This is a genomic window from Streptomyces aurantiogriseus (assembly GCF_014649375.1).
Taxonomy (GTDB): Bacteria; Actinomycetota; Actinomycetes; order Streptomycetales; family Streptomycetaceae; genus Streptomyces; species Streptomyces aurantiogriseus.
Genome location: NZ_BMSX01000010.1, coordinates 230,685 through 287,656, shown reverse-complemented (window position 1 = coordinate 287,656; position 56,972 = coordinate 230,685). Strand labels below are relative to the sequence as shown.

At 68.2% G+C, this 56,972-nt stretch carries 57 protein-coding genes and 1 pseudogene (1 of these 58 only partly in view); 15 read left to right on the top strand and 43 right to left on the bottom strand.

Annotated features, from left to right (window positions below; genetic code table 11):
* Nucleotides 1–19 precede the first annotated feature (19 nt).
* Together IE263_RS22595 and hflX are read left to right on the top strand one after the other, a co-directional pair.
* Nucleotides 20–1,540 (top strand): M1 family metallopeptidase, encoded by a 1,521-nt coding sequence (locus IE263_RS22595; protein ID WP_189939450.1) that lies wholly within the window; start codon nt 20–22, stop codon nt 1,538–1,540.
* 134 nt (nt 1,541–1,674) lie between these two features.
* The gene (gene hflX, locus IE263_RS22590) at nt 1,675–3,168 is read left to right on the top strand and encodes a GTPase HflX (protein ID WP_189939448.1); all 1,494 of its coding nucleotides are present in this window, start codon (nt 1,675–1,677) and stop codon (nt 3,166–3,168) included.
* A gap of 64 nt (nt 3,169–3,232) precedes the next feature.
* Here the strand turns inward: hflX and IE263_RS22585 are convergent.
* Nucleotides 3,233–4,432: pseudogene (locus IE263_RS22585) on the bottom strand (trypsin-like serine peptidase).
* 158 nt (nt 4,433–4,590) lie between these two features.
* Complete coding sequence (locus IE263_RS22580; RefSeq protein WP_189939447.1) at nt 4,591–5,814, bottom strand: trypsin-like serine peptidase; 1,224 nt, start codon at nt 5,812–5,814, stop codon at nt 4,591–4,593.
* A 974-nt stretch (nt 5,815–6,788) separates the two neighbouring features.
* Here IE263_RS22580 and IE263_RS22575 point away from each other — a divergent pair.
* The 4 genes from IE263_RS22575 to IE263_RS22560 all read left to right on the top strand — a co-directional run bounded on the left by IE263_RS22575 (nt 6,789) and on the right by IE263_RS22560 (nt 13,668).
* Nucleotides 6,789–8,411, top strand: a complete 1,623-nt coding sequence (locus IE263_RS22575) for a diaminobutyrate--2-oxoglutarate transaminase family protein (RefSeq protein WP_229911109.1) — start codon at nt 6,789–6,791, stop codon at nt 8,409–8,411.
* A 263-nt stretch (nt 8,412–8,674) separates the two neighbouring features.
* On the top strand, nt 8,675–10,735 hold the full coding sequence (locus IE263_RS22570; RefSeq protein WP_189939445.1) for an IucA/IucC family protein: 2,061 nt from the start codon (nt 8,675–8,677) through the stop codon (nt 10,733–10,735).
* A gap of 77 nt (nt 10,736–10,812) precedes the next feature.
* Complete coding sequence (locus tag IE263_RS22565) at nt 10,813–11,469, top strand: GNAT family N-acetyltransferase (protein WP_308430644.1); 657 nt, start codon at nt 10,813–10,815, stop codon at nt 11,467–11,469.
* A gap of 222 nt (nt 11,470–11,691) precedes the next feature.
* Nucleotides 11,692–13,668, top strand: coding sequence for an ATP-dependent DNA helicase (locus IE263_RS22560; RefSeq protein ID WP_189939443.1), 1,977 nt, complete (start codon nt 11,692–11,694; stop codon nt 13,666–13,668).
* Between the two features lie 138 nt (nt 13,669–13,806).
* Here the strand turns inward: IE263_RS22560 and lexA are convergent, their stop codons facing one another.
* A complete protein-coding gene (gene lexA, locus IE263_RS22555; protein ID WP_189939442.1) occupies nt 13,807–14,586 on the bottom strand; it encodes a transcriptional repressor LexA in 780 nt (259 codons plus the stop codon).
* Between the two features lie 584 nt (nt 14,587–15,170).
* Here lexA and nrdR point away from each other — a divergent pair.
* Nucleotides 15,171–15,740, top strand: coding sequence for a transcriptional regulator NrdR (nrdR, locus tag IE263_RS22550; RefSeq protein ID WP_189939440.1), 570 nt, complete (start codon nt 15,171–15,173; stop codon nt 15,738–15,740).
* Between the two features lie 165 nt (nt 15,741–15,905).
* Nucleotides 15,906–18,794 (top strand): vitamin B12-dependent ribonucleotide reductase, encoded by a 2,889-nt coding sequence (locus IE263_RS22545; protein ID WP_189939438.1) that lies wholly within the window; start codon nt 15,906–15,908, stop codon nt 18,792–18,794.
* 121 nt (nt 18,795–18,915) lie between these two features.
* On the opposite strand, the gene IE263_RS22540 is transcribed toward IE263_RS22545, so the two are convergent.
* On the bottom strand, nt 18,916–19,449 hold the full coding sequence (locus IE263_RS22540) for a TerD family protein (protein WP_189939436.1): 534 nt from the start codon (nt 19,447–19,449) through the stop codon (nt 18,916–18,918).
* 154 nt (nt 19,450–19,603) lie between these two features.
* Here IE263_RS22540 and IE263_RS22535 point away from each other — a divergent pair, with 154 nt between their 5' ends.
* The 3 genes from IE263_RS22535 to IE263_RS22525 all read left to right on the top strand — a co-directional run bounded on the left by IE263_RS22535 (nt 19,604) and on the right by IE263_RS22525 (nt 21,555).
* Nucleotides 19,604–20,209, top strand: coding sequence for a YdbC family protein (locus tag IE263_RS22535; protein WP_189939434.1), 606 nt, complete (start codon nt 19,604–19,606; stop codon nt 20,207–20,209).
* A 118-nt stretch (nt 20,210–20,327) separates the two neighbouring features.
* Complete coding sequence (locus tag IE263_RS22530; protein ID WP_189939433.1) at nt 20,328–20,960, top strand: histidine phosphatase family protein; 633 nt, start codon at nt 20,328–20,330, stop codon at nt 20,958–20,960.
* Between the two features lie 316 nt (nt 20,961–21,276).
* A complete protein-coding gene (locus tag IE263_RS22525) occupies nt 21,277–21,555 on the top strand; it encodes a hypothetical protein (RefSeq protein WP_189939431.1) in 279 nt (92 codons plus the stop codon).
* A gap of 72 nt (nt 21,556–21,627) precedes the next feature.
* Here the strand turns inward: IE263_RS22525 and IE263_RS22520 are convergent, their stop codons facing one another.
* Complete coding sequence (locus IE263_RS22520; RefSeq protein ID WP_189939430.1) at nt 21,628–21,948, bottom strand: hypothetical protein; 321 nt, start codon at nt 21,946–21,948, stop codon at nt 21,628–21,630.
* A gap of 115 nt (nt 21,949–22,063) precedes the next feature.
* Nucleotides 22,064–22,486 carry an ATP-binding protein gene (locus IE263_RS22515; RefSeq protein ID WP_189939429.1) on the bottom strand — a complete coding sequence of 141 codons (423 nt, stop codon included), beginning with the start codon at nt 22,484–22,486 and terminating at the stop codon, nt 22,064–22,066.
* Between the two features lie 157 nt (nt 22,487–22,643).
* Here IE263_RS22515 and IE263_RS22510 point away from each other — a divergent pair, with 157 nt between their 5' ends.
* Together IE263_RS22510 and IE263_RS22505 are read left to right on the top strand one after the other, a co-directional pair.
* Nucleotides 22,644–23,903 carry an NsdA family TPR-like regulatory protein gene (locus IE263_RS22510; RefSeq protein ID WP_229911102.1) on the top strand — a complete coding sequence of 420 codons (1,260 nt, stop codon included), beginning with the start codon at nt 22,644–22,646 and terminating at the stop codon, nt 23,901–23,903.
* Complete coding sequence (locus IE263_RS22505; protein ID WP_189939428.1) at nt 23,888–24,427, top strand: GNAT family N-acetyltransferase; 540 nt, start codon at nt 23,888–23,890, stop codon at nt 24,425–24,427. Before IE263_RS22510 ends, IE263_RS22505 begins: the two co-directional genes overlap by 16 nt.
* Nucleotides 24,428–24,487: 60 nt before the next feature.
* Here IE263_RS22505 and IE263_RS22500 read toward each other — a convergent pair whose 3' ends face one another.
* The 26 genes from IE263_RS22500 to IE263_RS22370 all read right to left on the bottom strand — a co-directional run bounded on the left by IE263_RS22500 (nt 24,488) and on the right by IE263_RS22370 (nt 48,140).
* Nucleotides 24,488–25,024, bottom strand: a complete 537-nt coding sequence (locus IE263_RS22500; RefSeq protein WP_229911101.1) for a hypothetical protein — start codon at nt 25,022–25,024, stop codon at nt 24,488–24,490.
* Nucleotides 25,025–25,120: 96 nt separating this feature from the next.
* The gene (locus IE263_RS22495) at nt 25,121–25,984 is read right to left on the bottom strand and encodes a peptidoglycan-binding protein (protein ID WP_229911100.1); all 864 of its coding nucleotides are present in this window, start codon (nt 25,982–25,984) and stop codon (nt 25,121–25,123) included.
* A gap of 79 nt (nt 25,985–26,063) precedes the next feature.
* A complete protein-coding gene (locus IE263_RS22490) occupies nt 26,064–26,381 on the bottom strand; it encodes a hypothetical protein (RefSeq protein ID WP_189939424.1) in 318 nt (105 codons plus the stop codon).
* Between the two features lie 14 nt (nt 26,382–26,395).
* Nucleotides 26,396–26,623 (bottom strand): DUF7620 family protein, encoded by a 228-nt coding sequence (locus IE263_RS22485; RefSeq protein ID WP_189939422.1) that lies wholly within the window; start codon nt 26,621–26,623, stop codon nt 26,396–26,398.
* Nucleotides 26,623–26,964 (bottom strand): hypothetical protein, encoded by a 342-nt coding sequence (locus tag IE263_RS22480; RefSeq protein ID WP_189939420.1) that lies wholly within the window; start codon nt 26,962–26,964, stop codon nt 26,623–26,625. Before IE263_RS22480 ends, IE263_RS22485 begins: the two co-directional genes overlap by 1 nt.
* Before the next feature lie 90 nt (nt 26,965–27,054).
* On the bottom strand, nt 27,055–27,999 hold the full coding sequence (locus IE263_RS22475) for a hypothetical protein (protein ID WP_189939419.1): 945 nt from the start codon (nt 27,997–27,999) through the stop codon (nt 27,055–27,057).
* A 91-nt stretch (nt 28,000–28,090) separates the two neighbouring features.
* Nucleotides 28,091–29,038, bottom strand: coding sequence for a hypothetical protein (locus tag IE263_RS22470; protein WP_189939417.1), 948 nt, complete (start codon nt 29,036–29,038; stop codon nt 28,091–28,093).
* Between the two features lie 68 nt (nt 29,039–29,106).
* Entirely contained in the window at nt 29,107–29,649 is a 543-nt protein-coding gene (locus IE263_RS22465; RefSeq protein ID WP_189939416.1) for a hypothetical protein, read from the bottom strand.
* 306 nt (nt 29,650–29,955) lie between these two features.
* Complete coding sequence (locus IE263_RS22460) at nt 29,956–30,117, bottom strand: hypothetical protein (protein WP_189939414.1); 162 nt, start codon at nt 30,115–30,117, stop codon at nt 29,956–29,958.
* A 20-nt stretch (nt 30,118–30,137) separates the two neighbouring features.
* Nucleotides 30,138–31,520: a hypothetical protein gene (locus IE263_RS22455; RefSeq protein WP_189939413.1), complete on the bottom strand. Its 1,383-nt coding sequence runs from the start codon at nt 31,518–31,520 to the stop codon at nt 30,138–30,140.
* Between the two features lie 10 nt (nt 31,521–31,530).
* A complete protein-coding gene (locus tag IE263_RS22450; RefSeq protein WP_229911099.1) occupies nt 31,531–33,546 on the bottom strand; it encodes a polysaccharide deacetylase family protein in 2,016 nt (671 codons plus the stop codon).
* 18 nt (nt 33,547–33,564) lie between these two features.
* A complete protein-coding gene (locus IE263_RS22445; RefSeq protein ID WP_189939412.1) occupies nt 33,565–34,875 on the bottom strand; it encodes a hypothetical protein in 1,311 nt (436 codons plus the stop codon).
* 67 nt (nt 34,876–34,942) lie between these two features.
* Nucleotides 34,943–35,938, bottom strand: coding sequence for a hypothetical protein (locus IE263_RS22440; RefSeq protein WP_189939411.1), 996 nt, complete (start codon nt 35,936–35,938; stop codon nt 34,943–34,945).
* 7 nt (nt 35,939–35,945) lie between these two features.
* Nucleotides 35,946–37,190, bottom strand: a complete 1,245-nt coding sequence (locus tag IE263_RS22435; RefSeq protein ID WP_189939410.1) for a siphovirus ReqiPepy6 Gp37-like family protein — start codon at nt 37,188–37,190, stop codon at nt 35,946–35,948.
* A gap of 9 nt (nt 37,191–37,199) precedes the next feature.
* Nucleotides 37,200–38,138: a phage distal tail protein gene (locus IE263_RS22430; protein ID WP_189939409.1), complete on the bottom strand. Its 939-nt coding sequence runs from the start codon at nt 38,136–38,138 to the stop codon at nt 37,200–37,202.
* Nucleotides 38,139–38,141: 3 nt separating this feature from the next.
* The gene (locus tag IE263_RS22425) at nt 38,142–42,845 is read right to left on the bottom strand and encodes a peptidoglycan DD-metalloendopeptidase family protein (protein WP_189939408.1); all 4,704 of its coding nucleotides are present in this window, start codon (nt 42,843–42,845) and stop codon (nt 38,142–38,144) included.
* A 9-nt stretch (nt 42,846–42,854) separates the two neighbouring features.
* Entirely contained in the window at nt 42,855–43,253 is a 399-nt protein-coding gene (locus tag IE263_RS22420) for a hypothetical protein (RefSeq protein ID WP_189939407.1), read from the bottom strand.
* Between the two features lie 50 nt (nt 43,254–43,303).
* Entirely contained in the window at nt 43,304–43,744 is a 441-nt protein-coding gene (locus IE263_RS22415; RefSeq protein ID WP_189939406.1) for a hypothetical protein, read from the bottom strand.
* Between the two features lie 59 nt (nt 43,745–43,803).
* Entirely contained in the window at nt 43,804–44,391 is a 588-nt protein-coding gene (locus IE263_RS22410; protein WP_189939405.1) for a phage tail tube protein, read from the bottom strand.
* A gap of 55 nt (nt 44,392–44,446) precedes the next feature.
* Nucleotides 44,447–44,866, bottom strand: coding sequence for a phage tail termination protein (locus IE263_RS22405; protein ID WP_189939404.1), 420 nt, complete (start codon nt 44,864–44,866; stop codon nt 44,447–44,449).
* Between the two features lie 9 nt (nt 44,867–44,875).
* Nucleotides 44,876–45,106 carry a hypothetical protein gene (locus IE263_RS22400; RefSeq protein ID WP_189939403.1) on the bottom strand — a complete coding sequence of 77 codons (231 nt, stop codon included), beginning with the start codon at nt 45,104–45,106 and terminating at the stop codon, nt 44,876–44,878.
* A 13-nt stretch (nt 45,107–45,119) separates the two neighbouring features.
* A complete protein-coding gene (locus IE263_RS22395; RefSeq protein ID WP_189939402.1) occupies nt 45,120–45,425 on the bottom strand; it encodes an HK97-gp10 family putative phage morphogenesis protein in 306 nt (101 codons plus the stop codon).
* Nucleotides 45,426–45,428: 3 nt separating this feature from the next.
* Nucleotides 45,429–45,761, bottom strand: a complete 333-nt coding sequence (locus IE263_RS22390) for a head-tail adaptor protein (protein ID WP_189939401.1) — start codon at nt 45,759–45,761, stop codon at nt 45,429–45,431.
* Nucleotides 45,762–45,770: 9 nt separating this feature from the next.
* On the bottom strand, nt 45,771–46,160 hold the full coding sequence (locus tag IE263_RS22385) for a hypothetical protein (RefSeq protein WP_189939400.1): 390 nt from the start codon (nt 46,158–46,160) through the stop codon (nt 45,771–45,773).
* Nucleotides 46,161–46,167: 7 nt separating this feature from the next.
* A complete protein-coding gene (locus tag IE263_RS48695; protein ID WP_229911098.1) occupies nt 46,168–47,490 on the bottom strand; it encodes a major capsid protein in 1,323 nt (440 codons plus the stop codon).
* A gap of 17 nt (nt 47,491–47,507) precedes the next feature.
* Nucleotides 47,508–48,140, bottom strand: a complete 633-nt coding sequence (locus tag IE263_RS22370) for a hypothetical protein (RefSeq protein WP_189939398.1) — start codon at nt 48,138–48,140, stop codon at nt 47,508–47,510.
* 96 nt (nt 48,141–48,236) lie between these two features.
* On the opposite strand from IE263_RS22370, the gene IE263_RS22365 reads away from it, so the two are divergent.
* Nucleotides 48,237–48,428 carry a hypothetical protein gene (locus tag IE263_RS22365; RefSeq protein WP_189939396.1) on the top strand — a complete coding sequence of 64 codons (192 nt, stop codon included), beginning with the start codon at nt 48,237–48,239 and terminating at the stop codon, nt 48,426–48,428.
* On the opposite strand, the gene IE263_RS22360 is transcribed toward IE263_RS22365, so the two are convergent.
* Genes IE263_RS22360 through IE263_RS22350 form a run of 3 tightly spaced genes read right to left on the bottom strand, consistent with a single transcriptional unit; the run spans nt 48,425 to nt 51,755 of the window.
* A complete protein-coding gene (locus tag IE263_RS22360; RefSeq protein ID WP_189939394.1) occupies nt 48,425–49,927 on the bottom strand; it encodes a phage portal protein in 1,503 nt (500 codons plus the stop codon). The two genes, IE263_RS22365 and IE263_RS22360, sit on opposite strands and share 4 nt — an antisense overlap.
* Nucleotides 49,928–49,939: 12 nt before the next feature.
* Nucleotides 49,940–51,259, bottom strand: a complete 1,320-nt coding sequence (locus tag IE263_RS22355; RefSeq protein WP_189939392.1) for a PBSX family phage terminase large subunit — start codon at nt 51,257–51,259, stop codon at nt 49,940–49,942.
* Nucleotides 51,237–51,755, bottom strand: coding sequence for a GcrA family cell cycle regulator (locus IE263_RS22350; RefSeq protein ID WP_189939390.1), 519 nt, complete (start codon nt 51,753–51,755; stop codon nt 51,237–51,239). Before IE263_RS22350 ends, IE263_RS22355 begins: the two co-directional genes overlap by 23 nt.
* A gap of 529 nt (nt 51,756–52,284) precedes the next feature.
* Between IE263_RS22350 and IE263_RS22345 the strand changes: the two genes are divergently transcribed.
* Nucleotides 52,285–52,764, top strand: a complete 480-nt coding sequence (locus IE263_RS22345; protein ID WP_189939388.1) for a hypothetical protein — start codon at nt 52,285–52,287, stop codon at nt 52,762–52,764.
* Between the two features lie 26 nt (nt 52,765–52,790).
* Here the strand turns inward: IE263_RS22345 and IE263_RS22340 are convergent, their stop codons facing one another.
* The 8 genes from IE263_RS22340 to IE263_RS22305 form a co-directional block, all read right to left on the bottom strand.
* On the bottom strand, nt 52,791–53,000 hold the full coding sequence (locus IE263_RS22340; protein WP_229911097.1) for a helix-turn-helix domain-containing protein: 210 nt from the start codon (nt 52,998–53,000) through the stop codon (nt 52,791–52,793).
* A gap of 133 nt (nt 53,001–53,133) precedes the next feature.
* Nucleotides 53,134–53,808: a hypothetical protein gene (locus tag IE263_RS22335; protein WP_189939383.1), complete on the bottom strand. Its 675-nt coding sequence runs from the start codon at nt 53,806–53,808 to the stop codon at nt 53,134–53,136.
* Nucleotides 53,809–53,879: 71 nt separating this feature from the next.
* Nucleotides 53,880–54,605: a hypothetical protein gene (locus IE263_RS22330; protein WP_189939381.1), complete on the bottom strand. Its 726-nt coding sequence runs from the start codon at nt 54,603–54,605 to the stop codon at nt 53,880–53,882.
* 98 nt (nt 54,606–54,703) lie between these two features.
* Nucleotides 54,704–55,492, bottom strand: coding sequence for a hypothetical protein (locus tag IE263_RS22325; protein ID WP_189939379.1), 789 nt, complete (start codon nt 55,490–55,492; stop codon nt 54,704–54,706).
* Between the two features lie 5 nt (nt 55,493–55,497).
* The gene (locus IE263_RS22320; RefSeq protein ID WP_189939377.1) at nt 55,498–56,148 is read right to left on the bottom strand and encodes a hypothetical protein; all 651 of its coding nucleotides are present in this window, start codon (nt 56,146–56,148) and stop codon (nt 55,498–55,500) included.
* 118 nt (nt 56,149–56,266) lie between these two features.
* A complete protein-coding gene (locus IE263_RS22315) occupies nt 56,267–56,644 on the bottom strand; it encodes a hypothetical protein (RefSeq protein WP_189939376.1) in 378 nt (125 codons plus the stop codon).
* Complete coding sequence (locus IE263_RS22310; protein ID WP_189939373.1) at nt 56,641–56,880, bottom strand: hypothetical protein; 240 nt, start codon at nt 56,878–56,880, stop codon at nt 56,641–56,643. The genes IE263_RS22315 and IE263_RS22310 overlap by 4 nt, the downstream gene beginning before the upstream one ends.
* Nucleotides 56,880–56,972, bottom strand: the 3' portion of a protein-coding gene (locus IE263_RS22305; protein ID WP_189939371.1) for a helix-turn-helix domain-containing protein. The gene runs 168 nt beyond the window's last position; the window shows 93 of its 261 coding nt (coding positions 169–261); its start codon lies off the right edge, out of view; its stop codon occupies nt 56,880–56,882. Before IE263_RS22305 ends, IE263_RS22310 begins: the two co-directional genes overlap by 1 nt.

Below are 56,972 nucleotides of genomic sequence, written 5' to 3'. Positions count from 1 at the left end.
GCGCTGGTAGCGGTGGTGCATGCTGCTCACCGCTCGCGCCCATGCCCGCCGCCACGGCACCGGCATCGCCCGGCCCCGAACCGCCCGCTCCCGTCGCCTCAAGTCCACCCTCCTCGCCTCGGCCGTCGCCGTCTGTCTCGTCGCCGCTGGTGCACCGGCGAACCCGCTCGGTGTCGGCGACCGTCTCTTCCCGTACCTGGGCAACCCCGGGTACGACGTGGCGGCGTACGACCTGTCCTTCACCTACTCCGGGAGCAACAGCAAGCCGCTCCAGGCGGTCACCACCATCGACGGCTGGACGACGGCCGCTCTGGACCGGATCAACCTCGACTTCGCCCATGGCAAGGTCGAGTCCGTCGAGGTCGACGGCGAGCCGGCCACCTTCGCCAGTGCCGGTGAGGACCTGGTGATCACGCCACAGGACGTGCTGCCCCAGGGGGACAGGATGCGCATCACCGTGCGCCACACCAGCGACCCGGTGAGTACCAAGGAGCGGGACGGCGGCTGGGTGCGGACCGCGGACGGCCTCGCCATGGCCAACCAGGCCGACGCCGCCCACCGGGTCTTCCCGTGCAACGATCACCCCTCCGACAAGGCGATGTTCACCATCCGGGTCACCGCCCCCGCCGGCTACACGGCTGCCGCCAACGGACTGGCGACCGGCGTCGACCGAGTCGGCCGCGCGACCACCTGGACGTACCGCACCGGGCACCCCATGGCCACCGAGCTCGCCCAGGTGTCGATCGGCCGCTCCACCGTCCTGCACCGCGAGGGCCCGCACGGACTGCCCCTTCGGGATGTCGTGCCCACCAAGGACCGCGGTCTCCTCGAACCGTGGCTGAAGAAGACCCCCGACCAGATCACCTGGATGGAGAACAAGGTCGGTCCCTACCCCTTCGAGACGTACGGCCTGCTCATCGCCGACGCCACCACCGGCTTCGAACTCGAGACGCAGACCCTCTCTCTCTTCGAGAGAGGCTTGTTCACCGGGTCCACCTACCCCAAGTGGTACGTCGAGTCGGTCATGGTGCACGAGCTGGCTCACCAGTGGTTCGGCAACAGCGTCAGCCCACGCACCTGGTCCGACCTCTGGCTCAGCGAAGGGCACGCCACCTGGTACGAGGCCCTGTACGCGGAGGAGAAGGCCGACCACACCCTGGAGGCGCGCATGAAGGCCGCGTACGGCGCCTCTGACCGGTGGCGCGCGGCCGGCGGCCCGCCCGCGGCTCCCAAGCCGCCCCAGCCCGGCCAGAAGATCGGCATCTTCCGTCCGAACGTGTACGACGGCGCGGCCCTCGTGCTGTACGCCCTGCGCCAGGAGATCGGCAGGCGGGCGTTCGACCAGCTCGAGAACGCCTGGGTGCGTGTCCACAGGGACTCCACGGCGACCACCGCCGACTTCCAGCGCCTCGCCGAGCAGATCTCCGGACACGACCTCGAAGCCTTCTTCAAGAGCTGGCTGTACGGCGAGAAGACCCCGGCCATGCCCGGACACCCGGAGTGGAAGGCGGCCGCACCCGCTGCCAAGGCCCCGAAATAAGACGGTGACGAGACGGGCCGTACCGTGCGACCATCGTCAGGTCGGCGCGGCACGGGACACGGGAATCTCCCGGGGTACTCGTGCGTTGTCCACAGTGACCGCCGAATCGGCATCCCCAACGACGTAAGGACCCAATGACCTCCTCTTCTTCCCCTTCCCAGGACACCAAGCGCTTCGCGCACGCCTACCCCGAAGGTCTTCGGGCCGATGCCCTGATGGAAGAGGACGTCGCCTGGAGCCACGAGATCGACGGAGAGCGGGACGGCGACCAGTTCGACCGCTCCGAGCGCGCGGCCCTGCGTCGCGTCGCGGGCCTCTCCACCGAGCTCGAGGACGTCACCGAGGTCGAGTACCGTCAGCTCCGCCTGGAGCGGGTCGTGCTCGTCGGCGTCTGGACCTCGGGGACCGTACAGGACGCGGAGAACTCCCTCGCGGAGCTCGCCGCCCTCGCGGAGACGGCGGGCGCGCTGGTGCTCGACGGTGTGATCCAGCGCCGTGACAAGCCCGACGCGGCCACCTACATCGGTTCCGGCAAGGCCGACGAGCTGCGTGACATCGTCCTCGAGACGGGCGCGGACACCGTCATCTGCGACGGTGAGCTCAGCCCGGGCCAGCTGATCCACCTCGAGGACGTCGTCAAGGTCAAGGTCATCGACCGTACGGCCCTGATCCTCGACATCTTCGCCCAGCACGCCAAGTCCCGAGAGGGCAAGGCGCAGGTCGCCCTCGCGCAGATGCAGTACATGCTGCCGAGGCTGCGAGGCTGGGGTCAGTCGCTGTCCCGTCAGATGGGCGGCGGCAAGGGCGGTGGCCTCGCCACCCGTGGTCCCGGTGAGACCAAGATCGAGACGGACCGGCGTCGGATCCGCGAGAAGATGGCGAAGATGCGCCGGGAGATCGCGGAGATGAAGACCGGTCGCGAGATCAAGCGGCAGGAGCGCAAGCGCCACAAGGTGCCGTCCGTGGCGATCGCGGGCTACACCAACGCCGGCAAGTCCTCGCTGCTCAACCGCCTCACGGGCGCGGGCGTGCTCGTCGAGAACGCGCTGTTCGCGACCCTCGACCCGACCGTGCGCCGGGCCGAGACCCCGAGCGGCCGCCTGTACACGCTGGCCGACACCGTCGGCTTCGTGCGACACCTGCCGCACCACTTGGTCGAGGCGTTCCGCTCCACCATGGAGGAGGTCGGCGAGTCCGACCTGATCGTGCACGTGGTGGACGGTTCGCACCCGAACCCGGAGGAGCAGCTGGCCGCCGTGCGTGAGGTGATCCGGGACGTCGGCGCCATCGACGTACCCGAGATCGTCGTGATCAACAAGGCCGACGCGGCCGACCCGCTGACGCTCCAGCGGCTGATGCGGATCGAGAAGCGCTCCATCGCGGTCTCGGCCCGCACCGGCCAGGGCATCGATGAGCTGCTCGCGCTCATCGACAATGAGCTGCCGCGTCCGTCGGTCGAGATCGAGGCGCTCGTGCCGTACACGCACGGCAAGCTGGTCGCCCGTGCCCACACCGAGGGCGAGGTGATCTCCGCGGAGCACACGGCGGAGGGCACCCTGCTGAAGGTGCGGGTGCACGAGGAACTGGCGGCCGACCTGGCGCCGTACGTTCCGGCACCGTTGGCCTGACATCCCCACCTACGTAGGCCCGCCCTCCGCGACGAGCGGAGGGCGGGCCTACGGTGTGTACGGGTCACTGACCGCCGTACGTCTCGCTCATGTTCTCGTAGAGCGCCTGGGCCTCAGGGCCGAGCTGTGGGCCCGCCAGCCAGGTGTTGGTCGTCGGGCCGATCGAGGTGTTGGAGACCAGCTTGGTCTCGCCGTCCACCGTCCGGAACCAGCCGCCGCCGGAGGAACCGCCGGTCATCGTGCAGCCGATGCGGTACATCGTCGGCAGCGACGGGCTCAGCGACAGCCGCCCCGGCCGGTCGATGCACTTGAACATCTTCAGCCCGTTGTACGGCGCCGCCGCCGGGTAGCCCAGGCGCCCATCGCGTCGACCTCGGTCGCCGACAGCGCGGAGAAGTCGACGTCCAGTTCCCCGCCGACGGTCTCCTCCAGCGACGTCGAGCCGGTCTCGGGCGTCACATGCAGCACGGCGTAGTCGTACGCGGCGCCCGCACCGCCCGTGTCCGAGCCACCCTCGATCCACTCGTTCGACGTCGTGGCCCAGTCGGCCCACCAGTTGCCGTAGGGAGCGATCTGCGAGGCTGTCGCGTTGCCCAGCTCCGCCCTCGGACTTGCCGAGGTCGTTGTAGGCCGGGACGAAGACGATGTTGCGGCACCAGCCGCCCTCGCCGCCGGCGTGCACGCAGTGGCCGGCCGTCCAGACCAGGTTGGACTTGCCCGGGTGGTTCACGTCCGAGATGACGGTCCCCGAGCAGACCATCGTGCCCTCGGGCGAGTCGAAGAAGACCTTGCCGACCGGGGCCGCGTTCTCGTGGTACGGCGTCTTTTCGGCCTCCGCCTCGACGGGTGTGGGCTCCGGGTCGCTGACGCCCTGGCCGGCGGCCGTGTCCTTCGTCGTGACCGTCTTGTCGGCCTCCTTCGCGGACCGCATCCGCTCCGGTTTCCACAGGCCCTCGATCACGGGGTTCACGAGGTCCTTGGCCGCACTGAGCCACTTGTCCTTGTCCCAGTCCTGCCAGCCGCCGCTGGCCCAGTCGTCGACGTCGATGCCGTGCTCCCTGAGCTTGTCGGCGATGTCGGACGGGATGCTCACCTTGCCGTCACCGGCGGCAGCCTGGGACGCGGAGGCCGAGGCGTCGGCCTTGCCGTCACCGGAACCGGCACAGGCGGTCGCGGTCAGCGCCAGGGCGGCGACGAGCCCGGTGGCGAGAAGAGAGCGCCGCCGGCCGCGCAGGCGCGCGACAGGCGTACGTGTGGAACGCATGGTGCGATGTCCCTTGGACGTGGAGTGTCATGTTCTTGTCAGATGACGCCGACGTCTCCACACGGAGATCGCCGGAGACAGCACCCCCTATGCCCCTGGAATTCGGGACGAACGGCGGTGGGGTGGTGAAGGTTCCCGTGACACCCCACCGCCGTGGATCACTGACCGGCGAACTTCTCGCTCACGGAGTCGTACACGCCCTTGGCCACCTCACCCAGCCGCGGTCCCGCGAGCCAGCCCGCGTCCACCGGGCCGATCGAGGTGTTGGACACCAGCGCGGGCTTGCCGTTCGAGCCCGTCGCCACCCAGCCTCCGCCGGACGAGCCGCCGGTCATCGTGCAGCCGATGCGGTACATCGTCGGGTCCGTGGCGTTGAGCGACAGCCGCCCCGGCTTGTCCTGGCACTGGTACAACTTCTGTCCGTCGTACGGCGCCGCCGCCGGGTAACCCGTCGCGGTGATGCTCTTCACCTTGGTCACGGCCGGCGCCGCGAAGTCCACCGGCAGCGCCGAACCGACCGTCTCCTCCAGCGACTTGCCCGAACCGCCCTCCTCGGGCGTCACATGAATGACGGCGAAGTCGTACGGCGCACCGTCACCGCCCGTCTGGCCGCCCTGCTCGATCCACTGGTCCGAGGTCTGCGCCCAGTCACCCCACCAGACCCCGTACGGCGCGGCCTCCTCCTTGGTGGCCGTCTGCAACTCCTCGGCCGACTTGCCCGCGTCGTTGTACGACGGCACGAACGCGATGTTGCGGTACCAGCCGCCGTTCTTGCCGGCGTGCACGCAGTGGCCCGCCGTCCACACCAGGTTGGACTTCCCGGGGTGGGCCGGGTCCTGTACGACCGTCGCCGAGCAGACCATGGTGCCCTCGGGGGAGTCGAAGAACACCTTGCCCGCCTCGGGAGCGTTGGCGTGATACGTGGCCGGAACGGCCGCCGCGTCCACCGCCTCCGGTGTCGGGTCGGTCACGCCCTGGTCATCGGAGAGGTCACTGTCGTCGACACCCCGGTCCGGGTCCTCGGCCTCACGCATCCGGTCCGGGTCCCACAGGCCCTTGATGATCGGGTTGATGTAGTCCTGCGCCTCACGCAGCCAGTCGTCCTTGTCCCAGTCCTTCCAAGCGCCGTTCTTCCACTTGTCGAGGTCGATCCCGTGCTCCTTGAGCCGGTCCTTGATGTCGTCCGGGATCGTGATCTTTCCGTCATCGTCGGCCGAGGCGGACGCGGTGGCCTGACCGTCCGCGTTGGCGTCGCCCGAGTCGCAGGCGGTCGCGGTGAGCGCGAGCACCGAGGCGAGGGCAACGGCGCCCAGCACGGGGGAGGTTCTGCGGCGGGCGTTCCTCCCTCGTCGGGCGGTGAACGACGGCCGTATGGATCGCATGGTCTGACTCCCCCTGCTGTCAACGAACTTCGAGCGGTGGCCGTTCCCCGCCGCTGAACTCAGGGCGATCTCACGTCCTGTTCACGCGGGTCTCACGGCCTTGTGGAACGGCATCACACGATATGCGCTCGGTGAGGGGGACTCCCGATGGAACGGCAACGGTTTCGCTACGGGCTGTTTGATCTGGCCATTTCCCCGAGAGGCTGTTCCGCTCGCGCAACGGGACGTCTCCTGTCGCGCAGATGCCGCGGGGCCGTGCCCGGCGGGTCAAGCCGGAGACGTGGGGCAGAGGTTCCGTCACGACAATGATCTTGAGACAACCCGTAACCCGCTGGACCCTTCGGGGTTGGTAGCCGTGGGGCCTGCCGCCCGCGTGCGGCCCTCCGTGCGGAAATCCACCGAGGGCGCGGGAGACGCCGTTGCGCCGAGGCCGACGGATCCGACGCCGACTGCCCCACCGCGATGCACCAACTCGCCTCTGGACAGCGGGAGGACAGGGAGCCGTGGCCGTGACCGAACCTGTGCCGGGGGAGGCGCCTTCGGGGCGTCCTGGTGGTGGGTGCGCTGCCGCGGAGGCGGACATCGCCGGGGCTTCTGCCGACTGGGGTCCTGCCGCTGGGGTGACTGGCGCTGCCGTGTCCGCTGTCGGGGTGGCTGCCGTGGGGGTGCCGGTTGGTGAGGCGCCTGTCGGTGGGGCGTCCGTTGCCGGGCCGCGCTCGGACGGGCCTTGCTCGGACCGGACGCCCTCGGCCAGGGCGTCTGCCATTGAGACGCTCGTCACGGAGGATTCCTTTGTCGACAAATCCCTTGGCGGGACGCCGGTTGCCCGAACGGCCGTGGTCGGAACACCAGCCGCTGAGGCTTCCGCCATCAGGAGCCCCCTCGCCGGGGCGCCCGAGGCCGGGAGACCTGTCGGCGAGGCAGTCGACCCCGCTGTCGCGCCCCCGACGGGTGGGCGTCCGGCACACGAGGGGATCCTGCGGAGGCAGTCGGCGCGCGAGTCGGCGGCGCGCACGTATGCGCGCGCCCTGCCGATCGTGCCCGTACGGGCACGCGGACTGACCATCGAGGGCGCTGACGGCCGCCGCTACCTCGACTGCCTTTCGGGCGCCGGCACCCTGGCACTCGGCCACAACCACCCTGTCGTGTTGGAGGCCATCCGCAAGGTCCTCGACTCCGGTGCGCCCCTGCACGTCCTCGACCTGGCCACCCCCGTCAAGGACGCCTTCATCACCGAGCTGTTCCGAACTCTGCCGCCGGAGCTCGCCGGCCGCGCACGCGTGCAGTTCTGCGGACCGGCCGGTACGGACGCGGTGGAGGCCGCGCTCAAACTGGTCCGGGCCGCCACCGGGCGCACGGGAGTCCTGGCCTTCACCGGTGCGTACCACGGCATGACCGCCGGATCCCTCGAAGCCTCCGGTGGCGCCTTCGACGTACGGGTGACGCGTCTGCCCTACCCGCAGGACTATCGCTGCCCCTTCGGCGTCGGCGGCGAGCGGGGGGCCGAACTCGCGGCCCGCTGGACCGAGTCCGTCCTCGACGATCCCAAGTCCGGTGTGCGCCCGCCGGCCGGGATGATCCTCGAACCCGTCCAGGGCGAGGGCGGTGTGATTCCCGCGCCGGATGCCTGGATGCGGCGCATGCGGCAGATCACGGCCGACCGGTCCATCCCGCTGATCGCCGACGAGGTCCAGACGGGCGTCGGCCGGACCGGCGCCTTCTGGGCAGTGGAGCACAGCGGCGTCACCCCCGACGTCATGGTCCTCTCCAAGGCCATCGGCGGCAGTCTGCCCCTGGCCGTCATCGTCTACCGCGACGACCTCGACATCTGGGAACCCGGCGCCCACGCGGGCACGTTCCGCGGCAACCAACTCGCCATGGCAGCCGGCACGGCCACCCTCGCCTACGTCCGCGCCAACGGCCTCGCCGACCGCGCGGCCACTCTCGGCGCCCACATGCTGGGCCAACTCCGGCAACTCGCCCGGCAATTCCCGTGCATGGGGCACGTGAGGGGGCGGGGACTGATGATCGGGATCGAGATGGTGGACCCCGAGGGGGCATGCGGGAACAGCGAGCCCGGGTGGGAAGGTGGAAGCGAGGGTGGTTCGTGGGACCGGGCTGGGGGAGAGATCGCCCTCGGACCCGCCCAACGAGAGATGACCGCCCTGTCGGCGGCTCCTGATCAGGGTGGGGCCGCCTTGTTGGCCGGCCCCGGTCAGGCGGGTGGTTCGGCCGGGACTGACTCGCCGGGGCTTCACCCCCCGGCTCGCGTGATGCGCACCCCGGTGGACGCCGCTCGGGGACCTCACCCCGCCGCCCCCGGCATGGCCGTCGCCGTCCAGCGGGAGTGCCTGCGGCGCGGGCTGATCGTCGAACTCGGCGGACGCCACGCCAGCGTCGTACGCCTGCTGCCGCCCTTGACGATCACCGACGAGCAGGCAGCCGCGGTACTCGACCGGCTGGCGGACGCGATGGCGGCGGTGGCCCGTACCCACACCGGCCGCGCGGGCCAGGCCGAGCGCGGTCAGCCGGACCCGCCGCAACAGCCGACCGGGCCACCCCCGCGGCATGGGACCGGTGCCCAGGACACGAGTTGACCCGGGCGACAGGCCCACATGCCTCACACGTACACCCCTGTCACCCGCCGCCCGTGCACGGCGACACCCCCATACCTCACGAGCGAACAGGCGCACCGCCCACTCGGGGCAGACCCCGCCCTGGGGAGCAGGCCGCACCGGGACGCTCCTTCCGAGAGCCCACATCGCGACATGAAGTCCAGCGCCCGCCGCACAGCTCACCTCCCACCCCCACACCCCGTTTCGCCGCCGACCGAGCCGACCCCACCCGACGAGGAACGACCTTGAAGACGTCCCCCCAGCCCGCCGACATCCCGAACCAGCCACCCGCCACTTCTCAGCCACCGGCGTCGACCTCCTCCGTCCCGTCAACCTTCTCCACTCCCGCTCCCTCCGTCCCCCACCAACAGGGAGACACCTTCCACACCGAACCGAGGCACCGCGCCGGCACCGATCTCCTGAACCACTCCGACCCACACACGGCGGCCCAAGCCGCGGCAGTGGAGAGCCTCCTGCGCTGCTGGGCACGCGAGACCGGCCTGCCCGCCCCCCGCGACGGCATCCTGCACATTCCGCTGCCTGCCAGCGGCACCGCTCTGCTCACCCCCGTCCGCTACTGGTCCCCCACGGGCTGGCATCGCTTCGGTCTCCCGCACCTGGCGGACGCCCCCGACCACTCCGCACCCGCGGACGCGGTCACGGTCGCGGCTCTGCTGGCCCGCGAGACGCTCAAGACGCAAGGCCCTGCCGCGGCAACCACCGAGCCACGCGCCGGGGAAGTCCATGACGCTCTCCTGGATCAGAGCGCCGCTTCCGCAGGCCCGGCCCGCCCCGCTACGACGCCCAAAGACGGCGTCGACCTCGTTGCCCGCGTCGCCGACTCCGTCCGCCGCACCTCGGCCTTCATCAGCGCCCGCCGGGAACGCCCGGCCGACGAGCCCGACCTGTTCCTTGCCGCCGAACAGGCACTGGTGCTGGGCCATCCCCTCCACCCGACGCCCAAGAGCCGCGAAGGTCTCTCCGATGCCGAGGCGGCGGTGTACTCACCCGAGTTGCGCGGCTCCTTCCCGTTGCACTGGCTCGCTGTCGCCCCCTCTGTACTCGTCACCGACTCCGCCTGGACCGAGCGCGGACGCCCTGTCCCTGCCGACCAGTTGACGGCCCGACTCGCCGGTGACGGGCTGCCGCTGCCCGACGGCTACGCCGCCCTGCCGTTGCATCCCTGGCAGCTGCGCGAGGCCCGTCACCGTCCCGAGGTCGCGGCCCTGCTCGGCGCCGGACTGCTCCGGGACCTCGGTGCCCACGGCCTCCCGTGGCATCCCACCTCCTCCGTCCGAACCGTCTACCGCTCCGGCGCTCCGGCGATGCTGAAACTGTCGCTGGGGCTGCGCATCACCAACTCCCGTCGCGAGAACCTCCGCAAGGAACTCCACCGGGGTGTCGAGGTGCACCGCCTGCTGCGCACCGGTCTGCTGAAGCAATGGCAGGCAGCCCACCCGGGCTTCGACATCGTCCGTGACCCGGCCTGGCTCGCGGTCGACGGGCCTGACGGCCTTCCGGTGACGGGGCTCGACGTGGTGATCCGGCACAACCCGTTCACCCCGTCCGACGACGTCTCCTGCATCGCCGGCCTCGTCGCACCCCGACCGTACGCCCGAACGGACCTGGAACCGGGCAACCCCAGGGCCGAGGCGTCCCTGCCGGCCCAGGGCCCGGCTTTCTCTCAGCCATCCCGGCTCGCCGCGCTCATCACCCGCCTCACTCGGAAGACGGCCCGCCCGCGCGAGGCCGTCGCCACCGAGTGGTTCCTGCGCTACCTGGAGCAGGTCGTCCGTCCCGTGCTGTGGCTCGACGGAGAAGCAGGCATCGCCCTCGAAGCACATCAGCAGAACATGCTCCTTCTGCTGGACCCCGACGGCTGGCCCACCGGCGGCCGCTACCGCGACAACCAGGGCTACTACTTCCGCGAGTCCCGCCGCGCGGAACTCGACGCCCGGTTGCCTGGCATCGGCGAACGCAGCGACACCTTCGTCTCCGACGAGGTCACCGACGAGCGCTTCGCCTACTACCTCGGGATCAACAACGTCCTCGGACTCATCGGCGCGTTCGGCTCCCAGCGGCTCGCCGACGAACGCCTGCTGCTCGCCGCCTTCCGACGGTTTCTCACCCGGGCCGTCCACGGCCCCGACCGGCTGCGCAGCTCGCTGCCCGCCCATCTGCTCGACTCACCCGTCCTGCGCTGCAAGGCCAACCTGCTGACCCGGCTGCACGGCCTCGACGAACTCGTCGGTCCGGTCGACACCCAGTCCGTGTACGTCACCATCGCCAACCCCCTGCATTCCTGAACCGTACGCATCCCTGATCACCGACCCTCTTCGCTGCCGAGGGCCTGGCCATCCCACTCAGAGAGAGGAGTCTCGCTGTGCCTCCCACGGACGCCCAGGACACGCTGGACCTGCATCCACCCGACGACCTCCTCACACTCGTGGGAGCAGAGGCAGCCGAGGCCGACCTGCTCGACCACATCGGCGAATGGGGGCCGGTCGCCACGCCCACCGGTGCGTTCCACCTCCGCCCCGTGCGGATCGAGAGGGACCTTCCGCGCATCGGCAGGTGGATGAACGACCCCGCTGTCGCGGCGTTCTGGGAACTGGCGGGTCCCGATTCCCTGACCGAGGAGCACCTGCGTCGCCAACTCGCCGGCGACGGGCGCAGCGTTCCGTGTCTCGGCGTGTTGGAGGGCACTCCGATGAGTTACTGGGAGATCTACCGGGCAGACCTCGACCCCCTGGCCCGCCACTATCCCGTCCGGCCTCACGACACCGGTATCCACCTCCTCATCGGCGGTGCCGGCGACCGGGGGCGAGGACTCGGCGGCGTTCTGCTCAGAGCCGTCGCCGACCTCGTACTCGACAAGAGACCCGCCTGTGCGCGCGTCGTCGCTGAACCCGACCTTCGCAACATCCCCTCCGTCGCCGCCTTCCTGAGCGCCGGTTTCCGGTTCTCCACCGAGGTCGACCTGCCCGCGAAGCGAGCCGCCCTCATGTTTCGAGACCGGAATCCACCTTTCCTGTTGTGACGCTGTGCAGTCGCGCCGTTACAAGTGGAACGCGGCGGCGTGCGGACCAGTTCCCGTTGCACGATGGAGTCTTCGCTTTCCCTGCCGAGCCCGCTCGGACCCCTTGCCCCTCTGCCCACCACGACCCGAGAAGCGCCCCTCATTGATTCCGCCACCGTCCTCACCTCTGACCACCACCTTCACCACCCGTTTGTCAGTCCCGCGCCGTAGGGTGGTCGCGCTATGACGAAGCCCTCACTCCCCGAACTCCTGCATGCCGCTGTCGCCGCCGTCGGCGGTACGGAGCGCCCCGGCCAGGTGACCATGGCCGAAGCCGTCGCGGAGGCGATCGACGACGGCTCCCATCTGCTGGTCCAGGCCGGCACCGGCACCGGTAAGTCGTTGGGCTACCTCGTGCCTGCCCTCGCGCACGGGGAGAGAGTCGTCGTGGCGACCGCCACCCTGGCGCTGCAGCGCCAGCTCGTGGAGCGTGACCTGCCGCGCACCGTCGAGGCGCTGCATCCGCTGCTGCGTCGCCGCCCGGAGTTCGCGATGCTCAAGGGCCGGTCGAACTACCTGTGTCTGCACCGTCTGCACGAGGGCATGCCGCAGGACGAGGAGGAGGGTCTCTTCGACCAGTTCGAGGCGGCGGCACCCACCAGCAAGCTCGGTCAGGACCTCCTTCGGCTGCGCGACTGGGCGGACGAGACCGAGAGCGGAGACCGCGACGACCTGACCCCCGGCGTCTCCGACCGTGCGTGGGGGCAGGTGTCGGTCTCCTCACGGGAGTGCCTGGGCGCCTCGAAATGCGCGTACGGCGCCGAGTGCTTCGCGGAGATGGCCCGTGAGCGCGCCAAGCTGTCCGAGGTCGTGGTCACCAACCACGCCCTGCTGGCCATCGACGCCATCGAGGGCGCCCCGGTCCTCCCGCAGCACGAGGTGCTGATCGTCGACGAGGCGCACGAGCTGGTCTCACGGGTCACCGGAGTCGCCACCGGCGAGCTCACCCCGGGCCAGGTCAACCGCGCGGTACGCCGCGCGGCGAAGCTGGTCAACGAGAAGGCCGCCGACCAGCTCCAGACCGCCGCCGAGGGCTTCGAGCGGCTGATGGAGCTGGCGCTGCCGGGCCGCCTCGAGGAGATCCCGGAGGATCTGGGCTATGCCCTCATGGCGCTGCGCGACGCCGCGCGCACCGTCATCTCCGCGATCGGGGCGACCCGCGACAAGTCCGTCCAGGACGAGGACGCGATCCGCAAGCAGGCGCTCGCCTCCGTGGAGACCGTGCACGACGTGGCGGAGCGGATCGTGAACGGCTCCGAGTACGACGTCGTCTGGTACGAGCGCCACGACCGCTTCGGTGCCTCCCTGCGCGTCGCCCCCCTGTCCGTGTCGGGCCTGCTGCGGGAGAAGCTCTTTGCCGACCGCTCCGTGATCCTTGCCTCCGCGACCCTGAAGCTGGGCGGGGACTTCAACGGCGTCGGCGCCTCCCTGGGCCTCGCCCCGGAGGGCACGGAGAGCGAGGACGTGCCGCAGTGGAAGGGCCTCGACGTCGGTTCGCCCTTCGACTACCGCAAGCAGGGCATTCTCTACGTCGCCAAGCACTTGGCCCGCCCCGCGCGCGACGGCGACCGCGGGGACATGCTGGACGAACTGACGGAACTTATCCAGGCGGCCGGCGGGCGCACCCTCGGCCTCTTCTCCTCCATGCGGGCCGCTCAGCTCGCCGCCGAGGAGCTGCGCACACGTATCCCCGAGTTCCCCATACTGCTGCAGGGTGAGGAGACCCTCGGCGAGCTGATCAAGAACTTCGCGGCGGATCCGAAGACGTGTCTCTTCGGCACCTTGTCGCTCTGGCAGGGCGTCGACGTCCCCGGCCCCAGCTGCCAGCTGGTGGTCATGGACAAGATCCCGTTCCCGCGCCCGGACGACCCGCTGATGAGCGCCCGCCAGAAGGCGGTGGAGGACGCCGGCGGCAACGGCTTCATGGCCGTCGCCGCCACGCACGCAGCGCTGCTCATGGCCCAGGGGGCGGGCCGGCTCGTCCGCGCGTCGGGCGACCGCGGAGTCGTGGCCGTCCTGGACCAGCGCCTGGCGACCGCCCGCTACGGCAGCTACCTGAAGGCGTCGATGCCCGACTTCTGGTACACGACGGACCGCAATCAGGTCCGCAAGTCGCTGGCGGCGATCGACGCGGTGGCCCAGCAGGCGCAAGCGCAGTGAGGAAGGGCCTGTCCCAGCTCGGGGACAGGCCCTTCTTCTTGAAGAACGTCGGGGCACAGCACAGGGCCCCGGAATCGGCGCAGGGATCCCGGGGCCCAGTCAGGGGGGCGGATCGAGGAGGCCCGTCCGCCGCCGATCTCAGACGCGGCGCAGAACGGCCACCACCTTGCCGAGAATCGTCGCGTCGTCACCGGGGATCGGCTCGTACGCCGCGTTGTGCGGGAGCAGCCACACATGGCCGTCCTCGCGCTTGAAGCGCTTGACGGTGGCTTCGCCGTCGAGCATCGCGGCCACGATGTCGCCGTTCTCGGCCACGGGCTGGCGGCGCACGGTGACCCAGTCGCCGTCGCAGATCGCGGCCTCGATCATCGAGTCGCCCACGACCTTCAGCACGAACAGCTCACCGTCACCGACGAGCTGCCGGGGCAGGGGGAAGACGTCCTCGACCGACTCCTCGGCGAGGATCGGGCCACCGGCGGCGATGCGGCCGACCAGCGGGACGTACGACGCGGCGGGCTTGCCGGCGGTGTCCGTGGGCTGCACGGTGGCAGCCTGGTCGGAGCCGCGAACCTCGTACGCGCGCGGGCGGTGCGGGTCGCGGCGCAGGAAGCCCTTGCGCTCCAGTGCCATCAGCTGGTGTGCGACCGAGGAGGTGCTGGACAGGCCGACAGCCTGGCCGATCTCCCGCATGGACGGCGGGTATCCGCGCCGCTGCACGGAGTCCCTGATGACCTCGATCACCCGCCGCTGCCGGTCGGTGAGCCCCGAGCTGTCCGCCCGGATGCCTGGAGGTCGACCCGGCAGAGAGCGCTTGGGCCCCTCGGGATTCGTGGCTTCGTTCATCGCATGCACCGGCTCGAGTCGGCCCTGGGAGCGGTCCTGGGCGGTGATGGTGGCACTGTCTGCGGTGGTGGTCACGTCGGCCCCTCTCGATTGTCTCCCTGCTGGACAACGGTAGTTGCTTTCGAAAGGTTGCGCCAAACACACGTTCGAGTGAAAAAGCGTGGATCGCCTGACTTGATCATGTATCTGGGTGTATGGCTAACGCGCTGTCCGGCGGAGAGAAGGGCTCTTCGTCGTACCCTTCACTGCTGGGGTTGATGACCTTGTGAGGTGTCGCCTCAGTCTGCCATCCGCCCTCCCCTGAACCGGGAACCGGGCCCCGCTCTGCGCGAGAGTCGCACCTCTCCTCCTTGTGGCGCTCACGCTATCCCCGTAGGCGCCGCGGCGAAACGGTCGTACGGGGGCGTGTCAGGCGGCTTTTCGCGTGCTCGCCGTGACGGCGGGATCGCGTCGTGTGAGGTCTCCTGGTGCGACACGCGATATCGCCTGGGTGTATGAGCCAAGCCCCATATCTAGTGGTTGGATGGCAGCAGCAGCCCACAAGTTGTGGTCCCCCGTGACTGCGCATGTTCGTGGATCCCCTATGCTTGGGGCTGCTTCGAGGGGCCCATGAGGCCCAGCGAGGCTATTGAGTCTGCTGTGAGGAGGGTTGGGAGTCCATGCACTGCCCCTTCTGCAGGCACCCCGACAGCCGCGTCGTCGACAGCCGTACGACCGACGACGGTACGTCGATCCGCAGGCGCCGCCAGTGTCCTGACTGCTCCCGTCGTTTCACCACCGTGGAGACGTGCTCGCTCATGGTGGTCAAGCGATCCGGAGTCACCGAGCCGTTCAGCCGTACCAAGGTCATCAACGGTGTGCGCAAGGCGTGCCAGGGGCGGCCTGTCACCGAGGACGCCCTCGCCCAGCTCGGCCAGCGGGTCGAGGAGGCGGTGCGGGCCACCGGAAGCGCCGAGCTGACCACCCACGACGTGGGGCTGGCCATACTCGGCCCGTTGCAGGAGCTCGACCTGGTCGCCTATCTGCGATTCGCCTCCGTCTATCGGGCGTTCGACTCGCTCGAGGACTTCGAGGCCGCCATCGCGGAACTCAGGGAGCAGACGGGACACCCCGCCGCGGACGACGACGACCGCGAGGACGCTGAAGGCGCTGTCGCGGGGGGCCGGAAAGACGACGGCGGGCGCGGAGGGACCATGCAGGTCCCCGAGCCCGCCCACGCCGCCGACTGACAGGCGGGCCGGAACCGGACATCAGGCTCCGGGTCCGGCCGGGCGGCGGCGGACCAAGACCTGTTGCGGGCGGTAGCGAGTGGGTGCCCGCAGCACAAGACAGAACACCGTGTCACGGGAACAACGTGGCATTTCAGGGCGTTTTTGCCCGTACAGGGAGGCGGCATGACAGAGACGGCGAGCGGTCCGGCACGAGGTTCCCGAGCGAAGGGAGCCAAGGTCACCAAGGGGCTGCGTATCGAGCGCATCCACACCACCCCCGGCGTGCACCCGTACGACGAGGTGGCCTGGGAGCACCGTGACGTCGTCATGACCAACTGGCGCGACGGCTCGGTCAATTTCGAGCAGCGTGGCGTCGAGTTCCCCGACTTCTGGTCGGTGAACGCGGTCAACATCGTCACCAGCAAGTACTTCCGCGGTGCCGTCGGCACCCCCCAGCGCGAGGTGAGCCTCAAGCAGCTCATCGACCGCATCGTGAAGACGTACCGGAAGGCCGGCGAGGACTACAAGTACTTCGCCTCGCCCGCCGACGCCGAGATCTTCGAGCACGAACTGGCGTACGCCCTCCTGCACCAGATCTTCAGCTTCAACAGCCCCGTCTGGTTCAACGTCGGGACCCCGCAGCCCCAGCAGGTCTCCGCCTGCTTCATCCTGTCCGTCGACGACTCCATGGAGTCGATCCTCGACTGGTACAAGGAAGAGGGCATGATCTTCAAGGGCGGCTCCGGCGCCGGCCTGAACCTCTCCCGCATCCGCTCCTCCAAGGAGCTGCTGTCCTCCGGTGGCAACGCCTCCGGCCCGGTCTCCTTCATGCGTGGTGCCGACGCCTCTGCCGGCACCATCAAGTCCGGTGGTGCCACCCGCCGCGCCGCCAAGATGGTCGTCCTCGACGTAGACCACCCGGACATCGAGGACTTCATCGAGACCAAGGTCAAGGAAGAGGAGAAGATCCGGGTCCTGCGCGACGCGGGCTTCGACATGGACCTGGGCGGCGACGACATCACGTCCGTCCAGTACCAGAACGCCAACAACTCCGTCCGCGTGAACGACGAGTTCATGACGGCCGTCGAGCAGGGAGGCCGGTTCGGCCTGCGGGCACGGATGACGGGTGACGTGATCGAGGAGGTCGACGCCAAGTCGCTCTTCCGTAAGATCGCCGAGGCGGCCTGGGCCTGCGCCGACCCGGGCATCCAGTACGACGACACCATCAACAACTGGCACACCTGCCCCGAGTCCGGCCGGATCACCGCGTCGAACCCGTGCAGCGAGTACATGCACCTGGACAACACGTCCTGCAACCTGGCCTCGCTGAACCTCATGAAGTTCCTGAAGGACGACGGCAAGGGCAACCAGTCCTTCGAGACCGAGCGCTTCCAGAAGGTCGTCGAGCTCGTCATCACCGCGATGGACATCTCCATCTGCTTCGCGGACTTCCCGACCCAGAAGATCGGCGAGAACACGCGCGCGTTCCGCCAGCTCGGCATCGGCTACGCCAATCTCGGTGCCCTGCTGATGGCCACCGGGCACGCGTACGACTCCGACGGCGGCCGCGCCCTGGCCGGCGCCATCACCTCCCTGATGACGGGCACGGCCTACCGGCGCTCCGCCGAACTGGCCGCGGTCGTCGGCCCGTACGACGGCTACGCCCGCAACGCCGACGCCCACAACCGCGTCATGAAGCAGCACTCCGACGCCAACGGCACGGCCGTCCGCATGGACGATCTGGACACCCCGGTCTGGGCCGCCGCCACCGAAGCGTGGCAGGACGTGCTGCGCCTCGGCGAGAAGAACGGTTTCCGTAACTCCCAGGCGTCCGTGCTCGCTCCGACCGGCACCATCGGCCTGGCGATGTCCTGCGACACCACCGGTGTCGAGCCCGACCTCGCCCTGGTCAAGTTCAAGAAGCTGGTCGGCGGCGGCTCGATGCAGATCGTCAACGGCACCGTCCCGCAGGCCCTGCGCCGCCTGGGCTACCAGGAGGAGCAGATCGAGGCGATCGTCGCCCACATCGCCGAGCACGGCAACGTGATCGACGCCCCGGGCCTGAAGCACGAGCACTACGAGGTGTTCGACTGCGCCATGGGCGAGCGCGCCATCTCGCCGATGGGCCACGTCCGCATGATGGCCGCGATCCAGCCGTGGATCTCCGGCGCCATCTCCAAGACGGTCAACATGCCGGAGACGGCGACCGTGGAGGAGGTCGAGGAGATCTACTTCGAGGCCTGGAAGCTGGGCGTCAAGGCGCTGGCGATCTACCGCGACAACTGCAAGGTCGGCCAGCCGCTGTCCGCCAAGAAGAAGGACACCGAGGAGAAGAAGGCCGAGGAGCCCGCCGCCGTCGAGACCAAGGTCGAGAAGGTCGTCGAGTACCGCCCGGTCCGCAAGCGCCTCCCCAAGGGCCGTCCCGGCATCACGACCTCCTTCACGGTCGGCGGCGCCGAGGGTTACATGACCGCCAACTCCTACCCGGACGACGGTCTCGGCGAGGTATTCCTGAAGATGTCCAAGCAGGGCTCGACCCTCGCGGGCATGATGGACGCCTTCTCGATCGCCGTCTCCGTCGGCCTCCAGTACGGCGTGCCGCTGGAGACGTACGTCTCGAAGTTCACCAACATGCGCTTCGAGCCGGCCGGTATGACGGACGACCCGGACGTGCGGATGGCCCAGTCGATCGTCGACTACATCTTCCGCCGCCTGGCGCTCGACTTCCTGCCCTTCGAGACGCGCTCCGCGCTCGGCATCCACTCCGCCGAGGAGCGCCAGCGTCACCTGGAGACTGGTTCGTACGAGCCGACCGAGGAGGACGTGGACGTCGAGGGCCTGGCCCAGTCGGCCCCGCGCCAGACGGACCTGAAGGCTGTCGCCGGCCCGAAGGCCGAGGTCGAGGTGAGCAAGCCCGCTCCGAAGCAGGCCCACACCAGTGCCGAACTGGTGGAGATGCAGCTGGGCATCCAGGCCGACGCCCCGCTGTGCTTCTCCTGCGGTACGAAGATGCAGCGGGCCGGTTCCTGCTACATCTGCGAGGGCTGCGGCTCGACCAGCGGTTGCAGCTGATCCCATCGGCACCGGCCAGGGGTGAATGACCTGGTACAGGGCGGTGGGCCGGTCTTCGGCTCCACCGCCCTCGTTCGTGCGTCATGTCCTGGGCAGACGTACCGACGGGGCCGGACGAAGGTCAGGACCGGCGCAACCGGCCCATGATCCTGGTGAACGTGGCCGGGTCGTCGTCGAAGCCCTGGACCCCGGAGTGGAACGACCACCCGTCGGACGGGACGCGCACGAACTCCGCGACCGTCGCTGCCGTCGAGCCGAGTACTCCGCCGAAGTCGTCCTCGGCCAGGTCGGTGTAGCCCTCGCGGATCCGGATGGCGGGATTGATCACGCTGACGAAGGTCCTGCGGTCGGGGCGCTGTTGGATGACGACACCGACCACCACGCGCGCGTACCGCGCGTCCAGTCGGTCGAGCTCCACCGTCATGACCTCGTCCCAGCCGAAGCCTTTGCCGTCCTTGCTGTCCCGGTTGAGATAGATGGTGCCGTCGGGAGAGCGGCTGTCGAAGTGCACCACGTAGGCGGGGGCGCCCTGCGGATCGTCCGCCAGGTAGGTGGCGGCCACTATGTCCAGATCGGTGGGCGGTTGCCCCGCCGGACTCGGGTCCCACCTCAGCGCTATCTCGACCTTGCGGATCCCCTTGTTGAGGCCGTTCACCGGACTTCCCCTCCCCGTCCCCGTCTGCCGTCGCCCCGAACTGCCCGCTCATCAGGGCCGGTTGTCCATCCTGCCACGCGCGCGTGCACGCTCGCACGGCTGCTCTGTGTCCGAGAGTGACCGACGCCACGCCCGGTGGCCTTACCATGGCGCGGTGCTGGTCAAGTGGATTCGCTGCACCGTGGTGGACCGCCGCGGTTTCGAACGGGGGCAGCGAAAGTGGGCGGGGCTTCTGGGGGAGCCGGGGTTTCGGGGACAGGGCGGGGGCTGGAGCAGGGGACGGCCCTCCGTCGCGCATGTCTTCGCCTTCTGGGAGAGCCGTGCCTTCTACGACTCCTTCATGGCGCGCTCCCACGACCGGCTCGCGGCGGCCCAGGCGGGCACCTTCAAGGACGCACAGGTCCGGCTGTTCGACTACCGCTTCGACGTGAAGACCGGCTTCGAACCCCGCTTCACCGACTCCGACCTGCTCCGGGTAGCCCTGTGCCGGGTCCACGAGGAGCGCGCCGAGCACTTCACCCTGATGCAGGAGAAAGTGTGGAACCCGGCCATGGCCGGTTCGCCCGGCATGATCCGCGGGCTGTTCGCGGAGGCGCCGGGGCACGAGTTCCTGGTGCTGTCGATGTGGCGTTCGGAGGCAGAGCACGGCAAGTACCGCACCGAGCGCGTGGAGCGGCTTGCGCTGCGCGCGCAGACCGAGGCGGACATTTCCTCCCTGACCGGTGACATTGTGGAGCTCGAGCCGACCTGGACGGTTTGACATCCAAACTCGTAACAGGTGCGCTCTGTGTGTCTCCTGGTGCGGGATCTGTGTGACCTACGCCGTACGAAGGCCCTACGAGTGCTCGATCGGCCGTCATCCGATCTAGGGTTTTGGCATGGCACGACCACGGCGCATCGTCCTTGTCCGACACGGGGAGTCAACGGGCAATGTTGATGACACCGTGTACGAGCGTGAACCGGACCACGCACTGGCCCTGACCGAGCGAGGCTGGCGGCAGGCGGAGGAGACGGGTAAGACCCTGCGGGAGCTGTTCGGTCGCGAGCGGGTCAGTGTGTACGTCTCGCCCTACCGGCGTACGCATGAGACCCTCCGCGCCTTCCACCTCGACCCCGATCTCATACGGGTGCGCGAGGAACCCCGGCTGCGCGAGCAGGACTGGGGGAACTGGCAGGACCGCGACGACGTCCGCCTGCAGAAGGCCTACCGAGACGCCTACGGGCACTTCTTCTACCGCTTCGCCCAGGGGGAGAGCGGAGCCGACGTGTACGACCGGGTCGGCGGCTTCCTGGAGAGCCTGTTCCGCAGCTTCGAGGCGCCCGACCACCCACCGAACGTGCTGATCGTGACGCACGGCCTCGCCATGCGCCTGTTCTGCATGCGCTGGTTCCACTGGACGGTCGCCGAGTTCGAGTCGCTGTCGAATCCGGGGAACGCCGAGATGCGGATGCTCGTTCTGGGGGACGACGGCAAGTACACGCTCGACCGGCCTTTCGGCCGCTGGAAGTAGGGCTCCCTTTACATTCTCGGTACTGCTGGGTGCCTGACCTGCGCAAACGATCCAGCATCGACTGTGGCGGCCTGCGTCAAGGTGAGCACTCCGCTGGGACCCGGATCCGGTCACCTACTCGAAGGGCGAGGCTCCAGCGCCGGAGATCTTCACAGGGGTGACTCTGAGCCGGCGGACTTGGACGTCCCGAAGGTGGCCCACCACGGTTTCGGATTTACACGCTCACTTGAGGGTTTTCGGCGCCAACTCCGGTGATCCCCGGCGGCCTGCCAGTGTTGCGGATCACACTGGTCCTCCAACAACGAGGGAGGGGCCCGTGGGCGTCAGGAAGATCCTCACGATCAAGCTGGAGGTCGAGGTCAACGAGAAGGTGACCCGATACAGCCGACTGGAGAACACGTACGGCGAGGTGATTACCGCTGCCATGGAGGCGGCCCGCGCTCACATGCCGACGGACAGTATCGAGCAGATCACCACTCAAGCGCGCTGGGAGTACCGGCACTGGGACCCGAAGCCGATCACCCACCCCAAGGGTGAGATCCCCGAGATCGAGGATCTGACGGACGACGAGATCGAGTGGCTGGACGAGGACTGACCACAGTGAAAGAGCCCCGACCGCACGGGTGGCCGGGGCTCTTCTCTGCCCTCACAGGGGACGGGGGAGCCTCTACGGCATGACCCCGTGAGGGAGCGTGGGGGTAGGGGAGTGCTGGGCCACGAGGACGTCCAGCGCATGGAGGAAGGCGGTGTGGGTCCCGGCGTCGTGGGCGGCCTGGATTACCTGGTCCAGAAACTCGTACGCCGCCTCGTCCGTGAGGCCGCTCAGCCAGGGGAAGGCGCTGCTGTGCAGGCGACAAGGCTCCGCGAGCAGGTCATCCCATGCGAAGGCCGGAGGGTTCCACAGCAGGGTCACGCCGTGCTCCTGGCAGTAGGCCCCAGTATCGTCCTTGATCGGGAACTCGTGCTCGCCGCTGGTGCAGAGGGTCATGGTGCCTCCCTCAGGGCCTTGCGTAGAGCGGCCCCCTCGGCGCAGTTCTCCGGGCAGTCCGGACACTCCCAGACGTGGGCGTACAAGGCCTTGTACGCCTCCCAGTACTCGTCGGTCATCGGGCCGGCTCGCAGACCATCTCGGCCCATACCTGCTTGCCCCAGCGGTACATGTCGGCACCCCAACGGTCGGCCAGGGAGTCGATCAGGAGTAACCCCCGGCCGCTGGTGAGCAGGTCGTCCCCGGGCTTGGTCATCTCCGGCATGACCCGGGCCCTGTCGACCACGCCGATCCGTACGAACGTCTCGCTCGGCCTGGAGATGACCACGCGGATCACCCGACTGTTCGTGTGCTTGACCGCGTTGGCCACCAGCTCGGACACGAGGAGCGCCCCCGTGTCGGCCAGCTCTTCCAGGTGCCAGGCGGCCAGCGCCGTCCGTACGAGCTTGCGGGCGACCTCGGCGCTCTCCTCCAGACCGGGGAGGGTCTCGGAGTAGCCGGGGTGCCCCGTGGAACGCGGATTCGCTGACACGATCATCTGGACCTCAGGGTGTCGGTGTACGACTGCCTTGGTTAAGTCAACGACCGCTCGTCCGCGGCGAGGAGGAAAAATCGGCCGTGTGTGCATTACGGCCAACCGGAAAATTCCCCGCTCTTGCCATCACTGATGGAGCATCAGTGGCTACCGTGGGTACGTGGCGGCGAACGCGAGCCTCATCAGCGCGATGCGGGAAGCGGGCTTCAAGCAGGCCGAGTTGGCCGAGGCCCTCAACGAGTACCTGAGCTCGCACGGCTACGAGGGCACGGTGAGCGACCGGACTGTCCGGAACTGGCTCGCCGGAAAAACCCGGTGGCCGCACCCGCGTCAGCGGGAGGCGTTGGAGGCAGTATTCGCATGTACGGCCGAAAGGCTGGGCTTCAGCCCGCCAACGGCAAGACCTCCCGCCAGCGAACCGGAGTCTCCCGTGAGGCGCAGGAACTTCCTCACCGCCACCACCGGCACAGCCGCTGCCGCCATGGTCTCGGACACCCGACCCACCCGGGTCGGTACGTCTGACGTGATCCGGCTCCGGTCCGGCCTGGATGCCCTGATGGCCCTGGACGACAACCGAGGGGGCCACGAGGGCCTGGAACGGGCCGCCCTGGCTGGAGTTGGGGAGGCCCTCGACAAGCTCAAGCTGGCCGCCTCCCAGCGCATCCGGCAGCGTCTCTTCTCCGTGGCCGCCGACTACGCCGCGACAGCCGCCTGGAGCGCTCTGGACGCCCGTCAGCTCGGCCGGACCGAGCAGCATCTCAACCGTGCGCTGTACCTGGCCGGGATGGCCCAGGATCCTGTGGTGGAGCTGAGGGTCTGGAACTCGTACGCGATGCTCGCCCACCAGCGCCGGGAGTACTCCCAGGCGGTCGACGCCGGGTACGCGGCCCAGTCCACGGCCATCACGCGCAAAGACCCGCTGTTCGCCTCCTTGGCGCACGCGAGGACGGCCATCGGCCACTCGAACCTCGGCGACCGGGACGCCGCTCTGCGGTCCCTGGGGCATGCCCAGGAGGCCCTGACCAAGGCCGCTCCCGAGGACCCCAGGCCTAGCTGGGTCGCCTTTTACGGGGGCGCCGAGCTGACGGCGATCACCGCCATCGTCCGAGACCGCATTGGGGATCCTGCCGAGGCCGAGGCAGCCTCCCACAAGGCGCTGAGCGGCATCCCGAAGCAGTTCCGCAGGAACCGGGCTCTGGCCACCACGCGGCTCGCTCTGGCCCAGCTCCACCAGCGGGACATCGATCAGGCGTGCGCCACGGCCTCCAAGGTGTTCGACCTGATGAAGGGCGATCCGCTGCCCGGCCGGATGCGGACTCTCCTCGGTGACTTCCATCGTGACTTGATCAGCCTTGCGTCGGACGCCGGGGTCGCACAAGAGTGGGGAGACCGCTTCCGAGTCGAATGGAGCCGACCTTGAGCGCCGCCGATCTGGTCGTCCGACGCTACTCGCACAACGACCTGCCGAAGATCCGCCAGACGCTGATCGATGTGCACGCCGACGCCTACGCGGACGCCATGGATGACGAGTTCAACCAGCGCTTTCCCTGGTTCGTCGACCACTGGGGCGGCAACCCAGACTTCGACTGTGTGATCGCGTATGACGGTGATGAGGCGGTGGCCTTCGCCTACGGTGCCCCGTCCACTCCCTACCGTGAGTGGTGGCGCGAGCACCTCGACCCCGCCCCGGAGAAGGACCGGACCTTCTCGTACTCGGAGCTGGCCGTCCGCACGAAGTGGCGCAAGACCGGGACGGCCGAGCTGGTCACCCGGAGCCTGCTGGACGAGCGGGATGAGGACCTGGTGGTCCTGCTCGTCGACACGGAGCACCCCAGAGTCCAGGAACTGTACGAGTCCTGGGGCTTCCGGAAGGTCGGCGAGCGGCAGCCGTTCCCGGACTCCCCGGTGTACGCCGTGATGCTGGCCGAGCTGCCGCTGAAGTAGTGGAGACACGTTGGCACCACGACCTTGGTGGCCTTCGTCATCGACCTGGAGGACTGAGAGCTACTGCGGCCGGCTGCCGTCGTCTTCCAGGACGGCTCTGACGGCAAGTGTGAACTGCTCAAGCAGCGCTTCGGCTTTCACAGCCTTCTTCCAGGCATCAGGGTTGTCCCGGCAGAACTCGATCCGGAACTCAGCGAACGCCTTGAGGAAGGCGAAGGCGGCGTCGGCGGCGGGCTGAGGGCCCACGACGGCTACGTTGGCGCGTTGCTTTTGTAGCCTTTTGAGTAGAGGGAGCAGTTCATCCTTAAGATCTGCTTCCCCGAGACGCGAACGCACAATATCTATGACCTCTTGGCCCTCACTCAGGAAGTTCGAGTACGCCATCGAGCGAGGTTCCCTCCGCTCTCTGAGAACCTCGAACCGGCGCTGACGAGCCGCCTCGGTCTCCTGGGCTTCGTGCTGAAGCCGTGCAACACGCAGGTTGAACCAACTCGTGCCCACTGCGGTGAGTCCAGCGAGACCGCCACCTATGGCCGCACCCAAGACGGCCGCAACTCCTGCATCCACAGCGAGATTCTGACCCGAAGAGTCGATCACCACAGGGGAACGAAGAAACGCCCCCGACCTCCATGAGGGAGGTCGGGGGCGATGTGTGGCTCCTGCCAGAGAGACACCACGAGGAGAGTACGAGAGTCAGGCCTTCGGGACCTTGAGCTTCGCCCATGAAGTCGGCCCCGGAGGCCACTTGGCATCCGATTCGGTGAACTTCAGCTTTCGCTGCCACGCCTCGTACGAGTCGACGTCGGCCTGACCCAGGACGGGGCCCGGACCGACCTTGTACTTCCCGCAGCCCTCGGCCACCAGGCGCTTGCCCATGACCGTGAAGATGGGGGAGGACTTCCCCAGGGCGGGCCGGGAGCCCTTCATGAAGAAGTGGGCGCCGGGGTAGGGCTCCAATGCAGGCTTCTTCGTGATGACGGTGAAGTCCGGCCAGGTTCCCGGGTCCGTGTGGTCGTTCTCCGGGACGTGGGCGTGGGCGTACCAACCGCTCCGCATCCGCCAGATGCGCTCGTCCCGCTTCCCCGTGAAGGTGGTGGGCTTGCCCATGGGCCAGGAGTTGGCGACGCCCCAGGAGGCCACCCAGGCGTTCAGCTCGTCCCACCCCTTCAGTGGGGTATCGGTGAGCCTCTCGTACGTCTTCCCGCCGACGCGGCAGTACGGGAAGAAGAGTGCCTCGATCTGGAGGGCCACCGAGCCGGCCCGGTTGGTCCGGGTGCCGCCGGACAGGTCTCGCAGGCACAGGGAGCGGGAGTTCGCCGGGAAGAACTGGACCATCCTGCCGGTGAAGGGGTCCCAAAGGATGTGAGGCGCCACGCCCTTGCCGCCGCCGGAGAAGTACGACCGGAGGTTGGCGTACGGGACGAGGTCCTGGGGCTTGGCCTTCGTGGCGTTGCGGTCCCAGGTGATGTGGGCGATGGCCTTCGCCGGTCCGCCGTCGGTCGGGGCGGTGTTGCCGATCGAGAGCCTCTCGGCGCCGGGGAGCCAGAGGTCGGACACGGAACCTCCTATGGGTGCGGGCATGAAAAAGCCCCCTCCGGCGGGGGGATGGGACCGGAGGGGGCGGCTTGGGGACGGCTCAGGAGGCCGTTGACGGGTCCTCGGGGTGGTCCCGGCGGTACCGGAGGTAGGAGAAGAACCGGACCAAGAGGAGACCGTCGATGGCCGCCAAAAGGCCGAGGGACAGGGCGACGTCCCACCAGGGGCCGGGGGAGGCACCGCGGATTCCCACCAGAATCAGGGAGCGCGCGTACCAGAGGCCGACGATGATGACCCACCAGGAGGCGTTGATCTCCACGGTGCGGAAGAAGCGCCGGGGCCGGTGCAGGACCAGGAAGCCGATCGAGGCGGCCAGGCCTACACTCAGCAGGACGTAGAGGGCGAAGGTGTAGAGCACGAGACCTCCTTGCGTCAGGCGTCGCCTCTGAGCCGGCCGAGGACGATGCCCTCGATCCAGTCGCTGTAGGCGTTGGCGCGGTTGTGCGCTCTGAGCTGCTCCTTCACCCGGCGGCTCTCGGTGAGCCTGGCCTCGACCTCGGGCGCGCGGGCCCGGGCCTCCTGGAGGGACTTCTCGGCGGCCCTCTTCGCGGTCTCCGACTCAGGAGACGGCTGTGCGCTTCGACGGGTGAAGGACCACATCAAACGCTCCCGTTGGTGGTCTGGGGCCGATGGCCGAGCCGTTCGAGGAGCTGGACCATGGCCCGGCCCTGCTCGTTGGCGGTGTCGACGCTGGCCTGGGCAGCGATGAGCTGTTCCCGGGTGACCTGATGGGCTGCGCGCTCCGCCTCGAACGCCGTGCGCCAGTTGTCCTTCTCGGTGGTGAGGGCCGTCATCGCCCACTTCGGGACGACGATGCCGAGGACCATCAGGAGGGCGAAGACGCCCACCATGCCGTACTGGACGAACTGGCCGAGGATCTTGCCGATGTCGGGCCCGCTCTCCTCGACAGCGGCCAGCGATCTGAGCAGCTCAGGTATCAAGGGGACCTCCTTGCGGGGTGTGCGCAGGTAGATCCGGCGCGGTCAGGGCATGGAAAAGCCCCGGCCGGAACCGGGGCTCTCAGGGGTGGATCAGCTTTCAGCCGCCTGCTCGGGATCTGGAACAGGTATGGGTCCAACGCCGGTGATCGTTATAAGTGGAGGATGCATACTGCCCTGAAATGGGCTTTTCGCGCCGGACGCCTTCACTTCGTCCTGCCCTATCAGGTACAGATTGCACAAGTTGCAGTACAGCATGTCCATGCCGGTAGGGACGGTGTCCTGCCCGGAAGGCAGAAGTCTGACCATGGCGGGGCCCTCGCATGCGGGGCAGTCGACTGTGGACAGGTGGAAGTAAGGACCACTTGAGGGCAGGTCGTCCAGCCACCTTGGGTCCAGGCCCGGATCGAACCTCAAAGCCTGCGGCTTAGCCCCTTCGAGCACTTGCTCCTTTACATCATCAGACAGTCCCTTGAAGCGATCCTCGAACAGGTGCCGGGCCTGGTCGGTCCGGATCTCGACGTCCCGACGGATCTCATCAAGCTGCTTATCGACGGCCACGATCATCGTTCTCGCCCACCGGCCCCAGAACACACGGGAGGTCGTGCCGACGGCCGTCAGCAGGATCATGACGGTCTCGGAAAACGTCGGAAGGAGCGTCTTGGCCTGGTCGCCGATGGTCGTGTGAGCGGTGCCGTTCCGCAACTCGATCAGCAGGTCGAGCTGCGGGTCGGGAGGAAGGACGCCCATGCGTCGTAGGCGCCGAAGGGCTTCACCAGCGCCCACCGTGCGGACCTTGCTCGTGTCCAGATCCAGGTCGCCCCCGAAGTACAACAGCAGATCTGCGTTGCCATTGCGCATCTCGACCAGGTAGAGCGGGTTTCTCTTGACCAGAACGGCCTTGGCGAGCCGCTCTACAGCCACGCCGGCGTGCAGCGCGAACTCGTCATACTCCTCGCGGCCGTGGTCCTCCATGGCCCGATGCGCAGCCTTCTTGGCGCCCTCGAAGAAGCTCTCGAAGGAGAGCGAATCGTCCATGAAGGGACGGTATCTGCCCCTGTAGTACAGGGCGATGGAATTTAAGAAGACCCGGCCCCGACTCTGGGAGCCGGGGCCTTCGACGTGACGATCAGCCTGTCCTGGTCTCGCCGATCACGAGGCGTGCCTGTTCCTCCGGGGTGAGGGTGGGACCGTGGGATACGGACACCGTGGTCGTCAGTCCGGGGGTGTTGACCTTCCGCAGGGCGGCCATCTCGTCCGGACCGTGCACCTCGAAGTTGCACAGGTAGCAGCCGAAGCCGTTCGCGGTGAACGTCGTCTCCGTGGCCGTATGGCCAATCGGCTCGAAGGTGAGGAGGCCCTGACCGCCGCAGGCCGGGCAGTTGCCGCCCGAGGTCTTCAGAACGAGCAGGTCTCCGTCCCTGACCTCCATCGGCTTGGCGAACCACTCCTCCTTGCGGGGCTGGGGTGCCTTGAGAGCGCCTTCCTTGACCTCCGCCGGGAGCCCCACGAACCGGTCCTCGAACGCGTGCCGAGCCTGGACCATCCGGAGCTGAACCTCGCGGAAGACCTGGTCCTCCTGCTCGTCTACAGCGTTCTTGACTGGGTCCGTCCACCGTTCCCAGAACTCGTCCAGCGGCTTGCTGAGATCATTGAGCAGCGTCTCGACCGTCCGGGCGAGTGGAGAGATCATCCCCTTGGCCAGGGTGCTGTCCGGGGCGGCGTGGGCTGCGCCGTTGCGTATCTCGATCAGCAGGTCGAGATCGGTATCGGCCTTGAGTACACCGATCTTTCGGAGTCGCTTTATGGCTTCCATGGCCCCGACGGTGCGGACCTTCTCCTCGTCCAACTGAACGTGTCCGCCGAGATGCATGACCATGTCCGCGCTGTTGTTGCGGATCTCCGCGACGTAGACCGGATTTTTCGCGGCGAGGGCTGCCTTGGCGAGCTTCTCGACCGCGACACCGGCGTGGAGCGCGAACTCGTCGTACTCCGGACGGCCATGATCGTCCATGGCCTTGTGGGCGGCCGTTTTGGCGCCCTGGTAGAAGCTCTCGGTTGAGAGCGAATCGTTCATGCATAGGACGGTAGCGGCGCCTGTGCCACACCCGCGACGGGTTACGTGCGGTCCGTCTGCGCTGACGGCTACGCCACCTGAATCGGCAGAGTGGGCGGGCAGGCGATGGCCGCCATTTGGGCTGCTGGCAACGGCCTCAGCGGTGGCCACGTCAGCGTGGCGCCGACAGGCCACAGTGGATGGAACATGGGATGAGGGTCGAAGGGCGCGAGGACCTGATCGTCATTGAGGGACCCGGCCCGGACCAGCTGAATCAACAACCAGCCGATCCTCAGTGTCGAGACATACGTCGGGTTCGCGGTAGGGTCTGGCCCGCTGTACTGAGGGCAAACGAATTCGACCATGGCTGAACCCTCGTCGTTCTCCCAGGGCTCCATGGCACCGATTCTGGCGATCATGAAGCGGCTAGGCTCACGATCGCGATAGAAGGCGGCACAGTCCTTCAGTGGCAGCATCTCCAACCTGGGATGTTTGTTCTGGCCTGAGAACATGAACATGGTTTTTAGAGACCAAGAGGCTAGCGCCCTCTGGTCCTCCGGGGTCAGCTCGACCGCTCGTCCGTTGATCAAGTCGGGCAGGAACGGACGCACCTCGTTTTCGAGTCTGTTCATCCATCCGTTGTTGCAGGGTGCACAAACGATCTTGACTGTGGCGTCGAGAGCCGAGGCGACGTGTTGGACCCGGGTTGATTCTGTCTCTCTGACGTGGAGGGCCCGAGAGCCGCCGGGCGGCAACGCAGACTTGAGCCACCTGGGAAGTGTGTGCTCCTTCGTCAGCGGAGTGGCGCCACAGAAGACACAGGTGCGAGCCATGCCGAGGACCGTACCGCCGCCTGTAGTACAGGGCGATGGAATTTAAAAAGACCCGGCCCCAGGGCGAACCACACCCAGGAACTCCCCAGGGCAGGGGGGTGGGGGTCAACCCTCGGGAGAGCTGGCCGGCTCGGTGGGCTCGGGCGCGAGCTGGGCCCGCAGGGCGGCGTTTTCGGCCTCCAGGGCTGCCACGTGGCGCCGGATGAGGTGAAGCTCCAGGACGGTGTCCCGGTACTCCTCCACGAGCTGCTCAGGGGTCATCTGCATGACGTGCTCCAGGGTGTGGTTCAGGTGGCGGAGAGGGCGACGAACTGGTCTGTGCCGTCCGGCTGGCGGATCTTCAGTCGGCCGTTGGACACGTACAGAAACACGCCACCAGTGGGGTTGGAGGACGGGGCCGCCGTGGTGTTGCCCAGCAGTAGGACGTTCGTGCCGTCGTTCCACTGGGAGGCACCGATGTTGATCGTGCCCTTGGTGGCGTGCGCCGTGGAGCGAAGCGTGAGGGCGCCCGCAGAGGCGATGGAGCCCTGCATGGTGCCCGCGCGGAAGACCTGGCCGACCACGAAATTCGAGTCCGTGGCGAGGGTCTGGGAGCCGGACCGATACAGCGTGGTGTCCCGGCTGGCGGTGCCGTCGCCCCACTCGTGCTTGCCGTCGGTGTACACGACCCAGCGGGCGTTGGCATCTCCAAAGACCCGAATGTCCAGCACGCGGTCCGTCGCAGCCGTGGTAACCGCGGCGAAGGCGGAGTTGTTGCCCTGGGAGGCGAGCGGGATGACAGAGACGCCGTGCTTGTTGGTCGGCGGTGAGACCAGGAGTCGCGCGGGAGAGCTGACCGCGCTCTCGCCCAGGGCCACATTGCCCGTGGAGCGCTCGATGGACAACGCCGTACCGAGGACGTTGCCGTTGTCGGCGTGGCGGCGAATCTCGAAGTTCGTCCCCGTGTTGCCGCTGCCCGTCTCCGTGTCAGTGTTGGCACGGATCTTCCAACGCTCTCCCGCAGGGTCTCGGTCGGAGCTGACGGACAACAGGATGTCCTTGTTGTACCCGTTCCCCGCACCAATCCGAAGGACGCCGGTAGAGGCGCGGACAGTGAAATCGGCCAGGTTCGTGCGGATATTCGTGGTGGCCACGCCGATGGGCTGGCCAGGTGCCGGAGGGTTCGTCTGATCGATGAACGGGACCTCCAGACGAGTCTGGAGAGCACCGGTCAGGTCCGGTACCTCGATCGAGCCGTGCCCGTGGATCGAGGCGTTGTCGTTCGCCTCCCAGTGTGCACCGATCCACCACCAGGGGCTCCAGCCCTGCGACTCGTCCGGCTCCTCGGTGGTCTCGTTGTACCCCGCCTTGGGCCCGTACCAGGCGATCATCGCCTTGGCGTCGGACCGCATCAGGAAGTGCCGGATCGTCTCGCCGTACGAGCCGTTCTGGGCTCGCTGGTACGAGTACAGGTTGAGCCGGCCGGTGGTGTCCGTGCCCGATCCGTTGTCCTCGCCGCCCGCGAAGGACGAGACGATGTTGATGCCCGTGCTCAGCGCCCCCGCCCGGCCGAGCGGAAGAGACGCGCTGGAGCTGGGGACGTTCACCGTGAGCGGTCCGCCCGTGGTGAGAGCCCTGCTCGTCTTGAGCTGGCCACCGGAGTACTTCAGGTCGATGTCCCGGAGGGTCATCTCACCCTCCTCAGCTGTAGTAGCGCATGGCCTCGGAGACCGTGACCACGGGGATGCCGCGCGAGTTGATGGCGTCCATGAGCGTGTTGAAGCCCGCCTGGCCGATCTCCGTGGAATCGGCGGGAGTACCGGCCACCAGCTTGTGGAGGCAGAGGATCAGCCAGTCACCGTTGTTGACGCACCGGTCGAGCTTGCCGCCCGCAGCCGTCAGGGAGGCCACGGTGACGCCGCCGATGCTCGTCCCGTCGTTGATGCCGGTAACGGCCTTCAGGCGGTGCGGCATGGCCGGGGCGAAGGACTCGACCGTCTCCGAGACGATCGACCGGGCCGTGGTGAAGTACCGGGCCGCGATCTGGTCCACCGGGACGCCGTCTATCGTCTTGCCGAACTGGCCGCCCGGGTAGGCGAAGTGCTCCGAGGTGAAGCCGTTGGAGACCATCCACGAGCGGAGCTTGCGGAAGTCGTCGTCCACGGCCTGCTCGGTCATCGTGGTGTACCGGGCCGCATGGGCCGCTGTGCCGTAGGCGTGGCCGCCCTGCTCCCATCCGGAGCAGTCCTGCATGATCCGCATCTGGGGGACCGTGAGGTACGACGGGCCTGAGCCGATGGCCTCGGCGATGTTGAACATCGTGCCCTGGAAGCCCAGGGCGTCCATCTTCGGCTTGGCCAGGCTGAAGACCGAGGCGTCCGAGTCGTCGAAGGTGATCGAGACCACGCCGTTCGGAAAGGTCTCCGAGGTGTCCGGGACCAGCTCGATGGCCTGGAGGCGGTAGGTGACCGCTCCAGCCGCATCGTCGTAGCAGTTGAACTGCATGTCCGTGAAGCCGGAGCGGACGTTCGGGACGCCGCTGGAGCTGATCGAGTACGTACCGCCCGCAGTGGTCACGTCCGCCCAGTTCAGATGGATCGTGACCCACTCACCGGACTGGACGTAGTTCGGGTTCGCGGCGCTGTGCGTGTGGACGGTCCACCGGTAGTAGTTCGCCAGGCTGCTCGTGCCCACGAGGAACTCGAAGCGGTTCAGGTGGGTGACGTCGTCGACCTTCAGGACGACCCGGATCATCTTGCCGGTCATGTCGACGGCCGTCCCGGCGAGCTTGCGGACCTGCGACTGGATGCCGTTCGCCGCCGTGGTCACTCGCAGGGACTGGGTTCCCCGGACGAACTCGGTTCCGTCATTGGCGTCCGAGCTGGCCGTACCGGCACCGCCGATTGCCCAGCCGTGGCCCGTCTGGAACTGCTGTGACCAGGTCGCCTTGCGGTACGCCGGGCGTCTTCCGGAGGGCACGATCAGGGGCAGTGGCCGCCCGCCGGTGGTGAGCCGGCCCGTGACCTCAAGGTTGCCCGTCACGGTCCCGCCGGTGGCGCTCAGCAGCCCGCTGACGGCCGAGTCGACGTATGCCTTGGTGCTGGCCTCCATCGGATCCGTCGGATCCTCGTGGAGGGCCAGGGGGCCTTGCATGGTGCCGCCCGTGATGGGGACAGCCCCCACGTCGGCAGCGGCCAGGGAGACGATCCCAGAGGCACCGTTGACCGACGCGACGCCGCTGCTTATCGACGGGAGATTCTCGACCGGGACCTTGCCGTCCTCGTCCAGCGGGGCGTACTTCCCCGTGAGGTCGACCGTGCCCGTCTCACCATCGATCGACGTGACGATGTACGAGACGTTGTCCGCCGGAAGGACGGGCGCCACCGTCACCAGGTCGATGCCCGGTTCCGGGGTGTCCTGGGGGACCGCGATCGAAAACGTCCGCCCGGACTTCCGGTTGAAGGACTCGACGACTTGCCACGTGAAGCCCTGTGGCGTGATGTCCGGGTCGTCGGTCGCCGGGACCTCGATCGAGAAGGCGCCGTCCGCGTCCAGGGTCGTGACGAGCGGAGCCGAGAAGATCAGGACGTCGGCCGTGGGGTCGGTGACGTACTTCTGGCTCGGTGTGAAGGTCACGGTGCCCTGCATGGGGGCGCCGGTGAAGTCGATGTACCGGCCGAAGACCGTCACCGTGGAGTAGTTGGCGGGCAGCGCCACGAGGCAGCTCCCTTCGGATCAGGCCAGGCCGACCCAGTACGCGTTCGCGTCCGGGGTGGCTGAGGCGATGCTGATGCTGCTGGGCAGCGAGGTCTGGCCCGTGGCGCCGATGCAGTACCGGTAGCCGCCGGAGGAGAGGTTGGCGTTGCCAGCGGTCCGGGTCGCTCCCAGCTCCGTGCCGCAGACAAAGCCGGGCCGGGTGGAGCCGTTCGAGACGAAGGCGACGTAGTAGTCCCCGGCCGCCGCGCTGTACGCCGAGGTCAGGGACATCGAGAGCGTGTTGTTCGCCGTGGTCCAGGCGCTCGACTGGTTGGCGGTGATGCCCACCCGTGTGCCGCTCGCGGTGTACAGCCCGGCGTAGTTCTGGTTGGCCGTGAGCCCTGAGCCGGCCGCCACCGTGAACATCACGACCTTCGAGATCGTGGTGGCCTTCCGGAGCTTGACCCGGATCAGGTACACCGAGCCGCCCACGGGCGCCGAGACGTTCACGGCCAGCGACGGATCGAAACTCCACGCCTTCAGACCCTGGTCCGCCGGGCCCCACTGGTTGCCCCACGAGTCCTCGAACGCCAGGTAGGTGCTCGTCAAGTCCGGGATCTGGTTGGTCGGCACCTTGGTGGCCGCGTCGAGCGACGCCACACCGTTGGCAGATCCGCGGGCTGTCGTGGCGAGGGCCCCGACGTTCGCGGCCGTCAGGTTCACCACGCCCGTCTGGCCGTTGACCGAGGAGACGGCCCCGCTGCCACCCCCTCCGAGCGCGTCCACGTACTGCTTCGTCGCGGCGTGCAGCGGGCTCGTAGGGTTCCCCGGCAGGGTCAGCGGGCCAGTCATGGCGTCGCCCGCCTTGGAGACCTTCAGGGCTGCCTGAGCGTCCGTGTACGCCTGGGCGGAGGTGAAGGTGGCCGCGTCCCCGGACGAGACCTCCGAGTCGACGTACGCCTTGTTGACGGCCTCGCCCGAGACGGACGGGACGCCGCTCGTGATGATCGGCCCGAGCATCGTGCCGCCGGTGAGATCCAGTTTGTTCGTGCTCAGGCTGTCGATCTGGTCGCCGAGGTCGACGGCCATCATCAGGAACCGCCGGGAGTATCCGAAGTCGGCGTAGACGGTGCTGACGCCGTCGGGGCCGTAGAAGCCCACGGCCGCCTCGGTGTCGGCGGTGATTTGGGTGATGGGGTTCCCGGCCAAGTCGGTCAGATCAGTGATCTGCGTACCGCCCACCAGGGCGTCCCAGACCGTTCCGACGGCACCGGCCCGAAGCCGGACCTCGTCTCCGACCTTCTCCATGGCCAGGTCGGCGGCCGAGAGCCCGAAGAGGTGTCGACTCATCGTGCTGCCTTTCGATCATGAAAAAGCCCCCGTAGGCAGCGCCTCGGGGGTCCGTCGGTATGGAGGATCAGGCGATCTCGTAGACGCCGGAGATCGTCAGCACGTCGTTGATCCGCATGTTGAAAGGGACGTTCGTCGTGAAGTCCTGGGACCAGCCCGAGCTGGTGTTGAAGCGGATGCGGGCGATCTTGGTGGTCGTCTCTGTCGGGATCGTGAGCGCGGTTCCGTTCCAGGAGCCGCCGCCATGGGCCGACGTGAGGTGCGCCGTGAAGTTCTCCCGCACCACACCCTTGAGGGGTACGGGGAGCGTGACCTGAATCGGACTGGTGGTGGTCGCCGGGTCGCCTGACGGGATCAGGTTGATGTCGAAGAAGCAGGTCTTGCCGATGACCTTGTACCGACCCCTGTTGGTCGAGCCGGATCCCCAGTTGACGGTGGAGGCTCCCGCCGTCCAAACGGGGGTGTACGTGCTCCAGACCGGGTCCGAGGCGGTGCCGACGTACAGCCAGTTGGTTCCGTCGCCCAGGTGGATGTCGGGCCCCTCGACCAGGAGCATGCCCTTGACGGAGGGACGACGGGCCCCCGCCGTTCCGTAGGCGACCGGGTGGCCAGAGCCCCATCGGCGGTCCACGACGGCGTTGGAAGCCACCACAGAGGCTCCTGCTGCCACGGTGCACTCCGCGAGCGGGATCTCCACGACGCCGGTGCCAGGGCTGTTCGTGAGCGTCGGAGGTGTCGTACCACCCGTCTTGTAGACCGGGAGGATCGAGTCGGCGGAGGCGTCGTACCGCAGGACCACGAGGTCCTTGCGGGCCGAGGAGCCGCCGGAGTTGGAGACCACCGACAGGGAGTACGGGCCGTCGTTCTCGACCGTCGCACCGTTGACGAAGGCTGAGCCGGCCGCGATGGACACGCTGCTCGTGCCGTTCGCCGTGACCTTCAGGGCGGTGCTCGTGAGGTCGTCGGTGTGGACTCCGTCGTTGCCCCAGCGGCTGGCCGTCAGGGCGTACTGGGCCTCGGTGGCCAGGGGCGATGAGCTGAAGGGGTACGAGGTGAAGGCCACTCCGACCTCACTTTCGGGTGTTGAGCCTCTTGATCATGTCGGCGAGCGTGTTCAGCCGCTTCGTTGCGCCGGAGGTCTTGTGAGAGGTCGTGGCCTCGGTGCCCACGGTGATTTCGGTGGTGAGGCCGCTGCTCGCGTTGAACGTCAGCTCCACCTCGCGGACCTGCTCCTGGATGACGCCCTCGTACGGGACGACGACCGTGACCTGGTCGCCCAGGAAGTAATCCTTGGCGAAGGTCAGTTGCGGGGTGTCCTGCGGGTCCATCGAGACCGTGACGGAGGTCGCGCCCGTGTACAGGGCGTCCTGGCCCTTCTCATCGAGCTGGGCCTGTGCATCCGTCGCTGTGGGGTCGACTTCGCCGACGTCCACGAAGCTCTCGACCCGGTAGCCCGGGAAGACGGGCTGGGTGTCCACGCGGGTGTACCCGAACAGCTCCTTGGCCACGACGGCCGCGCTCTCCGAGCCGTCCACGGTCTCCCGTCCGGCCCCGAGAATTGCGTACGAGGCGGTGGGCGCCTGGACCTGGTACGAGTAGGAGATCAGGTTGTTGCGGCCCTCGGAGAAAGTCGCGGTGTCCAAGCGGTTCGTCGTCGCATAGACCTGAAACTCGATCCCCGCTGAGGCATCCTTCTGCCGGATGCGGAAGCCGAGGTACCCCGGCGGAGTGCCGATGGGGGCACCGCGGGCTATCTCCGTGAGGGCGTCCAGGACCGGCTCGAAGCGGTACTTAAAGGACTGCCCGGTCTTCCCTCGATTGCTGGAGGTCTCCACGGTGAGCCCGCCCTTGCGGCGCTCCGTGATCGCTCCGGGCCCGAGGTTCAGGTTCACCAGGTTCTTCATCAGGGTCTCGGTGTACGAGGCCGAGTTGGTCACCGTGTAGTACGCCGTGGCCTGGGAGTCGATCGCGTGTGCCGGGTCCGGCCAAACCAACGCGTTGGCGAGGTACTGGGTGTCGTCCGGACCGGCCAGCGTGAGCTTCCTGGTCCCGTCGGCCCCCATGGCGTACGCGAAGGTGTGGATCGGGCCGGAGAGCAGCGTGGTCCCGTAGAGCTCGAAAATCAGCCCGCCGTTCGGGTTCGAGCCCGGCGCCAGGAGAGCCACGTTACGTTCCGTCGCCGAGATGTCCATGGTCCAGTTGGAGACGGCGTTGTACCGCATCACCAACTGGACCTGGGTGAAGTCGTCGAGCTGGCCGACGATCTGGTGGCTGGAGTTGCGGACGTAGACCTGAAGGTCGCGAGGGCCGTACACGCCACCTCCTCAGAACGCGGTGAGGTAGCGGCTCGTGTACGAGAGCTGCACCGAGCTGGCCGAGGAGGCGCCGGTGACGGTCAGGCTGAGGTTGTTCTCCCCGGGCCTGAGCGGCCACAGGACGGGCGAAGAGCCCAGGTTCGGCCAGAGGTTGGTCGAGCCGTTCAGGAGGGCGCTCTTGACGCCCTCGCGCGTGTCGATGACGGCCGTGTCCGAGGAGGACATGGACCGCGTCAGCACGAAGCTCTCACCGGTGGTGGTGTTCGTGATCGTGGCCACGGTTGCCGGGCCCCGGATGGTCCAGACGGGGTACGAGTAGACCTCGCCGAGGTTGATGACCTTGACGGAGCCCAGGACCTGGGAGTCGCGGACCTTCCAGGGGAGCAGGGGAAGGAACGTGTCCGATGTCCCGCCGACCTGGAAGGTGACGGTTCTGTCCTCGCCGAGCCAGTACGGGGAGGGCGCGATGAAGACCAGGACCGCCGTCATCCAGTGGCGGCCCGTCTTGTCGTCGTCCTCCTGGCCGGTGAAGCCGTCGGAGTAGTACGCCGAGATGCGCCGGGTCGAGCCGTCGGCCTCCGAGAAGGCCAGCGTCCCGGGCCCGGACAGCGGGTTGAGATCCTGCACCAGCCGGTGGAAGCGGGCCAGGCAAGAAGGCCTGTCCGGCCCCCACAGGTGCAGGGGGATCGTGATCTGCCGCTGGCCGGCTCGCACTCCACGGACCACCGAGCCGTCGAAGGCAGGGGACTGGTCAGTGAAGTACGTGTACTCCGGCAGTCCGGTGCCCGCCACGCCAGGCATGACGAAGGCACCGGACTGCGGGTCGTCGAAATCGGACAGCGACGTGACCCGCCCCGAGGAGGACGTCCAGGTCACCGTGGTGGCCCGGACGTCCGGAACCCCGGGTCCGGTCGGAAGGGTGTTCGAGCCGCCGACGAGCAGGGCCACGGCTCACCTCCCCAGGAGTTCCGCCCTGTACAGGGCTTCCGCCACCTGCTTCTCGCCGGTGGGCTGCGGAGGGTTATTCACCGTGATGTGGTGGCCGCCTGCCTGGTCGCGCTTCACCTTCTCGGCAAGCGTGATCATGGCGTCCCACTGCTGTGGGTTGAGGATCGCCTCGGGGACCCCCGTCTCGTTGACCACCGGCGTGATCCCCGGTGGCAGCCATCCACCGTTGTCGTATCCGCCGGGGCGGTTGTACGCCTTCGAGAGCGAGCCGTACGCCGCGAGGGCGTACCGCATGGAGGAGTACACGTTGGCGAGCGGGTCGATCGAGGTTCCGTAGAGGAACGGGCCCTTGTTCCTGAAGCGCCCCGCGTAGGCCCGGAAGGTGGGTCCGATGACCTGCATGAGGCCGACGCTCGGGTGTCCCGCGTGCCAGTTGCTGTCCCACTTGTTGACGGCCCTCGGGTTGCCGCCGCTCTCCTGGTTCATCCGGCGCAAGGTCGTCTGCACCAGGGAGGACGGCTGGCCCACCAGGCTCAGGGCCTGCTGGACCACCCCTGCCCACCGCTGGACGCCCGAGCCGGGCGTGTTCAGCGCGCTGCCACCACTGGTGAGGTACGGCATCGGGTCCACCGGCTTGCCGTTGACCCGGGCCTCCAGGTGGAGGTGCGGGCCCGTGGTGTTGCCGGTGGCCCCCACGCGTCCGATCAGTGAGCCGGCCGCAACGGTCTGCTTGGCCTTCGCCACGATCTCGGACATGTGGGCGTACAGCGACGTGAGGCCGCCGCCGTGGTCCACGGTGAGGTGGTTGCCGTACGGACCGGATCGGCTGACCGAGGAGACCCGGCCAGCAGCCACGGCCTTGATGGCCGTACCGACGGCCGCCGGGATGTCCAGGCCCGTGTGGTACCCGGAGGACCACATGTGGCCCTTGACCCCGAACTTCGTGCCGTAGGCGGCGTTGACGGGCTTGATCCAGGAGCCTCCGCCCCCGACCTCCGCCTCATTGCCCCGGATGAAGTCGACGATCTTGTCCGCCAGCACCACCGGGATGTTGCCGACGAGCTTGGACCAGATCTGGTTCTTCGTGTCGACCGTCAGCGAGCTGACCCCGAGCAGGGCCTTCAAGGCCTTCTCGGCCAGGTCGGCGACGCCGCCCCGTGCCCAGTCGGCACCCTTGGCGACGGCCCCCTTCACAGCGTTCGTGACGGGGTTGTCAGTGATCGTGTCCCAGATGCCACCGCCCCAGAAGGCGCGATGCGGGAGAGCACTGCTCAGCAGGGCCTGGACACCCGCGACGCCGCCCTGGCGGGCCGCCGCGTTGAGGGCGTGGATGCCCTCTCGGCCGACGGCCTGAGTGACCTCGGGCCGCATGATGGCCTCGCCTCCGGAGAGGTCGAGCACGCCTCCCGTGGGGGAGACGAAGCGGTGAACGTCCCGGCCCGGTGTGTAGCCCGGCAGGATGCCGCCGCTTGCGAAGCCCTTGGGGAGCTTCATCTCGTCGATCTTGCCGATGCCCGGGAGCTTGGCCGCCGTGTTGTTCCAGACCTTCCGCAGGCCTTCGTTGAAGACCGTCTGGATCAGGAACTTTACGGGCTTCTTGGCAACGTCCTGGAGCTTGTCCCAGGCCGTCTTGACCCCGCTGACCGCCTTCGAGAAGAAGTCGACCACCGCGTCCTTGAAGTCCCGGACCTTGCCCTCGATGGTCTTGCGCATCGAGGTGACGGTCCCGGAGACGCCGGACCAGAGACTGTTCCACTTCTCGCTGGCCCAGCGCTTGGCGTCGTTGAACCGGTCCCGGATTCCCCGGGCGAAGCCCGTCACCTTCTCGGCCACGGTCTGGGCAGCTGAGATGGCCCGCCCGATCGTGTTCTCCCAGACGGCGTTCCAGATCGACTTGATCCACCGCTTGCCCGTCTCGAACCAGTCGCGGATCTTCTTGATCAAGTCCGGGATGATCGAGTGGCCGACGAGCTTGTCGTAGAGCCACTGGAACTTGTCGGCGATCCACTCGGTGACGTGCTTGACCGCGTCGATGAAGGGCTGGAGCTTGCGCCCCATGTCCTTCACGAAGTCGATCAGGCCCTGGATGGCCGGGAGGACGGTCTCCTTGATCGCCCAGACTGCCAGCTTCACCAGCAGGTCGACGAGCTGGAGGATCGGCGGGAGCAGGGGCAGGATCGCCGGGAGCAGCACCAGGAGGAGTTGCGTGCCCAGCATGAGAATCTGCGGCAGCAGCGGCGCGATGGCGAGCAGCAGCTCGCCCAGGGACTGGGCGACGCTGAGCAGGGGCGGGATCAGCTCCGGGATGACCGGGAGCAACTGCTCCAGAATCGCGAGGAACTGAGTCGCTGCCTTCTCGGCGACCGCCACGAGGATGTCGCCGACGATCCCCAGGATCGGAGTCAGGACCTTGCTCAGTACGTCGGCCAGGATGACCACGACCGGGGCCAGGGCCTCGATCAGTCGGCCCACCACCTGGACGATGGGCTTCAGCGGCTCCAGCGCCAGGGCGACCAGGTCACCGATCACGGGGATCAGGGGCGCGACGGCCTCCAGGACCTGGCCGAGGACCTGGGCGACGACTACGAGGATCGGGCCCAGGGCGTCCATCACGGGTGCCAGGGCGTTGCCCAGTGCCACCACGACCGTCTCGATCGGGGGGCCGAGCTGCTCGAAGATCTGCCCGATGAACTTCAGGGCCGTACCGAGGAGCGGCGCCACCTGCTGGGCGAGCGTCCCCATCACGGAGAAGAGCGCCTTCAGTCCGGCCTGGACCTCGGGGCTTGAGGTGATCTCCGAGATGGCCCCGGTGATCTCCTTCAGCATCCCGATGGTGCCGCCGCCGGTGCCCTCCCCGGCCATGAAGATGTCGCCGAGGATGGAGAAGACGTTCCCCGCGACGTCCATCAGGTCGCCGAGCAGGGTGACCGCTTGGTCGATGGCCTGCTCCATGGCGCCCGACTCGAACGCCTTGGTGAGCTTGTCGAAGACGCCGTCCGCTGCGCTGGCCGCGCCCTCCGTGATGCGCTGGAGAGCGGGCTGAGCCGCAACAGCCACCTGGCCGAAGGCGGTGACCATCTGGCCCGGGATGCGGCTCAGCGGTGACAGGGACTTGGTGGCCCCGTCGAAGATCTGCTTGAGCATCCCGGTCTTGGCCAGGTTGTTCACCGCGTCCAGGGCGCCCTTGGCCATCCGGTTCAGGACGCCCGCAGTGCCCTCCAGGCCACCCCGCAGGATCGGGATGACCCGGGAGCCCACATCCGTGAGCCGGCCGCCCAGCCCGGCGAGCAGACGGTCCTGAACCCCGAGCTGCATGGAGTCCCAGGAGGGCTTCAGTCCCTTGACCGCGTTGACGAACGACTGGGCGTTCGGGCTGAGCTTGGCGAAGTTCTCCGTGAGCTTGGCCGTCTGCTCCGCCGACTTGGCCTGAGCGTCTGCCAGGGCCCGGGAGGCGTCGGCCACCGCACGCTGTGCGTCGGCGACCTGACGGGCTCCGTCGGCCTGCGCCTTGGCCACCGCGGCCTCTGCGTCCTTGACGCCTCGGGCCTTGTCGGCGACGTTCTGGTTGGCCTGAGCGAGCCGCTCCTTGGCCGCCTTGACCTGGTCGGTGCCTTCGATACCGGCCTTGTTGGCGGCAGCGGTGTCCTTGCGGAGCCGCTCGGTCTCGACCCGCTGCTCCTTCAGCCCATGCTGGGCCTCCTGGAGCCGCAGGCGGGCCTGTTCGCGGTCCAGCTCGCTCGACCTGGGATCCCGGAGGACCTTGTCCAGCTCCTCCTGGGCCTCCTTGACCCGGAGGATCGCCTCCTGCTCGTCGAGCTTGGAGCCTTCGAGCTGGAGGTTGAGGTCCTGAAGGGCCCGGCGGCCCTCCTCGTACGCCTCGGTCAGGTCCTGCTGGGCCCGCTTGGCGTCCTCCTGAGCCTCGGCCAGGTCACGATGAGCGTCGGCTACTTGGCGCTGGGCCTGGGCGACCTGCTCGGCCGCCTGGCGCTGGGCGTCTCCCACGGCCCTCTGGGCGTCTGCCAGGGACTGCTGGGCCTGCTCGACCTGGCGGGTCGCGGAAGCCGCTCCAGAAGCCCCGGAGGCCGCCGGATTGAACGCCTCCTTGAAGGCGTCCCCGAGCCCGGCGGTGCCGAGCTTGATGGCCCCGATGGCGGAGCCGAGGGCAGCTACGGCCGGAACGGCCACGGCAGCCGCCGGAGCGATGGCGGCCACCACGTTGACGACCGCACCGATCAGGGGAGCGGCAGAGCCGAGCATGGCGAGCCGGGAGCCGAGGTTCGCCACGGCGCCGAAGGCTGAGCCGGCCGCCGAGGTGATGCGGCCGATCGTGCTGGCCGCTCCTTGGTTGACGTCGACCTGGATGTTCGCCCTGCGGTCCTGAGCGAGCCGGGCCAGGCGGGCCTGGGCCTCCCGATCGCCCTGGAGGTTGACGTTGACGTTGACCTGCTGGTCCCGCAGCAGAGCGGCGAGCTGGGCACGGTACTGCGCCTGGGCCGTCCGTTCGAGCTGGACCAGGACCGGCAGGGTCACCGGACGGGTCAGGTTCGCCACGTCAGCCCGGAAGCGGGCGAGCGAGGGGCGGTCGATCTCGATCGGGACGGCCACCGACGTGACTCCGGTGGCCCGGAGGCGCTGGGACAGCTCCTGTCCGAAGCGGCTGACGTCCGGGGAGACCCGGAGGGAGACAGTGCCGACAGGAGTGGTCACGACCGCCCCCTATTCAGTTGGTGGCCGTGCTTCCTGTGGAGGCAGGCTGCGGGGGACCTGGCCCGGTGCTGCGGTACCGCTGATCTGTCCGGGCGCCTGCTGGCCCTCCAGGGCGCCGCTCTGGACGAGTTCGAGGTAGTCCTCAGCCCTGGCGTTGGCCTCGACCTGCTCGCGCGTCTCCCGCTCCTCCCTTTCGGGACGCGGGTACGGGGTCATCTGTGGGGGCTGCTTGTTCGTGACGCCGACGTAAGAGACCCCGTACTGGGCCTGGAGCATGTCGGCGATGAAGGCGAGGAGGTACGTCTCGTCGCCCCACCGCTGGCCGTCCGCGATGCCACGGAGCCGCGCCTTGTACAGCGAATGCGAGGGCAGGCCGTCGATCAGGACCTTCAGCCGCCGGACGGTCATCTCGCCCCGGTAGAACTTGAGGAGGTCGCCTTCCGCGCCGTACTCGGCGATTAGCGACGCTTCGAGCGCGTCCGAGTACTCCGCGACGTGCGCGCGGAAGCCCGCCGTTCCCCCCGGTTCAGCCCCGCCTTCGAGGTCTCGTTGACGATCTCCACAACCCGTTCCATGGCGGGACGCATGACGTAGCGGGGTTCGTCCAGGAAGGACTGGGCCAGGTCGGTGTCACCGCCGAAGACGTCCATGGCCCACCCGGCCAGGTCGCCCTGGGTGAGCGACAGCTCGGAGCGGGTCGGCCACAGGTCCGGGTGGGGGATCTCGTAGACGGTGCCCGTGGCGCCACGGAAGCGGTACGGCTTCCGGGTGGCCTCGCGCTTGGCGAGGTCGGCACCGCTGAAGTCGTCGTCCAGGTCGAGGTCGTCGACCTCGTCCTCCGGAGCGTCGAACTCCTCCGGCTCGTCGTACTCGTACTCGTCGTCCCGGTACTCGGGCATGGGTGACTCCAAGAAGGGTGGGTGTGGTTCGTCGTGCAGGGTGAGCGGAGCCGCTCAGATCACGGGGTCACGACCGGGACCACGAGGCCGCCGATCTTGTAGTGGACGGAGGTGCCGTCCGAGGCGGTCAGCGCCGTGAAGGTCATCTGGTAGGAGACCAGGGTGTCGCCCTTGTAGACCTTGTTGCCGCGCTCGGTGACCTCGCAGCGCGGGATGATGATCCGCGTGTGGAAGTCGCCGTCCACGATGTCCAGGCCCAGGGCGCGGACGTCCGGCTCGGTGTTCTGACCGGTGGAGAACGAGGTGTACGCCGCGTCTCCGGTGCCCGTGGTGGTCATGTCGTCCAGCGCCACCGAGTGGTACAGGCTGATGACGTGCGGGTTGCTGGTCTGGATGAACGTGAGCTGGAACGTGGTGGTCTTGGACGTGAGCTGGGTCCGCACGGGGGCGTCGTAGCCCCACGCCTTGAACTCGGCTCGGGCCTGGTCCGTCGCTTCGGTGAGGCCGTCCTCGGAGACCTTGCCGAGGTTGAACCACTCGTCCGCGTCCCAGGCAGACGTCAGGTCGGTGGGCACGGTGGCACCGACGGCACCGATGTACGCCTTGCCCGCGTATCCGACCCGGACGCCGTCACTGGTGTCAGCCATGATGGGTCCCTCCTTCAGGGGGTGATGGTCCGGGTCAGGCCCGGGAGAGAGTCGGTCACGCGGGGCGCACGAGGAGCCCAGCGGTGAAGCCGATGCGGTAGACGGATGGGTTGTCCTCCGGGCGTCTACCGGGCCCGGAGATCTCGGCGGTGTGCGTGCACAGGCCGCCGTCGCGCTGGTCTCCCGCCATGTCCGCCACGGCCGCACGGGCCTGGTTGGCCGTAGAGCGGGCGGAGGTCAGGGAGTTGGCCCAGACGTCGATGTCGACCATCGGTTCGTCCAGAGACCTGCGGAAGCGCCAGGAGCCGCCGATCCGCATCACGCGGATCACGGGCTTGCCCTGGATCAGTTCGTCGAACTGGGCATCCTCCGGCAGCACGGTGCACAGGTGCGCCTCGGTGCCGAAGAACTCGGCGAGGAAGTTCCTGGCCATCAGCTCCGCATCCGGGAAGACCTGCACGTCGCTGAGGGCCACGGCGACCTCCTAGGCGGAAGGGGCCTTGTCCTCGGCGGCCTTGCGGGACTGCTCGGTCTTGGCGGGCTTGGACTCGGCCTTGGCGGCCGGCTGCGGGGTCGCTCCGTCCACGCGGCGTACGAAGCCGTCCCGGACGCGGGTGTCGGCCTCCTGCTCGGAGCAGGCGTACACCTCGCCCACCTCGTGGGGGTTGCCCTGCCAGTCCTTGTGGGGGAAGGAGACCTTCACCTGGACGGACATGTCGTTCCTCTCGTCATGACGTGCCGCCGCTCTTGACCATGGAGTCGAGCGTCCGGCCGAAGATGTGCTGGCCCTCCATGTGCCGGGTGCCGTACTCCAGGTGGGCCGCGTAGTCGACGTCCGAGACGATCTCCGCCCCGTCGCCGTCCTCGCGGACCTCGATCGAGTCCCGGTACCGCCCGGTGTCCACGGGGGCGATGGAGCGGGCGAAGTCCCGCCCGCGCTCTGCGGTGTCCTGGACGGCCTGCTGGACCGTCTCGTGCCGCGTCAGGGCCTTGATGGCCGCCTGGTCGATCTGGATGCTGGTGATGCCGTCCACGGCTCACCCCTGGATGCGTACGGCGGTGAGCTGGAGGTGGTCCAGCGCTGCCAGGCCCAGCCAGGGGAGTGGGTCTCCGGTGACCTCCAGGGTCATGCCGCGCCACTCCAGCCGGTCCCTGGGGCCCACCGCAGTGCCAGGAGGGAGCCTGACCAGGTAGGTCGTCGCGACCTGATCCCGGTTGTCGCGGTTCTCCGAGGAGGCCGCGGGCTCCACTTGGCCCTGGATGGTTGTCCGCTCAGCGCTGGACCAGTCGGTGTTGCTGTTCCCCTCCGCGTCGAAGCCCTCGGGGGCCTTCACCACGGTCACCGTGTGAGGAGCGAGGAGGAGCGCCACGGCACCCCCTCAGCGCGTGCGAGGACGGACGGGCAGGAGCCCTTGAGCCCGCAGCGCCCCGATGGCGTTCTCCGAGTACCTTGGCGTCCTGCCGGAGCCTCCGGAGCCGAAGGAACGGGCGATGCTCAGGCCGCCCTGCGACATGGACGAGACGTTGGCGTTGGCCCCCGTCTCGTCCCCTGTCGTCATCAGGTACTGGGCCTGGTGGATCGTCGCCTTCGTGAGGGCGTCGGCGACCTGGACGGACAACGGGTCGCCATCGGCGTCGACCTCGTACACGGCGAACCGGATCAGCTCGTCGATCTGGTCCGAGGCTGTGTCGAGCAGCCTTCGGGCGTGAGCTGGCGGGCTGTCGGGGTCCAGGAACGCGGCGAACTCTGCTTCCGTCGCGTACGCCATCGGGGGCCTACTGGACCTTGATGTTGCGGAACACGGCCGCCGCCTTGGTGGCCTTCAGGACCACGGCGATCGGGCCCATCTCGACCTCGCCCTTCTTCACGGCACCGGCGGTGGTGAAGTCCGGGAGGTAGGTGGAGACGATCTGACCGCCGACGGTGGTGACGCCGTGGAAGCCGTCCAGGCCCATGCGGACCGCGTACAGGTCGGTCAGGCCCGACACCGCGCTGTCTCCCGACTGCGTCACGGTGACGCCCGGCGAGGTACCGCCGGTGAGCCCAGCACTCGACGCGGTGACGGTCACCGGCGCGTCCGCCGGGTCCCCGGTGAAGGTGAGGGTATTCACGGCCGAGCCGGTGACGGTCGCGTTGCCCGAGCCCACGTTGGAAAGGCCGGTAATGGCCGACTGCACGGTGGAGGCCGAGGCGTTGTAGGCGATGCCCGAGGTCGTCTGAGTGTTCCCGGCGATGGTCACGCTGACGGTGTACGTACCGCCGGTGGGGGAGCCGGTGACCTCCAGGGTCCAGGTCGAGCTGTCGGGGTCCCGCGTCTCGATCGGGATGATCGGGGACGAGGAGCCCGCCTTGTCGCCCGGGTCGACGAACACGATGTCGCCGTACGACTCGCGGACGATCGGACGACCACCGGGGCCCATCAGACCCTCCACCGGGTTCCGGGTGTAGACACCAGCCCGACGGGCCAGGGCGCGCACGCGGGCCAGAGCCTTGGTGTTGCCCAGGACCATGGTCGGGGTGCCGTCGAGCAGCGACAGCCACTCGTCGAGCGCGTCCAGGGCGACCTGGGCCGAGGCCGGATTGGTGTCGAAGTCGGACCAGTCGGTGACCTCGGTGGGCCGGAACTCCGTGCTGGAGCCCGAGAGGGCCTTGTTCAGACCATCGAAGCCGTTGGCGGCGTCCGCGTCCGTGCCGTCAACGACGTCACCGTTGATGACGGCGTCCTGGAAGCGCGTCTTGGTCGCCTTGATCTTCTGGGCCATGTTCAGCGCCACGGCACCGGACGCAGCCGGACCGATCTTTGCGATGACGCGGTCCACCTCGAAGCTGCCACCGAGGACGGCCAGGTCGACGCTGTACCGCTGGCTCTGGACCTCGCTGGGCGTGTACTCGGTGTTGAGCGCACGGAAGGTCGCGGTGGGCTGGGTGACGAGCCGGCGGTAGCCGTACGTCAGGGTCGCACCGCCACCGGCGGGGTTCACCACGTCGTCGAAGGTGAGCGCGTCCAGGACGGCGCTCTCCTTGCGGAACTCGTCGATGACCTGGACGTCGATGTCGTCCGTGGCGTTGTTCTTCGCCTCGTTCAGGGTGACGGGCATGGGCTTCTTCCTTCAGATCAGTTGCCGCGCAGCCGTGCAGCCACGGCGTCGGCCAAGTTGGTGGGTTTGCGGGCTCCTTCGCCTCGCCCCGCCAACTCCGTCCCACTGCGCGCGGGAGGGGCCGGGGCCGTAGCGGACTTGAGCTTGGGGTTGGACTCCACTGCCGACTTGATCGCGTCGCCGACCTTGGTGGCGAAGTCGTCCGCTTCGGGGTCCAGGTCGTCGACCTGCTTCAGGAAGCCCCGGCTGTCGAGCAGGGCCTCAGGGTCGGCGCTGTGCTTGGAGGCGGCCCGGTACACGGCAAGCTCCACGGCGCTCTGCCGCGCCTTCGTCTGGCTCGCGGTGAGCTGCTGGGCGAGCTTGTCCGGGTCGGCCTTGCCGTCGTCCAGCTCGATGCCTGCCTTCTCGGCGAGCTTGGCGAGCAGGGCGGCCTGCCGCTGGAGTTCGGAGTTGGTGCTCTTCGAGCGGTCCTCGTGCTTGCGGGCCTGGGCCTTCCACTTCTCGGCCTCGGCCTGCCAGTTCGTCTCGCCACCCTTGTTGCCCTTGTCGTCCTTGCCGGACTCGGGCTGGGTGGTGCCTTCCGAGGGCATCGTGCCCTCAGGGCTGGTGGTGCTCTCCCCGCCCGTGGCGGGCTCTGCGGGGGTCGTCATGCTCGTGCTCCCTTGTCGGGTGGTGGTGCCCATGCGGGCTCAACGGGTCTGGCGACTCGCTGACGAATCGGGGGGCAGGGGCGGTACGTTGCGCGCATGTCGAAGACCGTCTGGATGACAGCCAAGGGCGACCGGTACCACGCCCGGGAGGACTGCCGTGCGCTGGTGAGCGGCCAGCAGGGCAGCGACGTGCAGGGGTACGAGGTGCAACCTGTGGAGCAGATTTCGGAGGACGAGGCGCGGCTCCGTGGGCGGATCGCCTGCTTGACCTGTGGTAGCCCGATCTAGGCGGCATCCTCGGTGTCTGCCGGTGGGGCGGCCGGCTCCGGCTGTGCCAGCTCCGACTTGATACGCGCGACCTCTTCGAGGACCTGCTCCTCGCGCCAGTCGGGGTTGAGCCGACGGACCTTCTCGAAGGTGGAGATGGCCCCCGCGCGGTTCAGCAGTTCGAGCTGCTCAGCTGTCTCGCCCGGGTCCGGGGTGACCAGGTCGGGGAACTCGACGTGCGGCTGCACCGGGATGACCTGAGTACCGAAAACGGCCCGGTCGATCTCCAGCAGTACCCCGAAAAGGTGCACCAGGGCGGGTCGCCAGTAGCTGGCCTTGTTCGCCCTGGTGGTGAGCGACTGTCGTTCCCGGGCCGCGATCTCCGTTGCTGTGGGGTTGCCGCCGCCCTCGCTCGTGACCCCGAAGGTCTGGAGGCTGTACCCGGCCCCGAGGATGATCCGCTCGGCCAGGTCGGCACAGAGCGCGCGGTGCTCCTCCGTGCGGATGTTGAACTGCACCTGCTCGATGACCGAGCCCCTGTCCTCACCGGGGGCAAGGTTCAGCGGGGCGAACAGCTCACGGTCGATGTCGAAGTACCCGCCCTGGCCCTTGCCGAGGTTGTCGAGTACCTCCGTGCCGACCAGCAGCCGGGCCTTGCCCGTGCGGAGGTCGCGCATCCAGTCGCTGTACGCCTCGTCCAGCGCGTCCATCAGCGCTTCGACACCGGAGAAGTCCGAGCGGCCGAGGTGCGCGGCTGCGGGCAGGTGGCGCCAGAGCTTGTTCGGCTTGAGGTTCGGCACGTACTGCGCGGTGAGCTTGAGCGTGCCCGTGGGGACGCCGTCACCGTCGACCACCAGGTCCGCGAGACCAGCCGTCTCCGGGAAGTCCGTCAGGGCCATCTGGGTGCCCAGCTCGTTCTGGGAGCCGACCCACACGGAGTGCCGGATCCAGCCGGGCTCGTGGCGCTCAAGCTGGCGTACGACCGTGTTCGCGTCCTCGCGGATCACATTCCAGAACGTGACGGCGCTCAGCCGGCCCCACTTCCACTCCGGAATCGCGATGTCCGGGGAGGCCGCGACCAGCCAGGGCTTGTCCTGGACGCTCTGGTCCCAGACCACCCGCAGGTACACCCCTCCCAGGGCGGCGCAGATCTCGGCGGCTTCACGCAGGACTGCGTACGTGGTGTCGTCGGCGAGCTGGTCCAGGCGCTCCTGCGTCGCCTCGTCCTCCGCCGTGAGGTTCAGCGGTGCCCCGAACAGCAGGTTGGCGCTGGTGGCGGCGATGGCCCCCGCGAGCGGGACGTGGAGTTTGGAGGGCCGTTCTCCGATGGGGGTGGGCTGTCCCCAGAACCATCGACCCAGACGGGCCAGGAAGCCCTTCCGTCGAACGGCGGGCCTGTCGTTGGGCGCGTTCAGGTACGCGTCCGCCAAACCTTCCGGAGTCCCGGCGTACCAGGCGCTCCAGATCCCCTGCTGGGCGAAGACATCGGCGAGTTCCGGAGGAGGCCATGCGGTAGCCATCTCAGACCCCCCTTATGCGGCTCGTTCGTCCTCGCGGTCTCCCTGCGAGAGCGGGATGTTGATCTGGGGGCGCCAGATGTGCTGTGTGGTCTTGATGGCGTAGCGCAGCGCGTCCACGCCGTGGTCGTTCTGCTTCAGGGGCGCGTCCTCGCCCTTCTCGGTGGCCCGGGGGTCCCACACGTAGCCGTCGATCTCCTTCAGCAGTTCCTTGCACGAGCTGTGGATGCGGAGCTTGTCGGCAGCGAAGAGGGCCATCAGGATGCGGATGCCGCTCAGGACCTTGTTGTGAGCCGGCCGGGGGCTCAGGCCGTCCTGCCGGAGCTGAGCGTGGAACGAGGCCGCGGAAGGGTCCACTGCCACGATGTCCGGCCGTATACCGCGCTCTCGGGTACCGGGAGGGCTCACGGTGCTCAGCCAGGCCCGCAGGCGCTCAGAGGCCTCCACGTCAGTGATCTGGCGCTGGGCCTTGCGCCCGTCGTACCGCCACTCCGCAGCCGCGTAGAGGCATCCGTCGTTGCCGAAGCCCACCAGGACCGCATGGGTCGGGTTCGAAGTGCCGTAGTCGACACCAAGGGACAGCCACCGCGTGATCGGCGGAAGGATGTCCACGACGTGCCGGGCCCGGTCGAACATGTCGAAGACCGCGCCCTCTGCCGCGCACCACTCTCCGAGGATGAACCGCCTGTAGAACAGGCCGGAGTACATCCGCTTCGTCTCTTCGACATAGTCCGCCGTCAGATGGATGTTGTCGTCCAGCTCGAAGGAGAAGACCCTCATCGACCGCCGGATGTCGGGGTCGTCGATGAACTTCTCGCGGAGCCAGTGCGTCGGCGCGTCCGGGTTGGTCGTGGCGAAGATGCGGGCTCCAGGGGCCCTCATGCGGGTCCGGAGCATGTCCCAGAAGGTCTCCGGGAGGAGCGTGGCCTCGTCGACATAGGCGCCGACGCAGGTCATGCCTCGGATCTTGTTCTCGCTCTTGACGTCGTTCGCGCCGATGACGTGGACCAGGCGTCCGAAGATCCGGGCTGTGGGGGCTCCCGGGTTGTAGTCGACTTGGAGGGCGAGGTCCTCGAAGATCTCCGGGTTCATGAGCGGCTGGAGAGCGTTGCGGTATACGGAGTCCCGCGTCTTGCCGATCATCACTAGCTCGCCGGACGTGGAGGCGCTCTCCACGAACGTCAGCCAGGCCCACAAGGAGGCGATGGTCTTGCCCGAGGAGACCGCGCCCTCCCAGAGGTTGATCCTCCGGTTGGCCGCCGCGATGCTCAGGATCTGCTTGGGGGAGAAGCGCTCCAGGAGGAACTGCGTGCTACGAGCCGTACTCGTCGGCATCGTCGCCCCCAAGCTCACGGGCAGCAGCCGTCATGGCCTCCCCGAGGGTCGCGAGGAGTCCCCTAGCGTTCTCCCGCCCCTCGTCCCCGGCGTCGACCTGGGCGAGCTTCAGGGCGCTCGTCAGGGCACTGGAGGCGGCCAGGGTCAGGTCCTTGGTCTCCTTGGCCGGGGGCTGCTGGAGCCACTCGGCCACGCTCTCGCCGGTGTGGCTGAAGCCATGCACCAGGTACCGGGTCTGGGCCCTCTCGATGGTCCGCTCCGCCAGGTCCAGAAGCTGTTCCTGGATCCGCTGACGTCGGTCCTTCAGATCGACCTGACGGGCCTCGGCGGCGGCCCTGGTGGCCTCCCGGTCGAAGGACAGTCCGAGGCGCCTCGCGTGGTTCGTGATCGTGCCGACGGACCATCCCATCTGACGGGCGATCTCGTTCCTGCTGACGCCGTCGGCGTGGAGCTGACGGAGCTGCTCCTCGTCCTCTGCGGAGAAGGTTCGGGCCACGGCCGGCTCACCCCCTCACGCGCGTGTGGTGACGGGTGACTGGTCAGACACTGAGGGCTACCGAAGGGGCGACTCTCCAACTATCCTTGGAGTTGCTGTCCAACACCGGAACCCATCGGGGGGATGCGAACCAAGAAGAGCCAGGCATGTACCGCACATGCCGGGATCTTGGTCGCTGTGTTGGGCGGCGTTCGGGGTCCCGGAGAAAGGGACCTTCCGCAGTGCAAACCTTTAACGCGGCTCTTGGTGCAGCCGCCGCAGCCCTCGCGCTCGGAGCCGAGGTCTTCCGCTTCCTTCGTGACCGCAGGGACCAGAGGCGTTCCCAGGCGTCCGAGGGGGCCGAGGACGAGAGCTGAGTGAGCCGGCCGTCTGGCGCTCCGGGGAGGGGCGTCAGACGGCCGTCAACAGCTCACGGGAAGATCACAGTCCGGTCCTGTGTGTAGAACCCATGGATGTCTCGTGCATACTCTGTGCCGCCCGGCTCTCCGTGCACGATCAGGCTGCCAGTCGGGGCTTTGAGGAGTCAGCGGTGGAGAACACGTCGCCCCTTCCCCCGAATGTCCCCCAGCGTCCGTCCGGCGCTCCTACGGTGCACGTGGCGGCTGACTCGCCGGAGAGGCCGGACGGCTGGCGGGATGAATACGAGGACGACCCGGAGTACCAGCGCATCCTGGCGAGGATGGAGACTCCGTGGTGGAAGCGGCCGTTGGCCCTTTGGGGCGGCGTCGTCGCCATCGCCGTCGCTTCGTTCTTCCTGGGCTTCAGCTCCGGCAACAGCGGAGGGTCGGACAACAACCTGACCGCTGCCGAGAAGGGGAAGTCTGACGCCCAGGCGATAGTTCAAAACCACACTGCGCGTGGGGACGTGTCGATCACCGACACCTCGCCGGAGTTGGCGTGTGGCGTGGCGGAGAAGGGCGTCGGGTTCATTCGCTTCTACACCGCCGATCAGGAGCAGGAGTACTTGATTGCCTGCGAGCAGGAGTTCGCGGCTCTCACTCGCCAGTAGCAGGCCGGGTGAGTGGGAGCGGGGACTCAGGCAGCAGGGACCAGCACGCGCTTGGCCTTGGCCCGGGTGGCCATCTCGGCCCTCGCGACGTCGAGATGACGGAAGAGCTTCTGGCCTCGGTGATCGAGGCCCTCGACTTTCAGGTGGCCTCGGCGGGCCCACGAGTAGACCGTCACGACGCTGACGCCCGTCAGCTCGGCAGCCTCTCGGGCCGTCAGCCAGATTTCGTCCTCCACTGAAGCCCTCCCGAGCATGCGAAAGGCCCCGGTCCGCCAATGGCGTCGGGGCCTGCATGAGGACGTACGTGTCCTGCTGCGTTCGATTATGCGGTCGTTCGTTAGGGAAAGCAAGTACCGTTTCTGGCAGGCGTCATGACGGGCTTTCGGTCTCCTCAGCCGCCGCCTCCGAGGGGCCCGACTGGCCCAGGAACATCTGGAGTTCATTGATCCGCTCGTAGTCCTCCTGGTCCAGTCCATGAGCTTCGTCCTCCGCGAGAAGCGAATCCAGTTCGCGGCGTGCTCGCTCGCACTTGTCCCGCTCGATCTCCCGCTCGATGACCTCGGCCATGTTTCGCCTTTCCGGGGCGTCCGAGCCCCGAACGAAGAGGCCCAGGATCTTGAGGGCTTCGGACAGCAGGAGGCTGGTCTCCAGCTTGTATTCCGGCCATGGGGGTAGTCCGTACCAGGGTTTGATCTGGCTGAGCAGCCACGTGACACGAAAACGGGTGTCCTTGTGCTCATCCGGTAGCAGCATGACCGCGCTGTTGGCCGTGGTGACCAGCATCTCGCGCTCTCGGTTCCAGGCCGCCCGGGTCTCCTTCGTGCCCATCCCCTGGAATGTCTGGATCTCTAGGTGCACCTTGAGCTGAGTGAGGGCGTCGAAGCCGCGCTGGGCGTTCGCCTTGGCCTGGACGAGTTCGGCGGCCCTGTTGCTGCTCCGGGTCTGGAGCCACGACCCGAGGATGGTGAAGCCACCACCGACCAGGGCACCCAGCAGGGCTATGCCGAACTCCATCGACCAGAGCTTGTCCAAGAACTCGTTCATGCAGGTCATCATGCCGACGGGATCGACTCCGTGAGGCCGATTCCGTCAGGTCCTGTGAGTTCCGGGTGGGCTCACCAGCGACCGCGTGGCATGTCGGCGATAGCGCTTTGGATCGCCGACGCGGCGGCCTGTAACCGCCTCGCGGCTTCCATCAACCCTGCGGCTTTATCCTCCAGGCCGCCGAGCTTGTCGGCGGCGTGGGCGAGAACGTGGACGTTGTCCTCAAAGCTGCCCAACGACCGTGCAGAGTGGCTGAACAGCTCGATGGCGTCGGGACTGATGCCGAAGCCGTGGATGCGGGGATCTGCCAGCTCGTCCAGCAGGGTGTTGAGAAGGCCGGCCAGCTCCGGGGCGGTCTTGGAGAACTCGGCCAGTGCCGGACGAACCTGATCCAGGAACTCCCCTTGCGCCTCGGCGAGCATCTCGCCGAGACGGGCTTCGGTCAGCCCGGTCAGGCCCTCCAGCGCCTCGACGCTTTCCCCTTCCCGGCTGACCTTCCACTCTTCGAGGAGTTCCACCGGGTAGTCCGCGCTGCTGGCGCCGTCGATCGTGGTGTGGTGGGGAACGCACAGCAACAGCAGGTTCTTGAAGCTGTTGCGCTCCGGCACGGACCACTTGGCATCGAATCGCTTACCGCCAGGGTTGATGGCCCGGATGTGTGCGATCTCCGCGTTCAGCTTGGGCACACCGTTGACCATCGTGATGACACGGCTCGTACATCCGGGCCAGTAGCAGTAGCCCCTGCACAGGGTCATCAGCCCGGCGAGCGTGGCGTTGTCGTACTTCCTCTTGGCCATGAGCGCCCCCCTCTGCGACAGCTCCTCCGGGACTGTAGGACTTCAGGCGACGCCACACCATGGTGCCTCCGAGCCCGTCGGCGGCTCCTGCACGACCGTCAGGCGGGCGGCAGCGCCTTCAACTCCGGCTCCTTTGCCTCCACACGCTTGCGCGTCTCGCGGCAAGTCCCGTCAGAGCAGGGGAGGCCCGCGGCCTTCAGAGCGTCACGGATGTGCCCCGTCCCCGGCCGCTTCCCTCCGAGTTCGTCATAGAGCCGCCTCACGACCTCCTCCGCTTGGGGCTTCTGCGGGCTCTTCGCGGCCTCCTCCGGCTCCGGGCTGACGTGGGCCGTCACCACTTTTGGGCGGGACGTCAGAGCGGCCTTGACGGGTCCGACGGCAGGCGGCTGGAACGCCGGGGGCCACTTGGTCATGGCGGGCTTCCACGGAGGAGTGCTGGCCCGGCTGACATTCACCGTCGGCTCCGGCGTCCTCTGGATGACGACGGACTTCCCGGCACCGGCGAGGGCGTGGACCCGCCAGATCACCACGGGGGCCACCAGGCTGACGGCAGCGACCAAGGCGACCGAGGAACCGATGTGGCGAGTGGACAGCAGGTGGGCGGCCACCTGGGCGCCGCCCATCATCGCCAAAGCAGCGACCACGTCTCGGCCTTGGCCTGCCCGTACTGCGGCGATCACGTACACGTCGATCACGACGGCCAGCAGCGGCGCGACCACGGGGGCGATCCCGACCTGGCGAGCCAGCTCCCACTCGCCGGCTGCCGTCACCGCGATGCCCGCGACGAGGGCGAGCGTCAGGAGGGCCCTGTCGGTCCAGCCGACAGGAGCCGAAGACGGGGAAGGCCCCGCGTCCTTGGTGGGCGCGGGGCTCTTGCGGGGACGCACGTGCGTCAGACCTCCCCGGGCGTGCTGACGGCCTGGGCCTGCTCGGCGACCAACTGGGCGTACTCGCGGGCGCTGAGCTTCACCACCGAGCAGTATCGGCACTCGGCCGCCCACCCGGAGCCCTCCTCCCGGACCATCGTGCGCAGGTCGCACGTGGGGCAGGTGACGGGCAACAGGATCCTGACGGGCTCGATGCCGGAGACCTTCCGGAGGGTCTTCAGCAGCCCCTCCAGCTCCACCGCGAAGTCGGCCACCCACTCCTGGCGGCAGGCCCACTCGACGTGGTCCACCAGGAACTGCGTCAGGGCGCTGACGGTGTGGCTGACGGGCTTCTGACAGGTCTGCTCGGCCGCCAGGTCGGACCACGCGGAGAGGACGCCCACGACGGGCACCGGGCCCTCCTGGTCCTCACCCGTCAGCACCGCGTCAGCGCTTGGGCCGAGCAGGTTCAGCACGTCCATCCTCAAGGGGATCGGGGCCTCCTTCGAGGCCGAGACCCGCTCGCCGTTCGTACCCCGCTGTACGCGGTGCCGGGCCATCCAGGTCTGGACGACGGCCTCGGGGAGGCCGAGGAGCAGCCCGCGGATCCTGTTCCGGCACGGACGGCAGGTCCGGGGCAGGTTGCTGTTCCGTCCGCAGACGGCGCACTCGGTCATCGGGCCCTCCGCATCCGGCGGATCACCGCGACGATCAGACCCGCGACGATGCCGAGGGCGATGAGGTGGAGGGCGTAATTGACGTACTGGATCGCCTGGGTGTGGTTCGTCGGCATCGTCAGCCCTGCGCCTTCCTGTACTCGGCGACGACGTCGCTGAAGTGGTACAGGGAGTCGGGCAGGAAGCCGCCCACGCCCGGATCGAGCAGCCCCACCTCCACCGGCGGGATCAGCGGGTTGGGGATCGGCTCGTCGTCGTTGAACATCCCCATCAGCGTGCTGGCCTGCTGGTGGGTCAGCAGGGGCTCGTTGCAGAGGCCGTACCCGTGGTCGGCCATGCAGGTCCACCGCTCCCTCACGGCGGCCGTACCGAGCTGGAGGACGCGTCCGTCGCTGTCCCTGACGGGCATGATGCGGTGGTCGCGCCAGGCGTCCTCGGCGATCTCGGCGAGCCGGGTCTGGATCAAGTGGTCGAGGGTGACGGTCGGGCTGCTCATCGGTCGTTCTCCTCTTCGGCAAGGCGGTCGTACTCGGCCCAGAAGGCCTCCAGCGCGCGGTCGGCGTCCTCGCCGTGCAGCTCGATCAAGGAGCGGTCGGGCTGGTACTCGAAGACCCGGATGGGCCGGTACGTGACGGTTTCGATCACGGAGGACCCGTCGGGCCGCTCGTGGACCTGGATGTCCTCAATCTGCTCAGGGCCGTAACCCACGAAGTAGTCGTCCAGGGCGGTCATCAGGCCTCCTCGGCCGGGCTCTCCGCGATCCAGACGCCGTTGAGGCGGCGGATCAGGCGCTTTTCGCGCAGGGGGCCGATGTGCTTGGAGAC

Excerpts from the sequence above, each read along its gene's own strand:
- IE263_RS22420 (WP_189939407.1), bottom strand. The coding sequence starts at position 43,253 with ATGACCGTCCGGCGGCTGAAGGTCCTGATCGACGGCCTGCCCTCGCAT.
- IE263_RS22560 (WP_189939443.1), top strand. The coding sequence starts at position 11,692 with ATGACGAAGCCCTCACTCCCCGAACTCCTGCATGCCGCTGTCGCCGCC.
- IE263_RS22365 (WP_189939396.1), top strand. The coding sequence starts at position 48,237 with ATGTCGAAGACCGTCTGGATGACAGCCAAGGGCGACCGGTACCACGCC.
- IE263_RS22515 (WP_189939429.1), bottom strand. The coding sequence starts at position 22,486 with ATGATCGTGTCAGCGAATCCGCGTTCCACGGGGCACCCCGGCTACTCC.
- IE263_RS22445 (WP_189939412.1), bottom strand. The coding sequence starts at position 34,875 with ATGAGTCGACACCTCTTCGGGCTCTCGGCCGCCGACCTGGCCATGGAG.
- IE263_RS22330 (WP_189939381.1), bottom strand. The coding sequence starts at position 54,605 with ATGGCCAAGAGGAAGTACGACAACGCCACGCTCGCCGGGCTGATGACC.
- IE263_RS22530 (WP_189939433.1), top strand. The coding sequence starts at position 20,328 with ATGGCACGACCACGGCGCATCGTCCTTGTCCGACACGGGGAGTCAACG.
- IE263_RS22410 (WP_189939405.1), bottom strand. The coding sequence starts at position 44,391 with ATGGCTGACACCAGTGACGGCGTCCGGGTCGGATACGCGGGCAAGGCG.
- IE263_RS22520 (WP_189939430.1), bottom strand. The coding sequence starts at position 21,948 with ATGACCCTCTGCACCAGCGGCGAGCACGAGTTCCCGATCAAGGACGAT.
- hflX (WP_189939448.1), top strand. The coding sequence starts at position 1,675 with ATGACCTCCTCTTCTTCCCCTTCCCAGGACACCAAGCGCTTCGCGCAC.
- IE263_RS22455 (WP_189939413.1), bottom strand. The coding sequence starts at position 31,520 with ATGACCCTCCGGGACATCGACCTGAAGTACTCCGGTGGCCAGCTCAAG.
- IE263_RS22470 (WP_189939417.1), bottom strand. The coding sequence starts at position 29,038 with ATGAACGATTCGCTCTCAACCGAGAGCTTCTACCAGGGCGCCAAAACG.
- IE263_RS22505 (WP_189939428.1), top strand. The coding sequence starts at position 23,888 with ATGGAGCCGACCTTGAGCGCCGCCGATCTGGTCGTCCGACGCTACTCG.
- IE263_RS22385 (WP_189939400.1), bottom strand. The coding sequence starts at position 46,160 with ATGGCGTACGCGACGGAAGCAGAGTTCGCCGCGTTCCTGGACCCCGAC.
- IE263_RS22580 (WP_189939447.1), bottom strand. The coding sequence starts at position 5,814 with ATGCGATCCATACGGCCGTCGTTCACCGCCCGACGAGGGAGGAACGCC.
- IE263_RS22310 (WP_189939373.1), bottom strand. The coding sequence starts at position 56,880 with ATGACCGCCCTGGACGACTACTTCGTGGGTTACGGCCCTGAGCAGATT.
- IE263_RS22370 (WP_189939398.1), bottom strand. The coding sequence starts at position 48,140 with ATGACGACCCCCGCAGAGCCCGCCACGGGCGGGGAGAGCACCACCAGC.
- nrdR (WP_189939440.1), top strand. The coding sequence starts at position 15,171 with ATGCACTGCCCCTTCTGCAGGCACCCCGACAGCCGCGTCGTCGACAGC.
- IE263_RS48695 (WP_229911098.1), bottom strand. The coding sequence starts at position 47,490 with ATGCCCGTCACCCTGAACGAGGCGAAGAACAACGCCACGGACGACATC.
- IE263_RS22460 (WP_189939414.1), bottom strand. The coding sequence starts at position 30,117 with ATGCAGATGACCCCTGAGCAGCTCGTGGAGGAGTACCGGGACACCGTC.
- IE263_RS22400 (WP_189939403.1), bottom strand. The coding sequence starts at position 45,106 with ATGTCCGTCCAGGTGAAGGTCTCCTTCCCCCACAAGGACTGGCAGGGC.
- IE263_RS22335 (WP_189939383.1), bottom strand. The coding sequence starts at position 53,808 with ATGAACGAGTTCTTGGACAAGCTCTGGTCGATGGAGTTCGGCATAGCC.
- IE263_RS22485 (WP_189939422.1), bottom strand. The coding sequence starts at position 26,623 with ATGTGGTCCTTCACCCGTCGAAGCGCACAGCCGTCTCCTGAGTCGGAG.
- IE263_RS22465 (WP_189939416.1), bottom strand. The coding sequence starts at position 29,649 with ATGAACAGACTCGAAAACGAGGTGCGTCCGTTCCTGCCCGACTTGATC.
- IE263_RS22545 (WP_189939438.1), top strand. The coding sequence starts at position 15,906 with ATGACAGAGACGGCGAGCGGTCCGGCACGAGGTTCCCGAGCGAAGGGA.
- IE263_RS22320 (WP_189939377.1), bottom strand. The coding sequence starts at position 56,148 with ATGACCGAGTGCGCCGTCTGCGGACGGAACAGCAACCTGCCCCGGACC.
- IE263_RS22360 (WP_189939394.1), bottom strand. The coding sequence starts at position 49,927 with ATGGCTACCGCATGGCCTCCTCCGGAACTCGCCGATGTCTTCGCCCAG.
- IE263_RS22355 (WP_189939392.1), bottom strand. The coding sequence starts at position 51,259 with ATGCCGACGAGTACGGCTCGTAGCACGCAGTTCCTCCTGGAGCGCTTC.
- IE263_RS22475 (WP_189939419.1), bottom strand. The coding sequence starts at position 27,999 with ATGGACGATTCGCTCTCCTTCGAGAGCTTCTTCGAGGGCGCCAAGAAG.
- IE263_RS22415 (WP_189939406.1), bottom strand. The coding sequence starts at position 43,744 with ATGCCCGAGTACCGGGACGACGAGTACGAGTACGACGAGCCGGAGGAG.
- IE263_RS22315 (WP_189939376.1), bottom strand. The coding sequence starts at position 56,644 with ATGAGCAGCCCGACCGTCACCCTCGACCACTTGATCCAGACCCGGCTC.
- IE263_RS22595 (WP_189939450.1), top strand. The coding sequence starts at position 20 with ATGCTGCTCACCGCTCGCGCCCATGCCCGCCGCCACGGCACCGGCATC.